This window comes from Pseudomonas quebecensis, from assembly GCF_026410085.1.
Classification (GTDB): Bacteria; Pseudomonadota; Gammaproteobacteria; order Pseudomonadales; family Pseudomonadaceae; genus Aquipseudomonas; species Aquipseudomonas quebecensis.
On the sequence record NZ_CP112866.1, the window covers coordinates 3236695 to 3282500 of the forward strand.

Annotated in this window: 34 protein-coding genes and 2 rRNA genes (2 of these 36 only partly in view); 17 read left to right on the top strand and 19 right to left on the bottom strand. The window is 61.2% G+C overall.

Annotated features, from left to right (window positions below; all coding sequences use genetic code 11):
- From OSC50_RS15000 to OSC50_RS15020, 5 genes are all read right to left on the bottom strand, one after another.
- Window positions 1–2087, bottom strand: the 5' portion of a protein-coding gene (locus tag OSC50_RS15000) for a lipase family protein (protein WP_266248751.1). 73 nt of this gene lie to the left of the window's left edge; only the first 2087 of its 2160 coding nucleotides appear in the window; it begins with the start codon at window positions 2085–2087; its stop codon lies off the left edge, out of view.
- Between the two features lie 14 nt (window positions 2088–2101).
- The gene (locus tag OSC50_RS15005; protein ID WP_253506381.1) at window positions 2102–2881 is read right to left on the bottom strand and encodes a hypothetical protein; all 780 of its coding nucleotides are present in this window, start codon (window positions 2879–2881) and stop codon (window positions 2102–2104) included.
- Entirely contained in the window at window positions 2874–3707 is an 834-nt protein-coding gene (locus OSC50_RS15010) for a DUF4123 domain-containing protein (RefSeq protein WP_253506378.1), read from the bottom strand. The genes OSC50_RS15005 and OSC50_RS15010 overlap by 8 nt, the downstream gene beginning before the upstream one ends.
- Complete coding sequence (gene tssI, locus OSC50_RS15015) at window positions 3707–5755, bottom strand: type VI secretion system tip protein TssI/VgrG (protein ID WP_266248749.1); 2049 nt, start codon at window positions 5753–5755, stop codon at window positions 3707–3709. The genes OSC50_RS15010 and tssI overlap by 1 nt, the downstream gene beginning before the upstream one ends.
- Before the next feature lie 317 nt (window positions 5756–6072).
- Complete coding sequence (locus OSC50_RS15020; RefSeq protein WP_253506370.1) at window positions 6073–7059, bottom strand: diaminopimelate epimerase; 987 nt, start codon at window positions 7057–7059, stop codon at window positions 6073–6075.
- Window positions 7060–7410: 351 nt separating this feature from the next.
- On the opposite strand from OSC50_RS15020, the gene OSC50_RS15025 reads away from it, so the two are divergent.
- Window positions 7411–8562 carry an MFS transporter gene (locus OSC50_RS15025; protein WP_181081369.1) on the top strand — a complete coding sequence of 384 codons (1152 nt, stop codon included), beginning with the start codon at window positions 7411–7413 and terminating at the stop codon, window positions 8560–8562.
- A gap of 58 nt (window positions 8563–8620) precedes the next feature.
- Here OSC50_RS15025 and OSC50_RS15030 read toward each other — a convergent pair whose 3' ends face one another.
- From OSC50_RS15030 to OSC50_RS15055, 6 genes are all read right to left on the bottom strand, one after another.
- Complete coding sequence (locus OSC50_RS15030; RefSeq protein WP_266248746.1) at window positions 8621–9529, bottom strand: hypothetical protein; 909 nt, start codon at window positions 9527–9529, stop codon at window positions 8621–8623.
- Window positions 9530–9719: 190 nt separating this feature from the next.
- Window positions 9720–10034, bottom strand: a complete 315-nt coding sequence (locus tag OSC50_RS15035; protein ID WP_253506358.1) for a type III secretion protein — start codon at window positions 10032–10034, stop codon at window positions 9720–9722.
- 138 nt (window positions 10035–10172) lie between these two features.
- On the bottom strand, window positions 10173–11162 hold the full coding sequence (locus OSC50_RS15040) for a type III secretion effector protein (protein WP_266248745.1): 990 nt from the start codon (window positions 11160–11162) through the stop codon (window positions 10173–10175).
- 201 nt (window positions 11163–11363) lie between these two features.
- Window positions 11364–13760 carry a TonB-dependent siderophore receptor gene (locus OSC50_RS15045; RefSeq protein WP_266248744.1) on the bottom strand — a complete coding sequence of 799 codons (2397 nt, stop codon included), beginning with the start codon at window positions 13758–13760 and terminating at the stop codon, window positions 11364–11366.
- Window positions 13761–13857: 97 nt separating this feature from the next.
- Window positions 13858–14808, bottom strand: a complete 951-nt coding sequence (locus OSC50_RS15050; protein WP_266248743.1) for a FecR family protein — start codon at window positions 14806–14808, stop codon at window positions 13858–13860.
- 26 nt (window positions 14809–14834) lie between these two features.
- The gene (locus tag OSC50_RS15055; RefSeq protein WP_181081365.1) at window positions 14835–15335 is read right to left on the bottom strand and encodes a sigma-70 family RNA polymerase sigma factor; all 501 of its coding nucleotides are present in this window, start codon (window positions 15333–15335) and stop codon (window positions 14835–14837) included.
- Between the two features lie 167 nt (window positions 15336–15502).
- Between OSC50_RS15055 and OSC50_RS15060 the strand changes: the two genes are divergently transcribed.
- From OSC50_RS15060 to OSC50_RS15070, 3 genes are all read left to right on the top strand, one after another.
- A complete protein-coding gene (locus OSC50_RS15060; protein WP_181081364.1) occupies window positions 15503–16303 on the top strand; it encodes a glucose 1-dehydrogenase in 801 nt (266 codons plus the stop codon).
- Window positions 16296–18122 carry a glycoside hydrolase family 15 protein gene (locus tag OSC50_RS15065; protein WP_266248742.1) on the top strand — a complete coding sequence of 609 codons (1827 nt, stop codon included), beginning with the start codon at window positions 16296–16298 and terminating at the stop codon, window positions 18120–18122. Before OSC50_RS15060 ends, OSC50_RS15065 begins: the two co-directional genes overlap by 8 nt.
- 90 nt (window positions 18123–18212) lie before the next feature.
- Window positions 18213–19136, top strand: coding sequence for an alpha/beta fold hydrolase (locus OSC50_RS15070; RefSeq protein ID WP_253506343.1), 924 nt, complete (start codon window positions 18213–18215; stop codon window positions 19134–19136).
- Here the strand turns inward: OSC50_RS15070 and OSC50_RS15075 are convergent.
- Entirely contained in the window at window positions 19106–20074 is a 969-nt protein-coding gene (locus OSC50_RS15075) for a GlxA family transcriptional regulator (RefSeq protein ID WP_266248741.1), read from the bottom strand. The genes OSC50_RS15070 and OSC50_RS15075 overlap by 31 nt on opposite strands.
- A gap of 90 nt (window positions 20075–20164) precedes the next feature.
- Between OSC50_RS15075 and inhA the strand changes: the two genes are divergently transcribed.
- The 13 genes from inhA to OSC50_RS15140 all read left to right on the top strand — a co-directional run bounded on the left by inhA (window position 20165) and on the right by OSC50_RS15140 (window position 36744).
- A complete protein-coding gene (gene inhA / locus OSC50_RS15080) occupies window positions 20165–20845 on the top strand; it encodes an isonitrile hydratase (RefSeq protein WP_181081361.1) in 681 nt (226 codons plus the stop codon).
- 549 nt (window positions 20846–21394) lie between these two features.
- Window positions 21395–22834, top strand: a complete 1440-nt coding sequence (locus OSC50_RS15085; RefSeq protein ID WP_181081360.1) for an undecaprenyl-phosphate glucose phosphotransferase — start codon at window positions 21395–21397, stop codon at window positions 22832–22834.
- On the top strand, window positions 22834–24294 hold the full coding sequence (locus OSC50_RS15090; protein ID WP_266248740.1) for a mannose-1-phosphate guanylyltransferase/mannose-6-phosphate isomerase: 1461 nt from the start codon (window positions 22834–22836) through the stop codon (window positions 24292–24294). The genes OSC50_RS15085 and OSC50_RS15090 overlap by 1 nt, the downstream gene beginning before the upstream one ends.
- A 1-nt stretch (window position 24295) precedes the next feature.
- Complete coding sequence (locus tag OSC50_RS15095; RefSeq protein WP_181081358.1) at window positions 24296–25207, top strand: glycosyltransferase family 2 protein; 912 nt, start codon at window positions 24296–24298, stop codon at window positions 25205–25207.
- Between the two features lie 29 nt (window positions 25208–25236).
- Entirely contained in the window at window positions 25237–26013 is a 777-nt protein-coding gene (locus tag OSC50_RS15100) for a polysaccharide biosynthesis/export family protein (RefSeq protein WP_181081410.1), read from the top strand.
- A gap of 15 nt (window positions 26014–26028) precedes the next feature.
- Window positions 26029–28020: a GumC family protein gene (locus tag OSC50_RS15105; RefSeq protein ID WP_253506331.1), complete on the top strand. Its 1992-nt coding sequence runs from the start codon at window positions 26029–26031 to the stop codon at window positions 28018–28020.
- Window positions 28020–29210, top strand: coding sequence for a glycosyltransferase (locus tag OSC50_RS15110; protein WP_181081356.1), 1191 nt, complete (start codon window positions 28020–28022; stop codon window positions 29208–29210). The genes OSC50_RS15105 and OSC50_RS15110 overlap by 1 nt, the downstream gene beginning before the upstream one ends.
- A complete protein-coding gene (locus OSC50_RS15115) occupies window positions 29200–30528 on the top strand; it encodes a GH39 family glycosyl hydrolase (protein ID WP_181081355.1) in 1329 nt (442 codons plus the stop codon). The genes OSC50_RS15110 and OSC50_RS15115 overlap by 11 nt, the downstream gene beginning before the upstream one ends.
- Before the next feature lie 8 nt (window positions 30529–30536).
- Entirely contained in the window at window positions 30537–31754 is a 1218-nt protein-coding gene (locus tag OSC50_RS15120) for a glycosyltransferase family 4 protein (RefSeq protein ID WP_266248737.1), read from the top strand.
- Entirely contained in the window at window positions 31745–32848 is a 1104-nt protein-coding gene (locus tag OSC50_RS15125; protein WP_266248736.1) for a glycosyltransferase family 4 protein, read from the top strand. Before OSC50_RS15120 ends, OSC50_RS15125 begins: the two co-directional genes overlap by 10 nt.
- A 2-nt stretch (window positions 32849–32850) precedes the next feature.
- Window positions 32851–34278, top strand: coding sequence for an O-antigen ligase family protein (locus OSC50_RS15130; protein WP_266249709.1), 1428 nt, complete (start codon window positions 32851–32853; stop codon window positions 34276–34278).
- On the top strand, window positions 34278–35687 hold the full coding sequence (locus OSC50_RS15135) for a lipid II flippase MurJ (protein WP_253506324.1): 1410 nt from the start codon (window positions 34278–34280) through the stop codon (window positions 35685–35687). The genes OSC50_RS15130 and OSC50_RS15135 overlap by 1 nt, the downstream gene beginning before the upstream one ends.
- Before the next feature lie 28 nt (window positions 35688–35715).
- Window positions 35716–36744, top strand: a complete 1029-nt coding sequence (locus tag OSC50_RS15140) for an acyltransferase family protein (protein WP_266248731.1) — start codon at window positions 35716–35718, stop codon at window positions 36742–36744.
- Window positions 36745–36784: 40 nt separating this feature from the next.
- Here the strand turns inward: OSC50_RS15140 and OSC50_RS15145 are convergent, their stop codons facing one another.
- The 7 genes from OSC50_RS15145 to OSC50_RS15175 all read right to left on the bottom strand — a co-directional run.
- Window positions 36785–37366, bottom strand: coding sequence for a DUF4174 domain-containing protein (locus tag OSC50_RS15145; RefSeq protein ID WP_181081351.1), 582 nt, complete (start codon window positions 37364–37366; stop codon window positions 36785–36787).
- A gap of 164 nt (window positions 37367–37530) precedes the next feature.
- Window positions 37531–38163: a glutathione S-transferase gene (locus OSC50_RS15150; RefSeq protein ID WP_266248728.1), complete on the bottom strand. Its 633-nt coding sequence runs from the start codon at window positions 38161–38163 to the stop codon at window positions 37531–37533.
- A gap of 71 nt (window positions 38164–38234) precedes the next feature.
- On the bottom strand, window positions 38235–40592 hold the full coding sequence (locus OSC50_RS15155) for a DNA polymerase II (RefSeq protein ID WP_266248726.1): 2358 nt from the start codon (window positions 40590–40592) through the stop codon (window positions 38235–38237).
- Window positions 40593–40817: 225 nt separating this feature from the next.
- Window positions 40818–41273 (bottom strand): SRPBCC family protein, encoded by a 456-nt coding sequence (locus OSC50_RS15160; RefSeq protein WP_181081348.1) that lies wholly within the window; start codon window positions 41271–41273, stop codon window positions 40818–40820.
- Window positions 41274–41543: 270 nt separating this feature from the next.
- The gene (mrdA, locus tag OSC50_RS15165) at window positions 41544–43436 is read right to left on the bottom strand and encodes a penicillin-binding protein 2 (RefSeq protein WP_266249707.1); all 1893 of its coding nucleotides are present in this window, start codon (window positions 43434–43436) and stop codon (window positions 41544–41546) included.
- A gap of 332 nt (window positions 43437–43768) precedes the next feature.
- A 5S ribosomal RNA gene (rrf, locus tag OSC50_RS15170) occupies window positions 43769–43884 on the bottom strand.
- 151 nt (window positions 43885–44035) lie between these two features.
- Window positions 44036–45806 (bottom strand): 23S ribosomal RNA (locus OSC50_RS15175); it runs 1121 nt beyond the window's last position.

Here is a 45806-nt window from a genome sequence, read left to right on the forward strand (position 1 = left end):
GCCGGTGGCGTCTCGCGGTTTTCGCGATGACTGAACCAGCGCTTGAGGCTGGGTTGCAGGTGCGCGGCCTGGGCGTGGCTGCCGTACACATCCCGCGCATCCAGGCGGCGCCAGCGCAGACTTTCCAGGCGCCGGCGGCTGGTATGCAAACGATCGATCTCAGCATTCAACGCCTGATGATAGTGCTCAGGTACATGGCTGCGCCCATTCGGCGCGGGACGACGGTCCAGCTCACGTCGCTTGTCGCGCAATTGCTGGCGCATGCTTTCCAACGCGCGATCCAGTTGTTCGTATTCGCTGTGTGTCACCAGCGAGCTCTGGTTCTCCAGGGTCTGCTGCCAGCGCCGTAGCGTGGCCCAGGCGGCCGGGATGTAACTGGCAGTCATAAAGTGCTGGCTTGCCTGGAACAACTGCCTCAGGAAGTTCTCACGCAAGGGCGTATCGCCCTGCAGTTGCAGTGCACGGTTGGCTCCAGCCTCCTGGATGGACTCGCAACCAGGTTTCCATAGCACCGAAGACTGGGTGCCATCGGCCAACGTGATCGGCATGTAGTGTTGCTGCTCGCCGTGGTGCTGGTAAGGATTGCCACCCACGCGCACCAACCCCGTGGCGAACAACAGCCCCCCGGGGATAGGCGCGCTGAACACGGTAACCGCACCGGGAACCCACAGCTTGGCGGTGGTGTTCATCCACGGTGCCGGAACACTGGGGACCGGGTCGTTGTGGTTGACGATACGGTGATGGACCAGGGCGGAAGCACCAGCGACGAATTCGGAATCGGCGGCGCGGGGGGCGCCGTAGGTGTAGAGGAGGATGTTGTAGTTAGACTCCGGGACTCGGCGCAAGCCCTCGGCTAGCAACAACGCGATAGCGCCACCCAGGCTATGACCACAAATGACGATGCGCTGACCGTCGTGAAACTGATCGAGGTAATGCAGCACAAACTCCCGCATCGCCCGGTAAGCCTCGTAAAAACCTTTGTGTACCTTACCAATGCCGTCTACAACCGGCACCTGATGGGCATCTGCATCTCGCAAAACATCAGCTTTACTGAAGGTGCCGCGTACGGAAATAAGGATCACCTCATCGTGATGAACAATGAACGCTTGAGTATCGGTACCTGATTTCTCGTCATCGAAAAAGTGCAAGCTTGCAGGGTGCTCCTGCTCATTTCCACGGTCGGGACGATTTAATGGATATAACTCTGGATCAAAAGGAAGAATCTCAAACCGCCGCGAATAAGACACCTCTTCATAGAGCGGATAAAAACGTTGTACCTGCTCTGGATCGATTTTCCACGCTTCCTCGTAGCTGGATAGCTGTTCAGCAAAAAAATTTCCTACGCTTGGATTCAGAGGAAAATAGACTTCATTAAAAGGCTTCTCCCGCGGGTCCTGGCCAAAATCGCAGTAACTAAAAGCCGCCATCAACGACAGTTGATAAAGGTTCAAGGCACAGAAATTGTCATCGATAGAGATGATGGGGCGTAAGGCACGCAGCGGCCGCACTTCCAGGACTGTGTGGCTGTTGGGAAAAAGCACGATCCCCGCCAACGTTGGCTGGGGTGCACCAAAGCCTAGATCAGCCATCATTTTCAGGGCATGCCGTGGCGGCTGATGAATACGAGGTGCCGGCGGAGGCAGGTGAGCAACGTGGCGGACTAAATCGCGCACTTCAACTTGATAAAACTTGTTGGCCTTCTGCCGAGCAGGATTGCTTTCACTACGACGACCATCAGTTGCAGCGAACCGAGTGTGTTCAGCACGAAACTGGAGCTCGGTAATAGGCAATTGATAAGTAGGACGCGCCATTAACCGCTGGTACAGCTTCTCTACCCCTGTATACAGCGAGTCAAAAATAAGAACCACAGGGCCACAATTGATATCTCGCAGTTTGACGAATCCGTCCGCATCCAGCCTGCCCTCGTACTTGCACCCGACGCTGTCGTGGATTGTGTAGGGCAAGCCACCATAGCTGCTTCCCACTCCGAATTCATCGACCAGGCAAAAGCTGACCCAGTCACCATGTAATGGACAGGCGGGTTTACTGCTACTGAAAAATGGGTGCTTCCGTGCATCCAGATCCATAAGTTGGCTCCTTATTAATTGCAGGATGGATAGACGTCGCAGACACGTCCATCCGGCATTGTTATAGGTTTGAAATGAGTGGTGTCGCCGTTGCAGAAGGCGTAACGATCTTCGAAGCTTGTCCCTCTGCAACGCTTCCAGCCACCAGGGACAGCGACCCAATTGTTGTCAAACGCGGGGGTTTCAACGTCAGATAACGTCAACGACATCCTTAACGTTTTTCCCGCCAAGCGATCTCGTTGCGCCAAGCCTCCGGCTCGGGTTTTCTGCGTTTGCCCGGTTGTATCCAATGAACGGCATTGCAGGATTTTCCTGATTCCGTGAAGAGGGCCGACGGTCCTGAACCTCCATTCGCACTGACCTCTTAACTCCGTCACACCCAACTCAGGCGTCCATTGGCTGTCAGGCGCCAACTGATCAAGGATGGAAATAGCCCCGACATCCCCCCCGACATCCGTACTCCTCACCCCCCATTTCGCAGTAAAACCAAACTCCACACTGCGCAATACCAACGGGCACCCCTCCACCCTTTCACTCAACGGCAACTCATAACTGACCCGGCTGGCCACAGCCTTGTATTCCGTAAAAAATACCTTTCGCTCAGGCCGTTTACCTCGACGCCTGGGCAAGGTGCAGGTTTCGCCCGTCGCGGGTCCGTAGTTGGCCGCGGTTTTGAGTTCGAATTGGGCGGGCAAATCCACTTCCAGCGTAAAGCTGTCCACTGGTTTCAACGTGCACCCCGTCAACCCCGCCATGCCCAGTAAGAACCCTGCGTGCCACCCTCGTTTATTCATCGATCTTCTCCACTGAGCGCCATTGTTCGACCACGCGTTGAAAGTGTTCTTCAGGTGCCTCGCCGATCATGGGCGGCCAGCGAATCACACTGGTGCGAGTGGCTTCTTCCAGCCTGCGGACCACCAGGAATTCAAGCTGTTGCGGCCGGTTCCATTGCCAGGCACGTGCCTGCTCCAGCACATGGGCAAGCCAGGCGCTCGCATCCTGGAATTCGACCAATGCCGCGAGGTCCTCGCTGTGCCTGGCGAGCAGGTAACGCAGGATATTGGCATGCAGGATCGCGTTGGCCTGGGGGTTGGGTGTATTGAGCCAGGGAGCGGGATCTGGGGCCGGGTACTCGCCGGGTGCCGGGTTGTCCACGTTGTGCCAGCGTTGCGCGTGCCAATAACACACGCTGACCAGCGGCCCGAGAAACGACGGCCAATGCTGCGGCGCCAAATGCTCGAGGGCGCGTGCAAAGGTACGGTTGTCGTGAAAGCGATAGAGCGCCTGATCCCCCTGCGGCCCCACAAGCAGCCGATCGCGCCAGTGCTGCGTCACGCCCGTCAGGTCGGGGGTTGCCAGGCTGCCCAGCCACCCCCAGTTCGTCTGCGGATGCTGCAGAAGGCTGAGCAGCGCGGGCTCGCCGGCGTGCTCGAGCAGCAGGATCAAAGGCCCCGCCGCCAATTGCGCCAACGGTGTCTGGGCATAAAGGCTGCGATATTGTGGTACGCCGCGCACCGCCAATAGCCGCTCGCACGCTTGATGGCCGCCGTCGAGTATCAAGCACAACCGCTGACCGGCCTGCTGTTGCCTGGCCATCCAGTGATGAGCAAGGTCGTCCATCACGCCGCCCTCCCATCGATAGCGCACGCGTTGTCTCGACAGCATTCACACAGCGGGCAAAAGTCAGCCCCCCATTGCCTGGCCCAATCCATGATCTGGCTCTGGACGGTCGATAGCTGCACGTTATTCACGCGCTCTGCAACTGCCGCGACGTTATCACCCGGCGCCAGGGGCAAGGCGGGACGAACGGCGGCAGGGCTGCCGCCGACGGTAATGGGGCGACTGCTGAATATGCCGCCCGCCTGGATCAACAGATGTTCCCCCCCGGCCTTGAAACTCAACTGTGCCCCGGCATCGATGACCAGGCTGGCTCCCGCCTTGACGTGCACCTCTTGCCCCGCTTCGATCACCAGGCTCTGGCCGATATGGACCTGGCTGCCGCCGTGCACGCGCAGGTGGTCATCGGCCTCGAGCACCACCTTGCGTTCGCCGGCAATGTGCTGGTGCGCCTGGTCACCCAAGCGGCTTGAACTCAAGCCGCGAATGGTTTCGTGCCGCTCGCCCGCCACCTCCAGGCGGCTGTCATGGCCGACATGCTGCTCGAAGTCGCGTTGAGCGCGCAGGTAAATGAGTTCATCGCCGCGACGATCCTCCACCAGCAGTTCATTGAAGCCCCCGCCGTCCGGGGAACTGCGGCTGCGCAGCACACTGCGCGTCTTGTGCTGCGGCAATGGATAGCTGGGCATGTGCAGCGCGTTGGGCAAGCAGCCGTTGATCAATGGCTGGTCCGGGTCGCCCTCCAGAAAGGTCACCAGCACTTCCATGCCCACCCGAGGAATGAGCGTGGCGCCGAACCCATCCCCCGCCCAACTTGACGCCACTCGCACCCAACCACTGCTTTTGTCGTCGGCTTGATCCCGGCGATCCCAATGGAACCGCACCTTGACGCGGCCGTACGCATCGCAATGCACCTCTTCGCCAGCGGGGCCGGTGACGGTAGCGGTCTGGCTACCGTTGATGGTCGGTTTGGGATGCTTGAGCGGCGGTCGATACGTCGCTCGCCAGGGGGTCGCCGTAAAACGGTTGCGGTAGCCCTGGAATCGATCGGACTCGACCACCGCTTCTTCCAGCACCTGGGGCTGATAGCCCTCGTGACGTACCGAGGTGATCAACCACAGGTCATTGCAGACAGGGTCGGGATGATCGTGCAGTTCAAGAAAATATCCGCTGCGCAGGAGCGGTTGATCGCTCCTGCCCAATGCTCGATGCCGATCCCGTTGATGACGCTCCAGCCCCCGTCGCGCGAGCTGTTGGCCGCGCAGACGAGTGCTGAAACCGGCGGGGTAGCGATAATCCTCAAGCGGTTGGGCGCGGGTTGCGTCTGCGCTGTCCTGCAGCCGCAGGGAGGGATGTTCGAAATCATGGTCACGGCGCACCGTTCGCTGGCTGCGAATGGAAAAACGCACATCGAACCGCTGCACACTGCGCATCGGCGCCTGCGGCCCACCGGCAGCGCAATAAGCTTGCGCCGGCAGACGATTGAACACCGTCTGGTCATCGCCGAACACCAGCACGTGGGCGGTTTCGCTGTGGCGAAAGTGGTAATGAATGCCTTCCTCTTCACACAACCGCTGGATGAAGTCCAGATCGGTTTCCGCGTACTGCACGCAGTACGCTCGCGGCGGGTAGATCACCGGCCCCAGCTCAAAGGCGTAGGCATCGGCGAGGATGCCGTGGTGTTCGAGCACGGCGGCAACAATCTGCGGAACGCTGCGTTGCTGAAAAATCCGCTGGTCGCGGCGATGGGCCAGGCAGGCCAGGCGCGGCGCCAATGTCAGATGGTAGCGGGTATAACGTCGACCGGGGTCATCGCGCCCAATGGCATAGACCTGGCCATGCAGGCCCGCTTCGGCGTCGCCTAGATCCAGATAAGCCGCCTGGTGAAGAAAAGCCTCCAGGTCAAGGTCCGGGTTTTCGCTGATCACTTGTACCTGAATGAAAAACGGTTGATCCAGAGCCTCCTGACCTTTGAATGCCAGCACTTTGAAGTCGTTATGGATGCCTGGAAGTATTAACTTGAAACTTGACGACGCAAACGCGTTAACCATCCGTTGTTACCCGCCCTTTATTACCCAACTGAAATAGTGATCGAACTTTTATCCCGCCGCCGCAACATCGGCAAAATCCAGGCAGGCAAAGTGCAAACTCGCGCCCTGAAGCTTAGCGATTACGGGAGAAAATCGATGTTTGGAAAATAAAAAAGAAGTTTCGTACGAAGATAATGGAAGCGTCTTTTAAAAAATAAAAATCGAGGCACAGCGCTATTTCATAAACATATGAAATGCCCTACGAAAACTTGCGAATACATAGTTACTTGATAAAGAAACAACTGACGCCTATATGGGGACGCCAGCATCCAAGAGACTCAACCCTGACGGTGTGCGGCCCCGAACAGGCTGACGCTCAGCAGCGCATCGTCCTGGGCATGCAGACGCACCGGCGCCGTGCCACCCGGCATCACCACCGCCACCTCGCCACCTTCGACCCAGCCCACACGCCAAGCGGCGCAGGCCACGGCGCTCGCGCTGGTGCCGGAAGACGCAGTGGGCCCCTCTCCGCGCTCGAACACCCGCGCCGCGATGCGGTTGTGGCCGAGCATCGTGGCCCATTGCAAATTGACCCCGGCCGTGCAGGGTTTACCGCCCCCCACCGGCGGCGCAAAGGCGATCGCCCGCAGCGAGTCGAACAGTGCCGAGTGCTGCATGTGCCGGTTATCCGGCAGGGCTGCGACCTGCTCGACCAACGTCACACAATGGGGGTTGCCGACCCGCACGAACTGACTGTGCGCCCAGTGCGGATTGATCGCCGCCAGCTCGCGCACATGGCTCAGTTCGGCGCGGCCCAGCGAGGCGTGTTCCACCCCCTGCGCGCCGACGGCCGACGGCCCGAACTCCGGCAACCCGAGGTCCAGCCAGAACCCTGCGAGGTGCTCGTACACGGCAGGCTCGATCCCTGTCGCCACCGGCGATGGCCCCTGGGGCTGGTCATGGTGCACGCGTAATTCACAAGCCGCGCTCAGCAAGCCCTGATCCGTGAGGGCCTGGGCAAAAATCGTCAAACCATTGCCACTGCGCTCGGCCAATGAGCCGTCGGTGTTGACGATCAGCAGGTCGAACGGTGCCTCGGACTGAAACGGGCCGACCAACAAACCATCGCAGCGATGGGCCTTGGCATTGACCGGGCGTTGCGTCGGCTCCCAGGCGCATTCGGATGCGACAGCGTCGACGGCCCAGGCTTTACGCGTCAGCGCGGCCTGGGCAGCGCTCTCTGGCACGGGGATGCCTTGGTCTCGCAGAAATGCCGGGCTGACCACCCCGTAAATATTGCCCCGCGCGTCATAGAACAGGGTCATTGCGTCGCCTGCCTGTACATTTTCATCGGTTTGCCCGCCCGCGCGCCTACACATTGGGTGAGCAGCGTATTACAGAACGCCCTGTTTGGGGAAAGCGCCCTGGAAGGTGGTAATCCGCCGCAGAAACCCTGGGGTTCAACGCTTGCCACAGGGATTACGCACCTTCCAGACCGCCTCCTACACACAGGCGATTGCACCTCTGTGGTTGCCTGCGGCGAATGGGTTCCGCAATTGTAAAAATAAACTTCACGTCCGATCACACCAAGGGAACCCGGCTCGCTCACCAAGGCCTGATGTGCAAGGATGTCGCGCCGGACATCGTTCGTTGAACGCAAAACCAAGGATTTGTTCATGACTGCCATCCCTACCTCAGCCCCCGTGGTTCCCGGGCGACTGGAGCAAATGTCGACCCGCATCGCTTTTTTCATCGCCGGTTTCGGGATCGCCGCCTGGGCGCCGCTGGTGCCGTATGCCAAGGCTCGCGCAGGGCTGAGTGAAGGGACGCTGGGCCTGCTGCTGTTGTGCCTGGGGGTGGGCTCGATTATCGCGATGCCGGCGGCAGGTGCGCTGGCATCGCGGTTTGGTTGCCGACGCGTGCTCACGGCCGGCACTCTGATGATCTGCCTGGCCTTGCCGCTGCTGGCTACGGTCAGCTCGATCCCGTTGCTGATCGTCGGGCTGTTCCTGTTTGGTGCCGGGCTGGGCACGGTGGACTCCACGGTTAACTTGCAGGCGGTTATCGTCGAACGGGCCAGCGGCAAAACCATGATGTCGGGCTTCCACGGGTTGTTCAGCCTGGGCGGGATCGTCGGCGCGGCAGGCGTTGCCGGTTTGCTGGGGATGGGCCTGTCGCCTCTTCAGGCGACACTGGTGGTGATCGTGATCACACTCGCGGCGCTGCTCAAAGCCGGCCCGCATCTACTGCCTTACGGCAGCGAAAGTTCGGGACCCGCGTTTGCGATACCTCATGGCGTGGTGCTGTTTATCGGCTGCCTGTGCTTCGTGGTGTTTCTGGCCGAGGGCGCGGTGCTGGACTGGAGCGCGGTGTTCCTGAGTGACGAGCGCGGCCTGGACGAAGCATACGCCGGCCTGGGCTACGCCGCCTTCGCCCTGACGATGACGGCCGGACGCCTGACCGGCGATGCCATCGTGCGGCGCCTCGGCGCGACCAAGGTGATCATCGTGGGCGGCGCGCTGGCCGCGAGCGGTATTTTCCTGGCTACGCTGTCGCCGGCCTGGGAGATTGCATTGCTCGGTTACGCGCTGGTAGGAGCGGGATGCTCGAATATCGTACCGGTGCTCTACACCGCCGTCGGCCAGCAGACCGTCATGCCGGAGCACATTGCGGTGCCGGCCATTACCACGCTGGGGTACGCCGGTATCCTGACCGGGCCTGCCGCAATCGGCTTTATTGCCCATGGCAGCAGCCTGGCCACGGCCTTCTTGCTGATTGGCATATTGCTGGTGGCGGTGGCCGCCGGCGGAAAAATATTGCGGGTGTGAATGACTGCATCATGGGCTTCCAGCGTGCATCAAGAAGCCCAATAGAAGGCAGGTAACGTTACCTGCCCTTTTCTTCCTTATCGTTTTTCAACCAGCGGTCGATGCTGTAGTTCTTCAACCAACCGTCATCGTTGTGGCTGCCGAAGATGTTAGTCCCGTTTGCCTTGGTGCTGTCCAGCGACGCCAGCAGGCCTGGCCGCTCGACCAGGTTCTTGGCCATGTAGACCTGCAGCTCGCTGTATTTTTTCTTGGGAAAACCGTTGGATGCGTCGCGTACTACCTGACCGTGTTTATCTGTTTCGTCGGGGTCCTTGCTCATCTCGATAATCGTGTCTTTTTTGACATAGCGGTGCTTTTCAAAAAAGAAAGTGGAGTCTTCCGACTTGTCGCGCAAGTCATCAAACATGCCCTTGAACGCCTGCACCACCTGGGCGTCGGTTTTGGAATGAAAAGGGTCGGCACTCTGCGTGTTGGGGTTGGTATTGCCAATGGTATCACTGGCGACTTTTTCGAGACTGGTCGGTGTTATCTCACCGCCCTTTGCAACAATCGCATCGGCCAGCCGCGGCCGATTGAGTACTTCTCGGGCAAGCATGATTGTGCGCTCAAGTACCTTGCTCTCCTTGGGGTCCTCTTTGGCTATCGTTTCCAAGGAGGCGAGCGTCAGGCGGCCATCCTTCTTGAAATCCCCCAGCATTGAAAAAACGTTGTTCAGTTGGGTCGCCAGCAGGTGGTCATCCGAGCTGATAAACGGGTTGCCTACCTGCGAACCACCTGAATAAAAGCCTTGGGCGTCAAAATGCACCTGCCCATTGTTCGGAAATCGGCTATCGAAAAGCTGACGCCCTTGCGGGGGAAGCGCCTTGCCCACCGCGCGTTCAGCAACGCCGAGACGGGCATGGCCATCGCCTGTGTTCAGGTTCAGTCCAGGCGGCATGTGCCTCAAATTATTCAGCCAGTCAGCCATTGTTTCTCTCCAGCAGCGTTAGATTGCGTGGATCGAGCCTTGCCGGGTCGATCAGTCACGCACCTGAATCAACAGGCGCAGAGTGAGTGGCGCTTGGAAAACCCTGGTTCCAGCAAGGACGCCGCGTCGAGCGCAGTAAAATCTGAGCGTTTGTAACCACTGGAGTTGAGGAACCTACCACCCGACCGGCTCAACCGAGCCTGCGGCGCCACCACGTGGCCAAGCCATCGAACAGCCCCGCAGGTTTGATTAGCTTGGAGGCATCATTGGCAGGCTGCCCGGCTGCGTGCATGCCACGGGAAAAATCATCGGCGACCGGCGCCTGAAACTGCCGCTGACCGGCGAAGGCTTTCATGCGCCGAGCTTCGGCGACATGCAAATCCGGGGGCGGCTGCACATCCTGCGATGCCGAGATGCCCGGTGAGAGCGCCGGATCAGCATCGCGGACGCTGTGAAACGGTTCAGGACAACCGTGACGAGGAGATTGAAACGAGGTCGAAGTCATTGTATTTGCCCTGGCTCGGAGCCCCAAATGCAGCCGGTTCGATCAACATCGGCAGGTATTTCCTATGTGGCAAATCAACGTAATCAGTTCCTTACAAGGTTGTGGAAGGCACCGCAACCGGGTTGCGGTGCCGTTCTGTCAGCGAAGCAATAGTAAAAGCGCGCGCAGGTTGATCCGCCCGTCACCGTTTTGGCTTGCCAGGTTATCCAGCTTCGTGACCAGGTCGCTGCGTTTGAGAAGTTCCTGCGCCAACTGCACCAGGTGGTCTTTGGGCGAATCGCCTGTCAGAGGTTCACGCGCCAGGTTCCTCAAATCGGAAATGCTGATGTCCGCTGATCCTGGTCCGTCTTTCAAGACGTTGAAATGCTCATACAGCTCCCCGACCAGCTCTTTATCGGTGTTGTATTTGAAGTAATTGTCGCCATGGATGACCCGGTTCACATTCTGCCGATCGATCAGGCCATCCAGCGCACCGGTGGAGCTGTGCCGGTCGAGGGCGCCGAGCAGGTCCGGACGGCGCAGCATTTCTTTGGCCAGGCGAATGTTTTCGTTAACGCGCGGATCCGACGACCACCCTTTATTTGCCATTGCATAAATACTGTCGATGCTGACGTAACCGGGTTTTTTGGGGTCCATGAAGGCGTCGAAGTTTTTGCTCAACTGGCTCGCCAATTGTTCATTGTTCTTCAGCGAGTACTGCGGATCGGGCCTGCCTGGCAGCGTGGGATAGGGTTTGCCGATAGTGGGATCGGGACGAGGCGGCGGGTTACCGTACCCAGGCTGCGGCCTTGGCGGAGGGTTGCTGCAGCACGGATGAGGCCGAGGCGGCCGGTGCCAACCGAAGTGCGCGTTCATCCACTGCCTGAACGTGTCCATAAAACCTGGATGCCTGGCAGGCATGCCGGGATAAGCAGGATGATGGCGCTCTGTCGGTGCGTGCAGATCGCCGAACACGGGACCGGCCTTGTTTTCTCGCACAGAGAAACTGACGTTTGCCGTATTAGCGTCGTTGAAAGACAAGGCACCAGGCGCCGGGCGACGAGCCTTGAATTCGGCTTTGGCACTGTCCTGGAAACGGTCAAGCGCAGACGAAGCCGCTGAGGATGTATCGGGTGTCGATAACGACATAGTGTTCTCCAACACAATGGGCGTGATAGTCAGCCTGCCGCTGCGACATCGCGTCGAAGCGCGACAGCTGGCTCATCTGTGGCGGGGATGTCGGAATCGGTTCCTGCTCGGGCAATAAGATGCACGCCGAGCCTGTAGGAAACGGGCAAAAAAAATCGCAGCCCCGGACAGAGCTGCGACATTTTTCCAAGGGATTAAGGATCAGAACCCGACGCTGGCCTGTACGAAGAACGTACGCGGTTCGCCCAGGTACAACCCGGCGTTGTTGTCGCTGGAGCGCGTGTAGTGCTGCTGGTCGAAGACGTTTTTTACCCCCACGCCCAACTTCAGGTTCGACAAGGACGCGCCGAAGTCATAACCGCTGCGTACGTTGACCGACACATAACCGGGAATATCGCCGAACTGGCCATCGGCGGTGCCCTGGGTGACGTAGGTGCTGGTGGTACCGGGGGCACGCTGGCCGGACTGGGCATACACATCCAGGTTGTGGGTCCAGCGGTTGATGTCGTAGCGCAGGCCCAGGGTCGCCACTTCGCGCGAGTACAGCGGCAGGTCGCGCCCCTTGAAGGGCACATCGCCCTCGGAGGTGGCCTTGGTGTAAGTGAACCCGGCATTGGCGGTCAGGCCATCGAGGCGCGGGTCCAGATTGGCCAGGTCGTAATGCGCCGACGCTTCGACACCGGCGTGCTTGGTGGCGCCGAGGTTGGTCCAGCCCACGTCGTTGCTGACGTATTGCAGCTCATCGGCAAAGTCGATGTAGAACAGCGTCACTTCGCCGCCCCAGACGGCGTCGTTGTAACGCGTGCCGATTTCGTAGGTCTTGGCCTTTTCCGGGTTCAGGCCGTTGGCGGTCTGGTTGCCGGTCCCCCCCTGCCCCAGCTGGAAATACTGCAGGCTACCGAATGAGGTCTCGTAGTTGGCGAACACTTTCCAGGCGTCGGAAACGTGGTACATCACGCTCAGGGCCGGCAGCGGCTCGTTGTTGTGCACCTCACGACGCTTTTCCGGAGTGCGCGTGCCATTGAGGGCGATCACCGGGCGGTCGTGCCATTCGGTGCGGATGTTTTCGAAGCGAATACCTGGGGTGATGGTCCATTTGCCGATATCGATTTTGTTATCGATATAGAACGCGTTGGCCTCGGTACCGCCGGTGCGGTCCTGGTACACATGGCCGTCGTTCTGCCCACCGGGCGTGGGCACGTTGTTGACCAGGTTGAGGCTGGTGGCCTGCTCGTGCATGCCTTCTTTGAGGTAGCGATACCCCACGCTGACTTCCTGCGTGCTGGGCCCCAGATCGAAGACGTGGGAAACCCGCGGTTCAATGCCGAAGGTGTAGTAGGTGCGCGGGTAGGAACTGATGGTTTTCAGGTCGCGGTTGGCGATGTTGCTGCCACGGAAACTGTCGGAATAATAGGTCAACACTTCGGCCTGGGTACGGTCATCGATCTGCCGGATGTACTTGAACGACACGTCCTTGCGGCGGCCGCTGAAGTTGTCCCAATCGCGCACCGACTGGTATGGGTTGGCGTCGAACTGTTTCTGGGTCAAGCCGCCCGGCATGTCAGCGCTGGCATCGTAGTAATGAACATTCAGCGAGAAGTCGTCCTGGTCGGTCGGCGCCCAGTGGGTCTTGAAGATCACGTCGTCGATGTCATTGCCGTTGTTGCTGTTGCGGTATCCGTTGCCGTTGACCCCGGAATACAACAAGGCGGCGCCGATGCCGTTGTCGGCGGTACCGCCGATAAAGGCGTTTTCGATATGTTTCCAGCCTCCATGGGCGGACGTCTGCAGGGTAGTGCCGACCTCGCCGGAGAACGTTTCGGGGATTGCGCGGGTCACGAAGTTGATCACGCCACCGACGTTTTGTGGCCCGTAGCGCACCGAACCGGCGCCACGCACCACGTCGATGCTGTCCAGGTTTCCGGCGGAAATCGGCGCCATCGACAGTTGCGGCTGGCCATACGGCGCGAAGGCCGCTGGCACGCCATCGATCAGGACGGTGGAGCGTGGCGACAGGCGTGACGTGAGCCCGCGTACACCCACGTTGAGGGAAATATCGCTGCCGCCGGTGCCGTTGGCTTCCTGCACCTGCACGCCTGGCACGCGGCGCAATACCTCGCCGACGTTCAGCGCACCCTGCTCCACCATGGCTTCGCGACGGATAACCGTGCGTGCGCCGGGATGGTTCTGCACGACTTCGGCGTTGGCATCGCCGAGCCAGTCGCCGACCACCTTGATAGCGGTGGCGCCCAATTCAATCGGCGAGCCGGCTTCACCGCTGCCGCTGTGGTGCGGGCGCAGGGTCACTGACCCCGCCTCGATCTGGTAGTCCAGGCCGCTGCCTTGCAACACTTGGCGCAGGGCCTGCTCGGCGCTGAGGTTGCCGTCCACCGCGGGCGCGTGTTTGCCGGCAACCAGTTCGGGGCTGAAGAACAGTTGCAGGGACGTCTGCTGACCGAGCTGGCTCAACGCAGTGCCGAGGGGCTGGGCCTGGATATGAATCGCGTCGTCGGCATAGGCAGAGGCACTGACAGCGTAGGCCAGGGCCAGCGGTACCCAGCGGCGGTTCTTATTGTTGTGGCGGGAGAAATTGTTCACGTCGAACCTTGTCCTGTGAGCGCAAAAGTACGCGGCCGTTAATGCAAACCAGTTGCAGTTGCAGGAGAAGACGAAGAACTCGAAAAAAACCTGAATTTCAGCGCGAAATAATTTCCTGGCTACCGTCCGGCAAGGTGCGCAGGGCCACCGGCAAAATGCGCGGCAACGCTTTGAGCAAGGCATCGGTGTCGTTGGCCTTGAACACACTGGTCAAGCGCAGGTTTGCCACAGCGGGCAGATTGACCCGCAGCGGCTGCTCGCGGTAGCGCGACACTTCCCGGGCGACCTCGCCGAGCGTGGCATTGTTGAATACCAGTTTGCCGCTGCGCCAGGCCGTCAGTTCCTCGGCATTCACCGCGTAGGCCGCCGCCACCGCGCCCTGGCTGTCGATATGGGTGCCCCGCCCGGCGGTCAGCACGACGTGCTGGCCCGGCCCTCGCCCCTGGACGTTGACCGTGCCTGCCTCGACGGCAACACGGGTCTGATCGATATCGCGGCGCACATCGAAACGTGTGCCGGTGACCGTGACCTGCCCGACGCCGGCATCGACCACGAAAGGACGGCTGCCGTCATGCTCGACGCTGAACATCGCCTCGCCCTGCTGCAGCGCCACGCCGCGCCGACCGCCCTCGTACGTCACCGTGACGACGCTGCGGCTGTTGAGATCCATCAAGGAACCGTCGGGCAGGGTCACCTGACGATGCTCGCCCAGGCGGGTGCTGAATTGGGCATGGAAGGTCTTGGGATGATCGAGCCTGCTGAACAATCCCAACCCCAGCGCGCCTGCCACCACACTCGCCGCCACCGCATAACGCCAGGTGGCAGACCGGCGCGGCCGCTCGGCGGGCGCTTGGCACAACACCTGGCAGCGCGTCCGCGGCAGCAGGTCGGCGGCGCGCCACAGGCCTTGCAGCACATCGAACTCGTATTGATGGGACGGGTGTTCCGCGCGCCAGGCCTCGAAGCGCCGGGTTTGCTCGGGGCTCAGTTCGCCGTCCTGCAGGCGCGCGAACCACTGGGCAGCCTCATCACGGGCACGGTTATCCATCGTGGCAGATCCTGTTTCGATACGAGTCATGGTGCCGGCGCGTCCAGGCGATCACGCAGATGTCGCAGCGTGCGGATCATATACTTTTCCACCATGTTTTTAGACAAACCCAGGCGATCGGCGATCTCCTGCTGGGTGAGCCCTTCGATCTTCTGCCAGATGAAAATCCGCCGGCAGTTGAGCGGCAATTCGGCCAGCGCCCGTTCAATAGCCTCCGCCAACTGTATCGCGTGCATGAGGTGCTCAGGGTCGCCGGTGTGGGAGGCGCGCTGATCGCCGGCGTCCTGGAGCATAGCGTCGCGTCGATCGTCGCGACGGTAGGCGTCCACTGCGATATTGCGCGCGGTTTGATGCAGATATGCACGGGGTTGCTGAACCTGAGCGGGTTCAGATTCGAGCACGCGCACAAATGTGTCATGGGCCAGGTCTTCGGCCTGCTGACGATTTTTCAGACGACGTGTCCACGTCCCGATCAACTCTTCGTAGTGCTCGAAAAAGCCTGTTCTGCGGGGCGGCGGAGGGATCATCGCGGGAGCACTGTTAGGCGGGGCGTGAATAGTAATGTTTCCCATTAAGCGCGGCAATTGCTTCCCGTCGGCCGTCGCGGCCGCGTGCACTCGCCGTCAGGCATCTGAACTTCCCCAATGCGCCGCCAGTCAGCTACTTGAACTCACGAATCAGAGGCTGGCTGTCCATGCATATCTCGTTGGAACAACAAGTGGCGCTGGTGACCGGCGCCAGTTCCGGAATCGGTGCCGGTGCCGCCAAGGCCCTGGCGCAGGCCGGCGCTGCGGTCGTGCTCAACTACAACGCCCAGGCAGCCCCCGCTGAAGCCTTGGCGGCGCAGATCAATGCTGAGGGCGGACGTGCGATTGCCGTTGGCGCAGACGTGTCCAAGGAGGCTGACGTCGAGCGCCTGTTCGCCCAGACCCTCGATGCCTTCGGGCACCTGGACATCCTGGTCGCCAACTCCGGCATGCAAAAGGACGCCGCCGTGGTCGACATGAGCCTTGACGACTGGAACACCGTGATCGGCGTGAACCTCACCGGCCAATTCCTCTGTGCCCGCGCGGCGGTGCGGATTTTCAATCGTCAGGGCGTGCGTGAAGGCGTGTCGCGGGCCGCCGGAAAAATCATCCATATGAGCTCGGTGCACCAACTGATCCCCTGGGCCGGGCATGTGAACTATGCCGCTTCCAAAGGCGGCGTGGAGATGCTGATGCGCACCCTCGCCCAGGAAGTCAGCGAACAGCGCATTCGCATCAACGGCATCGCGCCGGGGGCGATTCGTACGGCGATCAACCGCGCCGCCACCGAAGGCGCGGCCGAAAAAGAGCTGCTCAAACTGATTCCCTACGGTCGCGTAGGTGACGTGGAGGATGTGGCCAATGCCGTGGTGTGGCTGGCCAGCGATGCCTCCGACTACGTGGTCGGCAGCACCCTGTTTATCGATGGCGGCATGAGCCTTTACCCGGAGTTTCGCGGCAATGGTTGATCTTAAGAACGAACCCCAAAGCGCCATCGATGCCCACGGCATCATTGGCGACATGCGCAGCGCAGCCCTGGTGAACGACAAAGGCAACATCGACTTTTTCTGCTGGCCGGAATTCGACAGTCCGTCGATTTTCTGCGCGCTGCTGGACACGCCCGAAGCCGGAACCTTCCAGCTCACTCCGGACCTGCCCGACGCCCGGCGCGAGCAGATCTACCTGCCCGACACCAACGTGCTGCAAACCCGCTGGCTCAGCGACAAAGCCGTGGTGGAGATCACCGATCTGCTGGCGATCAGCGAGGAAGTCGACGAGCTGCCCCTGCTGATACGCCGCGTGCGCGTGGTCAGCGGCACCGCGACCCTGCATCTGCGTTGCGCGGTGCGCCATGACTACGCACGCGCCCCGACCCACGCCTCCTTCGACAACCGCACGGTGTGTTTTACCGCTGACGGCCAACCGGGCCTGCGCTTGGCCGGCAGCCATGCGCTGCAACTGGAGGACAACATCGCCGTGGCCAGCTTTACGCTGAACCAGGAAGAAAGCGCCGAGTTCGTGCTCGGTGGCCGGGACGATCCACGGGTGGACGGCGGTTGCACCGACCTGGCGCTGGCCCACACGCTCAAGTTCTGGCGCGGCTGGATCGCGCAATCGACTTACCGTGGGCGTTGGCGCGAAATGGTCAACCGCTCCGCCCTGGCGCTCAAGCTGCTGACGTCGCGCAAACACGGTGCGATCATCGCCGCCGCGACCTTCGGCCTGCCGGAAACCCCCGGCGGCGAACGCAACTGGGATTACCGCTACACCTGGATCCGCGACGCTTCGTTTACGGTCTATGCGTTCATGCGCCTGGGTTTTGTCGACGAGGCCAATGCCTACATGCGCTGGCTCAAGGGGCGGGTCAGCGATTGCTGCGGGCAGCCGACCAAGATCAATATCCTCTACGGCATCGACGGTCGCCAGCAATTGCCCGAGAGCGAACTGGAGCACTTCAGCGGTCATGGCGGCGCCACCCCGGTGCGTATCGGAAACGAGGCATTCGACCAGATTCAGTTGGACATCTACGGCGAGCTGATGGATGCGGTGTACCTGGTCAACAAGTACGGCGAAGCCATTTCCCATGAGGGCTGGAAACACACGGTGGAGGTCGCCGATCAGGTCTGCGAAATCTGGAATCGCAAAGACGTCGGCATCTGGGAAATGCGTGGTGAACAACATCACTTCCTGCATTCGCGGCTGATGTGCTGGGTGGCGCTGGACCGCGCGATACGCCTGGCCTCCAAACGCTCGCTGCCGGCGCCGTTCGCGCGTTGGGACCAGACCCGCCAGGCGATCTACGCAGATATCTGGAGCAACTTCTGGAACGAAGAGCGCGGGCATTTTGTGCAGTACATCGGCAGCACCGCGCTGGACGGTTCGATGCTGCTGATGCCGCTGGTGCGCTTCGTCGCGGCCACCGATCCGCGCTGGTTGAGTACCCTGGAAGCCATCAAGAAAAGCCTGGTGCGTGACGGAATGGTGTACCGCTACCGCAACGACGACAGCCAGATCGATGGCCTGCAGGGCACCGAAGGCGCCTTTGCCGCCTGTTCGTTCTGGTACGTCGAATGCCTGGCCCGTGCCGGCCAGGTGGAAAAGGCCCATCTGGAGTTCGAGCAACTGCTGCGCTACGCCAATCCCTTGGGTCTGTACGCCGAAGAGTTCGACAGCCAGGCGCGGCATCTGGGCAATACGCCCCAGGCGTTGAGCCACCTGGCCTTGATCAGCGCGGCGACATTCCTGGACCGCAAGTTGAGTGGTGCAAAGACCGTGTGGCAACCCTAAGACCCGGCGAGGGTGGGCAGCAACGCGCCGCCTGCCCCGCCTGCGTTGGGCTACAGTTTGCGCAACTCTGATCGCCCGGCAGGAACTCACATGCCTCTGACTTCGTTGTTATACGTGCGCACCTCGATGCTCGACATCGCCTATGAAACTCATGGCCCGCTGGACGGCGAGCCGGTCATTCTGCTGCATGGATTTCCCTATGATCCACGCGCCTATGACGCTATTGCACCGGTGCTCGCAGAGCGCGGCTATCGTGTGCTGGTGCCGTACCTGCGCGGTTACGGGCCGACGCGTTTTATCCACGATCAGGTGATGCGCTCCGGACAACAAGCGGCGCTGGCCAAAGACCTGCTGGACTTTATGGATGCGTTGGCGTTCCCCCGCGTGACCTTGGCGGGGTACGACTGGGGTGGGCGCGCCGCGTGCATCGTCGCCGCACTATGGCCGCAACGAGTGCGCGCGCTGGTGAGCGGGGATGGCTACAACATCCAGAATATCCCCCAGTCAATTTCGCCACGCCCGCCCGAGACCGAGCATCGCTTGTGGTACCAGTATTATTTTCATACCCAACGCGGTATCGACGGATTGACCGCCAACCGCCGCGAACTATGTGAGTTGTTATGGGCACTGTGGTCGCCGACTTGGGCGGCCGGCACAGGCCTGTATGGGCAGACTGCACCTTCGTTCGATAACCCGGATTTTGTCGAGGTGGTGATTCATTCATATCGCCACCGTTTCATGTATGCGCCCGGTGATCCCGCGCTTGAATGGATTGAGCAGGCACTGGCGCGCCAACCAACGATCTCGGTGCCGAGTATCTCGCTGTGCGGCGCCGACGATGGCGTAGGCCCGCCGCCCGAGGAGGATGAGGACGCGGCGCGCTTCAGCGGCTTTTATCAGCGCCAGGTATTGCCCGGCGTGGGCCACAACATTCCTCAGGAGGCACCGCAGGCAACCCTCGATGCGCTGCAACAATTACTGGATCAGACCGACGCACAAAACCGTTCGCGATAAGCCTGGGGCGTCACGTCGAGGGCACGCAGGAAGCTGCGGCGCAGCGTCTCTTCGCAGCCGAAACCGCACTGCACGGCGATGCGTTTGATCGAGGCGTTGCTGTCGGCCAGCTGTCGGCGCGCGGTTTCGACGCGGATCAGTTCTACGGCGCGTGCGGGAGTCTGGCCGGTTTCGGCGCGGTAGTGACGGACAAAACTGCGCTCGCTCATGCCCGCCTGGCTGGCCAGGGTCGCGATGTTTAAATCGAGGGTGAGGTTTTCCGCGATCCAGGCATGCAGCTCGGCAAAACGGCTGCCGCCCTCTTGCAGGGCCAGGGTCGCGCTGAATTGCGACTGCCCGCCCGGGCGTTTGAGAAACACCACCAGGTGGCGCGCGACTTCCAACGCCACGGCGCGCCCCAGGTCCTCTTCCACCAAGGCCAGGCACAGGTCGATGCCAGCGGTGACGCCGGCGGAGGTCCATACCGAACCTTGCTGGATAAAAATCGGATTGGTCTCCACCGTCAGCGACGGGAAGCGCTTCGCCAACTCCTCGCAACGCGTCCAGTGCGTCGCCACGCGGCAACCGTCGAGCAGTCCACTGGCAGCCAACAGAAACGCGCCGGTGCACACCGAGGTCATGCGCCGGGTATGCCGCGCCTTGTCGCGCACCCACGCCACCAGCGCGGGGTCATCGGCGGCGTTGTATACCCCCCAGCCGCCGGCAATGACCAAGGTGTCGCACGGTGCATCGGCGGCGGGCAACGGCTCGGCCACCAGCGCCAGGCCCGCGGACGTCACCACCGGTTGCGCTTGAGCTGCGACGACCGACACGGCATAAGGCAACGGCAAACCGCGCTGGCGCGCCAGGTCATTGGTGGAGGCGAACACCTGCAACGGCCCGGTGACATCGAGCACTTGGGCATTGGGGAAAGCGAGAACATGAACGGTTCTGGACATGATTGGCGTGATTAGTGGGTTCAATGGCGTATTCGCCAAAGCCTAGGCCTCTACAGTGAAGCCGTCCACCCCTATCTCGGAGCGCTTTTGATGACCCTGCACATCGGTTTTGTTTTGTTCCCCGGCATCCAGCAATTGGACCTCACCGGGCCGTATGACGTACTCGGCTCGCTGCCGGACGTAAAGCTGCACCTGGTGTGGAAAGACCTGGCACCGGTCACCTCCAGCACCGGCCTGGTGTTCACTCCGACCATGACCTATGCCGAGTGCCCCGCCCTGGATGTGATCTGCGTGCCCGGCGGTTCGGGTGTTGGCGCGCTGATGGAAGACCCGGTGACCCTGGACTTCCTCAAGGCCCAGGCCGATACCGCACGTTACGTGACCTCGGTGTGCACCGGCGCGCTCGTGCTCGGCGCGGCTGGGTTGCTGCGCGGTCGCAAGGCCACCACGCACTGGGCCTATCACGACCTGCTCACCCCGCTCGGCGCCATCGCGGTGCAGGGTCGCGTGGTACGCGACGGCAACCTGTTGACCGGTGGCGGCATCACCGCCGGCATCGACTTCGCCCTGACCCTGGCGGCAGAACTGTACAGCCCGGCGGCTGCACAACTGGTGCAGTTGCAGCTTGAATACGCCCCAGCCCCGCCCTTCAACGCCGGCCGCCCGGACACCGCCCCGCAGGCGGTGCTGGACGAAGCCAACAAACGCACCGTCGAATCGCGCAAGACCCGCGCCGAAATCACCGCGCGCGCGGCTGCGCGTCTGGGCTGAGGGTTTTTCAGCGTGTCTCAGGCTCGCTTGTCGCGAAGATGGCGAGCGAGCCTCTTAATGACACCTTCGCTATATACCCACCCGTGAAAACATGACCAGGAAAAATGACGTTTTTGTGGTGAGCGGGCTCACCACAGAGTTATGTCTCAGTGTTTTAGAACGGTGTAGATAACCTTCCTCTGTCCCCCTTCCCCCCCTCCTCTTAAAAAAGCTTTTACCGTTAAGCAGGAAAAATCCCACATTTGTTTCTACACTCAAAAACACACCCAGTAGACGAAGTGTTTCGGACAAGGAAAGTCAATAAAATGTCGAAAATCAGACTGCTTAACACGTCTAGCATGCCGATCCGCACCACCGTCAATTCATTGACCAGCATATTTTGGAATTAATCCTTTAGTCGTTACGCCCGCAAATTCCCTTCAAATGGATAGCCTCGTTTGAATTGATAGTTGCGTATTAACCAGCGTTCAGTTGTTCGGTTTTTGCATTGAAGCAGCTCATTGCTTTAACACCGAATACTTGCGTCTGGTGTGCAATGAGGGATGTTTTATGCGAGAGAAGTCGTCCGTCGACAGCCTGTTTTTAACGCGTGCCGGTTTCGTTGAGTTTTTTGTTGTTTTCGTCAAATTGATCCATGGTCTGTCGGCCATCTTGCCGCCGTTGGTGCTGGTGCTGTTCCTGGAGCCGATGGCGCCTGAACTGCGCACGCACTTTCTGGGCCTGCTGGTGTTCTTCGCGGCATTGACCATCATTTTGTTCCAGGCGCTGGGTATCTACTCCGAAGAATTGTTCAGCAACCGCATGCGCCTGAAAACCAAGATCAAGGCCTGGTCGGCGGCCTTTTGCATCCTGCTGTTCATGTACCAGATCCTGCAGATGTTTCCGCAATTGACGCCGCGCAACCTGGTGACGTGGTACATCGCCAGCCTGGGGCTGTTCTGCCTGGAACGCCTGTTGATGCTGCGCCTGTACCGCAACCTGATGCGCAAGGGCAAATACCTGCAACGCACAGTGATCCTGGGCTTTACCGACACCGCTGTGCATGTGGCCGAGCACCTGCAGCGCAACGGCGATATTCGCTCCGGCCTGGTGGGTTTTATCGATGACCGCACCGAGCGCATCCCCAAGGAACTGAGCAACCTGCCCCTGCTGGGCAATACCCGCGACCTGGAAAAACTGATCCGCGCCGAGCAGGTCAACCAAGTGATGATCTGCCTGCCGTGGGCCGCCGAGCAACGTATCCACGGCCTGGTCAACCGTCTGCGGCAAATGTCGGTGAATGTGATGCTGGTGCCCGACATGGCGGCCTTGCGCTACGGCCACAGCCGCATCACCGACGTGGGCGGTATCCTGATGTTCAACACTTCGCAATTGCCCCTGCGCGGCTGGTCGCCGGTGATCAAGCGCTGCGAGGATGTGCTGTTGGCCAGCCTGGCGCTGGTGGCGCTGTCGCCGGTGATGCTGGTAACCGCGATTGCGATCAAGCTCGACTCCAAGGGCCCGGTGCTGTTCCGCCAGAACCGTTTCGGCTACAACGACAACGAGATTCGGGTATTCAAGTTCCGCTCGATGTATACCGACCAGAGCGACTTCACCGCCGAGCGCCAGACCACCCGCGCCGACCCGCGCATCACCCGCGTGGGGCGCATCATCCGCAAGACCAGCATCGACGAGCTGCCGCAGCTGTTCAATGTGCTGCTGGGCAACATGTCCATGGTCGGCCCGCGCCCGCATGCCACGGCGACCAAGGCGGCGGGCATTCCCTTCGAAGTGGCGGTCAGCGAATACAGTTCGCGTCATCGCGTTAAGCCGGGCATCACTGGCTGGGCACAGATCAATGGGTATCGGGGGGAAACCGACACCCTGTTCAAGATCCAGAAACGTGTCGAGTACGACTTGGAATACATCTCCAAGTGGTCGGTGTGGTTTGACCTGTACATCGTTTTCATGACGGTCCCGGCCGTCCTTTCCACCAAGGAAGTCTATTGATGAATACCCTCAACGGATTAATCCCCTGCATCATTTCCGGTGGTTCGGGCACACGGCTGTGGCCGGTGTCGCGGCAGAACATGCCCAAGCCCTTCATGCGCATGCGTGACGGCCAGAGCCTGCTGCAGAAAACTTTCCAGCGCGCCGCCAGGCTGCCCGACGTGCAAAGCGTGCTCACGGTGACCAACCGCGACCTGCTGTTTCGCACCCTTGATGACTATCGCGGGGTGAACAAAGCCCGCCTGCCCCTGGACCTGCTGCTGGAGCCCTTCGGGCGCAACACGGCGGCGGCCATTGCGGTGGCGGCGTTGCATGTGCAAGAGCATTTCGGCGATGCGGCGCAACTGCTGGTGATGCCGGCGGACCATCTGATTCTCAATGAAGTCGCGTTCGCCGAGGCGGTGGTCCATGCCCGCGAGCTGGCCACCGCCGGTTACCTGGTGACCTTCGGCATCCAGCCCGACCATGCGGAAACCGGCTTTGGCTATATCGAGCAAGGCGAAGCGCTCACCTATGGCAACCGCGTCAAACGCTTCGTCGAAAAACCCGACCAGGCTACCGCCCAGGCCTACCTCGACGGCGGCCAACACCTGTGGAACGCCGGCATGTTCTGCTTCAACGCCAGCACGCTGGTGGAAGAACTGGCCACCCACGCGCCCGATGTGCTGCACGCCGGTCGCGCCGCGCTGGAACACAGCCAGAGCTTGCAGAACACCACCTCGCGCCAGCGTGAGTTGGACGCGGACGCGTTCGGCAATGCACCGGATATTTCCATCGACGTGGCGCTGATGGAAAAGTCCACCAAGGTGGCCGTGATCCCCTGTGATATCGGCTGGAGCGATATCGGTTCCTGGGAGGCGTTGCGTCAGCTCACGCCCAACGATGCCCATGGCAACCAAGTCAATGGCGAAGCGATTTTGCATGACGTACACGACTGTTACATCGACTCGCCCAAGCGTGTGCTCGGGGCAGTCGGCGTGCGCGACCTGATCATTGTCGACACCCCCGACGCGCTGCTGATCGCCGACGCCCACCGCAGCCAGGATGTGCGTTACATCGTCGCCGAACTCAAGCGCCAGAATCATCCGGCGTACAGCCTGCACCGTACCGTCACGCGGCCGTGGGGCACCTACACGGTGCTGGAGGAAAGCAGCCGCTTCAAAATCAAGCGCATCGTGGTCAAGCCCCTGGCCTCGCTGTCGCTGCAAATGCATCACCACCGCAGCGAACACTGGGTGGTGGTCAGCGGCGCGGCGCAGATTACCAATGGCGAACGCGAATTCCTGATCAACGCCAACGAATCCACCTACATCCCCGCCGGGCACAAACATCGGCTGACCAACCCCGGCATCATCGACCTGGTGATGATCGAGGTACAGAGCGGCGAATACCTGGGCGAGGACGACATCGTGCGCTTCGATGATATTTACGGCCGCGCCCCGGCCGACGTGAAAAAATGAAATGCGCACCGCACTGATCATTCCGACCCGTAACGCATCCGGTCACTTGGCGCGGTTGCTGCCGGCGCTCCAGATGCAGACGCTGCAACCGGACGAGATGCTGGTGGTGGACAGCGCCTCCAGCGATGACACCGTGGCGCGCTTTCGCGCATTCGGCGCGCGGGTCGAAGTGATCGATGCGCGCACCTTCAATCACGGCGGCACTCGGCGCTGGGCCAGCGAACAGGTAGGCGGCGATGCATTGATCGTGATGACCCAGGACGCCATCCCCGCGTCTGCCGAGACCTTTGCCAACCTGCTCGATGAGTTGCACCAGGACCCGCTCAACGGTGTTGCCTACGGTCGCCAGTTGCCGCACCCCGACGCCGGTGTGCTGGGGGCGCAGTCGCGGCACTTCAACTATCCGCCCCTGAGTCGCAGCAAGAGCCTGGCCGACGCGCCGGAGCTGGGGATCAAGACCTGCTTCAGCTCCGACTCGTTTTCCGTGTACCGACGCAGTGCGCTGCACGCCGTGGGCGGTTTCCCCGTCGACGTCATCGGCAGTGAAGATGCCTACGTCGCGGCGCGCCTGCTGCTCGACGGCTACAAGGTGCGCTATGCGGCCACGTCGTTGGTATATCACTCCCACGACTACTCGCTCATGGACGAGTTTCACCGCTACTTCGACATCGGCGTGTTCTATGGCCGCGAGCCATGGATCCGGCAAGCTTTTGGCGACGCCGGCGGCGAAGGCAAGCGCTATGTAATGGCGGAACTGACCGCCTTGCGCAAGGCCGGTGCGCTTCACAGAGCGCCCGAGGTATTGGTGCGCAGTGCATTCAAATTGCTGGGTTACCGGCTGGGCCATCTTGAGCGGCACCTGCCTGTGTCCCTCAAGCGACGCATCAGCATGTTTCCCGGGTATTGGAGGTGAGCAGCATGACCCACAGGACGTCCCCCTTGATGAAAAGCACCGTGCTCGCCCTGGCCGTGATGGCCCTGGCCGCCTGCAATACACCGGCACGCATCGAGCCCCCGGATGACAAGACCGTCGAGGACGGCAAGCGCGCCCTCGATCAACTGGCGCAGTTGCCGCCGGCGGTGGAACGCATCCGCATCGGCGACCAGTTGCGCATCGTGCGCGACGCCGGCGAGATGCCCACGCTGTCGGCGTTCAATGTCAGCACTATCTACGAGTTGACGCTGTACACCGTGCAAACCGACGGCAAGATCAACTACCCGTTCCTGGGGCCGATCCAGGTCGCCGGGCGCCAACCGTCGGAGCTGGCCACCGAGCTGACCAACAAGCTCGCGCCGACCTATCGCGAGCCGCGCGTGACGGTGAATATCAACCAGGCGCCGGGCAACTCGGTGATCGTCGGCGGTGCGGTGAACAACCCGACCGCGGTGCAGATCGCCACGGCCAACACCCTGGAGCAGGCCATCGTCGGTGCCGGCGGGATCAACCCGGCGGGCGACGCCAGCATGGTCGCCCTGCTGCGCGAAGACGCCCAGGGCGCCTACCGCGCGTACTTCCTGGACTTCAGCCAGTTGCTCAAGACCGGCCCCAATGGACGCAAACCGGTGCACCTGCAACGCGGCGACGTGGTGTTCGTGCCCAAGTCCAATGTGGGCGAGCGCATCCAGGGCGTGGATACCTACCTGAACCAGTTGATTCCGTTCACCAAGTCCATTGGCGTCGGCTACAACTACACGCGCACCAGCGGCGGCAGCAATTAAAAGGAGCGACATCCCATGATCGAGATCCGTTCTTTTCGCGATCTTCTGCGCCTGTTCTTCATTTTCCGCCACGAGTTCAAGCTGGCGGCCATCGCCGCGCTGGTGATCATTCTGCTGGGGGCGTTCCTGCTGCCGGCCAAGTACGAATCCACCGCGCGCCTGTTGGTCAAGCCCGGGCGTGATTCGACGTTGCCGATCGAGATCAGCAATCGCCAGGCCCTGGTGATGCCCAGCACCCAGCGCGACCCGATCGTCGACGAAGAGCGCTTGCTGACCGGCCGCCCGATCGTGCGCGCCGTGGCCGAGCACTACCTGGAAGTGCTCGACAACGCGCCGCCGCCGGAAGGTGCCTGGAAGCGCATCAAGTACTACGTCAAGAGCGCCATCGGCGCGGTGTTCGACGGTTTGCGCGTGGTGCTGGAAACCGTCGGTGTCGTCGAGAAAACCACGCCGGTCGAGCGCCTCGCCGCCAGCCTGGAGAAAAATTTTGACGTAAGCCACGCCGCCGGCTCCACGGTGATGGACATTACCTTTACCTGGGGCGACCCCCAGGTCGCACAGGAGGTCGTCAAGCACTGGGTCGAAACCTACATCAACGAACGCACCCAGGCCCTGGGACGCAAGAGCCTGTATGCCTTCTACGAGGGGCAGGTGTCCAACAGCGCCACCGAAATCAAGAGCTACAAACAGCAGATTCTCACGCACTTGAATGAGATTGGCGCGGCGAGCATCACCGATCGCCTGGAGGATTTGTCCGAGCGCATCAACGTGCTGCGTGGCGAAGTGTTCAATACCACGCGCCTGATCGCCTCGTCCGACAGCGCCATCGAGAGCACCCGCAACCAGCTCAAGAGCCAGCCCAAGGAAGTCACCACGGTACGCCAGATCGCACTGAACCCGCAGCAGCAGGACCTGCGCCGCCTGCTCAATCAGAAGCTGCTGGAAAAAGCCGACATGATGCGCACCTACACCGACAACGCGCCTCCGGTCAAAGCTCTGGATGCGTCGATCAAGGCGATGCAGGCCCAGGTCGCCAGCGAAAGCAACACGGTGCAAAGCTCCGAGAACCGCGCGCCGAACACGCTGGAAATTCACTTGCAGCGGGTGCTGCTGGATGAGTCGAGCAACAACCGCGCCCTGCGCACTCAGTTGACTCAGCAACAGAAACAACTGGCCAACCTCGAAGGCCAGCGCAAGCAAGCCTTGGAAATCGAACCGGAACTGACCCGTCTGGCCCGCGAACTGAGCGCCACCGAGCGTAACTACGCGCTGTACGTCGACAATCTGGAAAAATCACGTATCGACCGTGAGCTGGACAACAGCCAGATCAGCAATATCGCCGTAATCGAAGAAGCCACCCTCAACCCCGGGCGCATTTTTCCCAAAACCCTGGTAATGCTCATGCTGGCGATTCCATTCGCCATCGTTGTAGGACTGCTGGTGGTCTACCTGTGCTACTTGCTGGACCAGCGCATCCACGACGGCGGATTGGTGGAGCGCAAGTTCGGCCTGCCGCTGTGGACGACCCTGCCGGAGCTGGACACCAGCACCGCGCAAAGCACCAACGCCTTCAATGCGAGCATCTACCGCCTCTACAGCCTGTTGCGCCCGGACCGCATCGCCGAACAGGGCCTGACCCTGGGGCTCACCTCGGCACGGCATGGCGAAGGGGTGACGTTCGTGGTTGAACAACTACGTCAGTTGCTGGACGAGAACGGCATCAACGCGCGGGTCGGCGGTGCTGAACCGGCGGCGCCCGGTGAAGTGGTGCTGCTGGACGCCTCGGCCCTGCTGGACAACCGTGATGCGTTTGTCGCCCTGCGCCGCGCCGACCTGATTGCACTGGTGGTGGAAGCCCAGAAAAGCACGGTGCCGGTGGTCGAGCATGCGCTGTCGATCCTCAACACTGCGTTTGGCAAAGTCGACGGCATCATTATCAACCGGCGCAAGTTCGAGGTGCCGTCCAAGGTGCTCAAGACCATCGCCAAATACCGGGGAGCGTTCTGATGCGTATCGCCCTGCTCGCGCCGTTGCCGCCGGAGAAAAACGGGATCGCCGACTACGCGAACCATTTCCGCACGGCACTCCAAGCGCTCGGCGTGACGGTGCTGACACCGTTGGCGGGCGTGGCGGGCAACAGCGAGGCCATCAGGTCGGCCATCGCCGCCTTTGACTGGCACAGCGTGAACCTGGTCCATGCCGAGCTGGGCGGCGGCCGGCTGGGGGAATTCCTGGCCTTGCGTGAACTGCGCAAGGCCTGCCCGCTATTGCCGCTGACCGCCACCGTGCACGACCCAGAGCGGATGGTGTGGCGACGCGAACAACTGCCGTTTCCGTTGAACCTGCTCGAACGCCTGCCCAGCCCGATGCCCCAGGCAGCGGTGGTGCTGGCCGATCCGTTGACCCTGCGCGAAGAACGCCAGGTCGCCCAGGGCCTGACGCGGCTGATCACCCTTACGCGCCTGGGGGCCGAATGCCTGAGCCAGCGCATGCAACTGCCCGCCGGCAAAGTGGCGGTGATCAACCATGCCAATCTGGCCATCGACCCGGTTGCGCTGCCGCCTCTGGAGCCTCTGCGCCTGCTGTACTTCGGGTTTATCTACCGCGGCAAGGGCATCGAAGACCTGGTTCAGGCGCTGGCGGACGTATTCAATCAAGACCCGCAGCTGCGCAAGCGGGTGCGCCTGACCCTGGCCGGTGGCACGGCGCCGGAAATGGCCTTCGGCGCGGGCGGCAACTACCTGGAACAGCTCAAGGGACAGATCGCCGAACTGGGCCTGGCCGATGCCGTCGACTGGCAACTGAACCTGCCGGCTGACCAGATCGCCCAGACGATCCAGGCTCACCACGTCATGGTGCTGCCTTATCGCGAATCGAAAAAACTCGGCCTGCTGGGGCGCCAGCGCGGCACCAGTGGCGCGCTGTCCTGGGCCACGGCCTGCGGGCGCGGCGCAATCACCTCCGATGCCCGTGCGTTTGCCGAGGAAGTCGCCAGCGGCAACGGCGCCATCTACCCCGAAGGCGATGTAGCCGCGCTGGGCGAGCAGCTCCTGAGACTGGCGCGCCAACCGCTGCTGGCCAGGGACTGGGCCGAGCGCGCCGGCGAAATCGGGCGCGAGCGCCTGTGGCCCAAGACCGCCGGCACATTCATCGAACTGTTTGACCAAGCCATCGCAGGAGCTCGCCATGGCGCGTAAACGCACCTACTTCGCCACGCTGACCGTGATCGTCGCCCTTGGCCTGACGGGGTTTTTCTGGGGCCGCCAGGCGGACGCCGAAAGCCATGTGCTCAAGGCCGGCAAGGTGGTGGTATGGAAGGATTTCCTGGGGGTGAACGCGCAGTTCCTGTGGTTCAGCCCCGAGCGCTATCAGAAGCAGATCGATCGCCTCAAGGCGCTGGGGTTGGAGTGGGTGCGCCTGGATTTGCATTGGGACCAGCTGGAGCCCGTCGAGGGCCAATATCAGGTAGCTACCCTGGATCAGTTGGTGCAGAAGCTGCAGGCCAATCAGCTCAAGTCGGTGTTCTACCTCGTCGGGTCCGCGCCGTTCGCGACCACTGCACCGGCCGGCGCGCCCTACCAGGACCAATACCCGCCCAAAGACCCGAACGTATTCGCCAACCGCATGCTGCTGTTGTCCCAGCGCTACCCCAGCGTGAACGCCTGGCAGGTGTGGAACGAACCGAACCTGTTGGGCTTCTGGCGCCCGGTGGCGGACCCTGCCGGTTATGCCAGGCTGCTGACGGTCACCGCCACGGCGCTGCGCACGGTCAACCCGAGCAAACCGGTGGTGGCCGCCGGCATGGCGTTCTTCAGTGAAATGCCCAACGGCCAGTCCATGCTCGAGGCGCTCGGTGCGCTGGGGGTGGCAAGCCTGAACACGGTGATGTCCTACCACCCCTACACCCAATTGCCCGAAGGCAACGACCCCGCCAACCTCGACTTTATCGCCAAGACTACCCAGCTCAACCAGGCTTTGCGGAGCAGCGGGGTCCAGACTTTATGGAGCACCGAGTGGGGCTGGTCGACCTACAAGGGGCCCAAGGACGCTCAGGACATCATCAGCCCGCAGGCCCAGGCCGACTACGTGGTGCGGCGCCTGGCACTGATGAGCGCGCTGGACTACGACAGAATCTTCCTGTTTACCCTGAGCGACCTCGACCAACGCGCCAGCGTGCGGGACCAGTCCTACGGCTTGCTGGACATCGACGCCAATCCCAAGCCGGTCTACACCGCACTGAAAAATTTCCTCGACGTCAGCGGGCCCAGGCTCACTCCCGCCGACCCGCCCGGCGCCGACCGCTTGCCCGACGGCCTGTTCAGCATCGCCTGGACGCGCGCCGACGGGCGCAGGCTGTGGTTTTTCTGGTCGGCCCAGGGCGGCAACGCGCACTTGCCCGGCTTGGCCCGCGCCACGTTATACGACCCGCTGCGCGGCACCCAAACCCCGGTCACCGGCGCTCAAGGGCTGACCGTACCGGTCAAGCCGAACCTGCAAATTCTGTTATGGGATTAGAAACGGCCATGCGCATTTTATGGATCCTGCCCTACTCGCCCTGGCCCGCCACCAGCGGCGGCAAGACGCGCCAGTTCCACCTGCTGCGCAGCCTGGCCGCGCGCGGACACCGGATCACCCTGCTGCTGCACGACAAACACCCGGTGGCGCCCGCCGACCGCCAGGTGCTGGAGGCGTTTCTTGAACAGGTGATCATCCTGCCCCGCCGCCCGTTGCGCAGCTTCACGACCCTGTTGGCAGGGTTGTTCGCACCCTACCCGCTGCTGGCCAGTGTCAACGGGCTGTCGGCAGCGCTGCAGGCGCGCTTCGAGCAGTTACTGAGCGAGCACTGGGACGTGGTGCAGATCGAACATTCCTACACCTTCCAGCCTTACGAACAGGCGCTGGCGCGTCAGCGCCAACCCTTCGTGCTGACCGAGCACAACGTAGAGTCGGCCCTCGGTGCCGCCACCTATGACCGGCTGCCGCGCTGGTCGCTGCCGTTTATCCGCTATGACCAATGGCGCTACCAGCGTTGGGAACAACGGGTGATGCGCCAGGCCGCCCAGGTGGTGGCCGTTACCACCAGCGACGCCCAAGTGCTGGAAACCATCGCCGGCAAACCGCTGTCGGTGGTGGTCAACGGCGTGGACTGCGCGCACTTCGCCGGCGCGCGCCCGGACCCTGCGACCCAGCGTGTGCTGTTCCTGGGCAACTATGAATATGCACCCAATGTGGATGCTATCGAGTGGGCGCTGGAAGAGATTCTGCCGAAGGTCTGGGAGCACTGCCCCGAGGCGCGCATGAGCGTGTGCGGCTTCGGCATGCCCGGCAGCTGGCGCGAGCGCTGGCCGGACCCGCGTATCGAATGGCAAGGCTTTGTGCCCGACCTGCTGCAATTGCAATCTCGCTGTTCGGTGTTCCTGGCGCCGCTGCGCCACGGTGGCGGCTCCAAGCTCAAGGTGCTGGAAGCTCTGGCCGCCGGCCTGCCGCTGGCGAGCACCGAGCAAGGTGTGTCGGGGCTGGATCTGGTGGAAGGTCTGGACTATCTCGGCGGGCAAAGCGCCAGCGGCCTGGCGAATGCCGTGGTACGTCTGCTGCAGCACCCTGAAGCCGCCGTGCCGATGGGCGAAGCGGGCCGCGCCTATGTGCGCCGCGCCCATGATTGGAACGTTGCGGCCAGCCAGCTGGAGCAGGTGTATGCCGCCCTGGCGCCGCACCCCCACGAGGAGCCCGCATGCGTGTAGGCCTGGATTACCGCACCGTTGGCACCTCGCCGCAATCGGGCATCAGTCGCCAGGTGTATGCGCTGGAAAGCGCCTTGTACACGCTGCCGGAGATCGAACTGGAGCGCTTCACCGTCGCGCCCCTGGGCGATGAAACCCGCTTGCAGGCCCACTGCCCGGTCTGGGGCTGCGCGAAGACCGCGATGCACCAGCCGCACAATCGCCTGCGCTTCGAGGCCGGCTTTCTGCCGCGTGCGCTGCGCGAGCAGCATATCGACCTGTATATCAGCACGTTCAACATGGGCCTGCCGTTGCCGCCCAAGCCACAAGGCCTGCGCACCGTGGTGCTGCTGCATGACCTGTTCCAGATCACCTTGCAGAACTACCACGCCAATCGTCTCAAGGCGCTGATCTACAAGACCAGCGATCGCCTGTCGATTGCCTACGCGGTGCACAGTGCCGACCGCGTGTGGACGCCGTCGCGGTACAGCGCGGACGAGACCGCGCGGCTGTTCCCCAAGGCCACCGGCAAGATTCGCGTGCTGCCCAATCAGGTCGACGGGTTTAGCGCGCTGGCCGCCGACCTCACGGCGCGCCAACTGCCCGCGCGCTACTGGCTGTTGGTAGGCACCCGCGAGTTGCGCAAGAACGTGCCGTTTCTGGTGGAGGCATGGCAGCAGGCGCGACGCCAGTCACCTGCGGTACCGGAACTGGTGCTGGTGGGCAGCCTTGAGCATTTGCCGCCAGCCCAGCGCGCACTGCCGGGGATTCGGGCATTGAGCGGCGTGTCGGATGCCGAGTTGCATGCGCTGTATCGCCACGCCGAACGCCTGTGGCAACCCTCGTACGCAGAGGGCTTCGGCCTGCCGGTGATCGAGGCGCTGAGCGTGGGCACCCCGGTGGCGGTGGCCAGCGGCACCTCGTTGGATGAAATCACGCCACCCACTGCGCCGCGTTTTTCTCCCACCGACGGTCCGGCGCTGATGCAGTTGATGCTCACCCTGAGCGAGCGGCCCGCCGAGGACTCGCCCGAACAACGCCGCCTGTGGGCCGAGCGCTTCAATCACCACGCCTATCGCCAGCGCCTGGGCGAACTGATCGAGGAACTGAAGTGAAAGTGAACCTGGCCAGTCTCGTCGCGATTCTCTTCGGCCTGCTGTTTGGTGCCCTGGCCCTGCTGCTGTCCCCGGCCAAGGCATTCTTGGCGGTGATCGGCCTGGCGGGCGTAGTGACCATCCTGCGGTTCCCGCTGTGGGGCTTGCTGCTGTTTGCGGGGATGGCGACGTTCATGCCGTACTCCACGGTCAATCTCGGCATTCGCAGCACGGTCAGCGAAGCGATCCTGGCCCTGACCTGGGGCGCGATTGTGTGGCACAGCTTTCTGTCACGCCTGCCGGCCACGCCGAGCCTGGCGACGCGGCCCACCGACCAGATGCTGCTGTGGCTGATGCTGTTCAGCGTGTTTCCCTTCATTGTGGGGCAGGTCACCGTCCAGGCCGACACCAGCGGCGTGGCCAACTGGCTGCGCTGGTTGTTGAACCTGTCAGGGGTGTTTCTCGCCGCCAGGCTGCTGGTGGAACGTAAACACCGCGAGGCGCTGGTGATCGCCCTGCTGCTGGGCACCCTGGCGATGCTGCTGCTGTCGATCGCAGTGTTCGTGCGCACCCGCTCCGGCGCCGGCATTGCGTCGATTCTGGCAATGTTCAACTACGCCAACTTCGACATGCTCAAGTTCGGCCTGGAAGCCATGTCCTCGCGCATGGGTTCGCCCTGGACCCACCCGAATGCCATCGGCGGGATCATGGCCTTGCTGCTGCCGCTGGCGTTCTGCTTCGGCATGACCGAGCAAGGTTGGAGACGCGCGCTCGGCCTGGGCGTGGCATGTCTGGGTGCGGCGGCGTTGCTGCTGGCGAGCAGCCGTGGGGCGATGGTGAGCCTGGCATTGGTGTTGATGTGGATGGCCATTCGACGGGTGCCGTACACCGGGCGCCTGCTGATGATCGGCGCGGCGCTGACCGTGGCGTTGGTGCTCGCCTATCCACCGCTGCAGGACCGACTGGCAACCATCTTTTCCTCGAGCAATGCGAGTACCGAGGTGCGCTTCGACGAGTACCGCATGTTCCCACAGGCGGTGGCCTCCTATCCCCTGGGCATCGGGTTCAAGGCCGACCCACCGGTGCCCGGTTCGCACCTGCTGGGGATCTCCAACCTGTGGCTGAACTACATCTACAAGGTCGGCCTGGCCGGCATGCTGTTGTTTGTTGCGGTGACGGTACGCTGGTGGCGCGAGGCACGCCCGGATAAAGGCCCGATCCGCCTGACCAAGGACAATGCGTTGTGGCTCGGCACCACCGCCGGCATCCTGTCGGCGCTGGTCAGCGGCCTGTTCGACCACTACTTCAGTTTCGCGGTGGTGATGGTGGCGCTGTTCTGGCTGATGGTGGGGATCAATGTGCTGGAGGCCCGGCGGCTGTTCCCGGCGCGCGTGCCGCAGGTCAAGCGGGTGGCGCACGGTAAACCGCTGATTGATGGTGCGCCCTTCTGATGCTCGGCTCCGCCGCGTGGCTGACCCTGGCAACCTTGCTGGGCCTGTGCCTGGGATTTGCCCGCGAGTGGCTGCTGGTGGCGGCGTGGGGCGCCGGCGAGCGCAGCGATGCGTTCCTGATCGCGTTGTTCCTGCCCGAAGCGCTGCGCATGTCGTTGGCCGGCGGCGTGCTGAGCGCCGCCGCACTGCCGCTGTACCTGGCGCGCAAGGAGCGCGAGCGACTGGACTGGCTGGCGGTATTGTTTCCGGCTCTGCTGTTGATTGCGCTGCTGACCAGCCTGCTGTTGATGTGGCTGGCACCCTGGCTGGTGCAGGTGCTGGGGCCTGGATTGGCGAACAGCGCCACGGCTCTGGCCGCCAATAACCTGCAGATCGTCGCGTGGTGCGTGCCGGGATTACTGCTGCACGCCCTGTTCAGCATTCCCATGCAGGCCAGCGAACGCTTTGTGCTGGCGGGGCTGGGCTCGTTGTTGTTCAACCTGCCGCCGGTGACTTACCTCGCCGTCGCGGGCAGCGCCACACAGCCGCACTCACTGGCGCTGGCGTGCCTGGCCGGCAGCCTGCTGATGCCGCTGGCACTGCTGCCGTCGATCTGGCGCCAGGGTTGGCGCCCGTGGCGTTGGCAACTGAGCGCTGCGCCGCTGCGGGAACTGGGCCAGCGCATCGGCCCGCTGCTGCTGAGCAACGGCGCCAGCCAGGGCCTGGCCTTGATCGAGCGCCTGGTGGCGTCGCTGCTGGGAGAAGGTGCGGTGACGTGGGTCAACCTGGCGCGCAAGCTGATGAACCTGCCGCTGATTGCGCTGATGAGCCTCAATCAGGTGCTGCTGGGCATGATGAGCCGACGCCAGGGCGATGAGCGCCTGGCCCTGCTCAAGCGCGGCCTGCAGACCGCCAGCGTGCTGACCCTGCCGGCGGGCGTCGGCCTGGTCGCCGCCGCGCCGAGCCTGGTGGCGCTGCTGCTGCCCAGCCAATCGCTGGATTCGCCGCTGCCGCTGCTGCTGGCCTGGTTTGCCGTACCGCTGGTGTTCGGCGCATGGAATGCCCTGCTCGCGCGTTACGCCTACGCCGCCGGCGACACTCGCCAGCCGCTGCGCTGCGAGCTGCTGGGCAGCCTGGTCAATGTACTGCTGCTGGGCGCCCTGCCGTTTATGGTTGGCCTGGCGGGCATCCCATTGGCCGCGCTGGCGGGCGTGATCTGCACGGCGTTGTTGTTGATGCAGCGCCAGGCGTTGCTCGACGCTCTGCCCTGGGCTCGTCACTGGCTGCTCAGTGCGCTGCTGCTGGGCCTGGCGGCGCTGCTGCTGTTCCCGGTGCCTGGGGTATGGCTGCAACTGGGGCTGAGCACGCTGGCCGGCGCGGGAGTGATGCTGGGTATGGGGCTGTGGCTCAAGCCGTGGCGTAAAGCATGAGTTGCTGTCATCGAACGGGAGCACTGAGGTGAAACATCGCTGGATTCAAATGGACATCGCCAAAGGCATCGGCATCCTGGTGATCGTGTATGCCCACAGCTGGTTCGTCGCCACATCGCCGGACGTGTTGTATCCGATCCTGGCATCGTTTGTGCTGCCGTTGTTTTTCTTCCTGTCCGGGGTGTTTTTCAAACCGGAACAGCCGTTTATGGAAATGGCGGTGCGCAAGGCGGACGGCCTGCTCAAACCATTTTTTTTCACCATGCTGGTGTATGTGATCGTGCGCGATGTGCTGCGCGGCCAACCTTTGCTGCCGGACATCGGTGGCGTGTTGTATGCCACGGTGGGCACCATACCGTGGCAGGCGCTATGGTTCCTGCCGCACTTCTGGGTAGCGATTGTGTTCAGCTGGGTGCTGCTGCGGCTGATCCAGCGCCTGTCGCTGGCGCTGAGCTGCACCGTAATGATCGTCCCGCTGCTGCTGGGCATCTGGATGCTGCCCTGGTTCTGGCAACTGCCGGTCACGATCGGCGAGCACACCTGGGTGCTGCCCGGCCTGCCGTTCAGCCTGGACATCACGCCGATCAGCAGTGCGTGTTTTGTTTATGGTTACCTACTTCGCGATTGGCTGCGGACCCACGGCGGTTCCTGGCTGACACTGCTGGTGTCGGTGGTGCTGTTCGCCGCGGTGTTCCTCTACAGCCATGCCACCATGGACCTGGCGCAGCGTCGCTACGATCACTGGCTGTGGACCAGCCTGCTGGCGGTGATCGGCGTGTATCTGTGCTGGGCACTTGCGAAGGTGATCATGGCGTCGCTACTGTTGACGCGGGTGATGACCTACATTGGCCAGTCCACCTTGATCCTGTTGATCTTCCATGGCGAGATCCAGCACAAGACAGTGGACCTGCTGGTGCGCCTCGGGCTGCATGACTTTGCCGCGGCGTGCATCGGATTTGTGGTGGCCGTGGTGGTGCCATTGCTGATCGGGGAAGTGATCAAGCGGGTGGCGGCCCTGCGGTTTTTCTATTTTCCGTTTCCGGTGCGCAGGCGCTAGGAATAGGTGTGGGGAGCGAGCGTGCTCGCTCCTTGCGAGGTTAATCGTCCAATGGCTGCGCAGTTGGCTTGCTACCGTGCTTGGCAGGCTTGGCGCCCTTGGCCGGCGTCGGGGCAGGTGCCGCTGGTTGCGGCTCAGGTGCCGCCGCGGCTTCCTTTTCGGCCATGGGCATCTGGTCGATGGCGCTGAAGAATTCCTTGAGGTCGAGGGTATCCGGTGGGACGGTCTTCTCGAGCTTCTTGTCGCCGTCCTTGCCGACCAGGATCACTTTGGTACCGCTGCCGGCGCCAAGTTTGAGGGCGCGGATCAAGGCGTTGGTTTCCGGCGGGGTGAGTTTTTTGTTGTCTTTAGGGTCTTTGGCGAACTTCTCGCCTTCGGCGCCGATGCTGCCGAACTTGACGGTGTAGAACACCATGCTGCGTTCTTCAAAGGACTGCTTGGTGGCCGGCTCGTCCAGCGCCTTCTTGAGCTTGGCCAACGTATCGTTGCCGGAATCAAGCTCTACCACCACCAGCGGGCGGGCCTTGCCTAGGTCCTGTTTGAGCGGGTTGATATCGTCAGCCGCCAACAGCGGCCCCGTAAACGCCATCAAGGTAGCCAGGGTCAGCGACCGGATGAGCATGCGCACCTCCTTTGAATTCCATGCAGGGTTCTTGAGTTTCATGTCTGCGACCGTCAAATTCAAGGATGATTCCTACAGCACTTTGAGAAAGCGTAGGTCAGGACGTCCGCGATGCAAGGGGTTGAGGAGGGTCACGACGATTGTTTCGCTTGATTACAGAAACATTACGACTCCTTCCACTGCGGCCAATGCCGGGCAAACACGGGGGCCACGACGGGGTCGGCATCCACGCGCGCCAGCGTTTGTGCAAAGCCTGGCGCCAGGGCGCTCAGCGCCTCTCGCGCCGCGTCCCAGCGCGACACCGTCGCCGCCATGAGGCCCAGCGCATTCGGCTCACCGTTGTCGGCAAACAACTGCTCGGCGAACTGCTCGGCAAATATCACCCAGGCCTGATGCAGGTGACGCCGTGTGCCGCTGACCAGTTGCGCCTGCACTGCGTCCGGCGCGTCGCCCAACCAACGGTGCGGGTAGTCGATGATGCCAATCGCCGAGTAGCAATTGGCCGCGATGTACACCAGGCCGCGGATGATCTGCGCGCGGTCGCCACTCAGCAGGTGCGCATCGGGAAATGCCAGGCCCAGGTGGATCAGAATGGCTGCGCTTTCCGTTAACACCTGGCCGTCCGGCGTGACCAGCGTGGGGATCTGCTTGAGGGGGTTGATGCGCGCCAAGGCATCGCTGCCCTCACCTTCGTGCCAGGAGCTGGCGTCCACCCGATGCCACGGCACTGCGCAACGCTGCAGGGCAATTTCGATCATGCATGAGCCGGACTCGTCGGTGCCGTAGAGCGTGTACATCGGGAATTCTCCTTGATTGCGCGTCGAAGAAGGCCAAGCGTGCAGACATGCGACCGCTCAGTGCAAGCGCTTTAGAACAGTCCCATCTGCCCGCCGACCAACGTGCTGAAGTCGTCATTCACAAAGGGCAGAATCGCATCGGCCACCGGCTGTAATTGGCGGGTGACGTAGTGATCGTAGTCGATGGGCGCCCGACGCACCTCCAGCGGTTCAGGCCCGTTGACGCTGATCACGTAACTGATCCAGCCACCGCGCTGGTACTGGCGCGGGCGGCCCAGGCGGTCGTTGTACTCGTCCGCCAGGCGCGCGGCACGCACGTGGGGCGGCACATTGCGCTCGTAATCGTCCAGCCGGCGTCGCAGGCGCTTGCGATAGATCAGCAGCTCATCGAATTCGCCGCTCAAGGTTCGTTGCACGTAATCGCGGATATACGCCTGGTGCGGCTGACGATGAAATATGCGCCGGTAAAGCTCCTGCTGGAACTTTCGGGCCAGCGGCGACCAGTCGCTGCGCACGGTTTCGAGCCCCTTGTAAACCATGTCTTCGCGGCCGTCGCCGTGCACGACCAGGCCGGCGTAACGCTTCTTGCTGCCCTCCTCGGCGCCGCGAATGGTCGGCATGAGGAAACGCGTGAAGTGGGTTTCATATTGCAGCTCCAGGGCGCTCTGCAGGCCGAACTCGGCGCTCAAGTGCGCGCGCCACCAATCGTTGACGTGCCTGACCAGCGCCTGGCCGATGCGACTGGCGTCCTCCTGTGAGTGCGCGCGGCCGAGCCAGACAAAGGTGGAGTCGGTGTCGCCGTAGATCACCTCATAACCCTGGGCCTCAACCAACTGGCGGGTCTGGCGCATGATTTGGTGACCACGCAGGGTGATCGATGAGGCCAGGCGGGTGTCGAAGAACCGGCAGCCACTGGAGCCGAGCACCCCGTAGAAGGCGTTCATGATGATTTTGAGCGCCTGGGACAGCGGTGCATTGTGTTCGCGCTTGGCCACTTCACGCCCCTCGGACACGCGCGCGACGATCGACGGCAGGCAATGACGTGTGCGGGAAAACCGTGCACCGCGAAAGCCTTCGACCGAATCACTGTCGTCGGGGTGTTTGAGGCCTTCGATCAGGCCCACGGGGTCGATCAGGAAACTGCGGATGATCGATGGGTAGAGACTTTTGTAATCCAGGACCAGCACCGACTCGTAAAGACCGGGGCGAGAGTCCATGACGAATCCGCCGGGGCTGGCCTGGGGCGGTTTGTCGCCCAGATTCGGCGCAACGAAGCCCTGGCGGTGCATCAGCGGCATGTAGAGGTGAGTGAACGCGGCGACGGAACCGCCGTTACGGTCAGCCGGCAAGCCGGTGACACTGGCGCGCTCCAGCAGGAACTTGAGCAGCTCGGTCTTCTCGAAAATCCGTGTGACCAGTTCGCAGTCCTTGAGGTTGTAGCGTGCCAGGGCAGGCTTGTCCTCGGCGAACATGCGGTTGATTTCGTCCATGCGTTGGTACGGGGTGGAGATGTCCTTGCCTTCGCCGAGCAGGGTTTGCGCAACGTTTTCCAGGCTGAAGGACTCGAAACTCCAGGTCGCCGACCGCAACGCCTCGATCCCGTCGATGATCAAGCGTCCCGCCGCCGCCGCGAAGTAATGGTTGCGGCTGCCGTGCTCGCGCCAACTCATGGCCTCGTCACCGCGCCCGAGCAGCAATGGCACATTGAGGCGCTGGGCGTGCTCATGGAGCACCCGCAAATCGAACTGCACCACGTTCCAACCGATGATGGCGTCGGGGTCGAAGGTTGCCAGCCATTCATTAAGACGCTCGAGCAATTGGGCGCGGCTGTCGCAATAGTCGAGTTTGAAGTCCACCGCATCGTTTTTGTTGGGCGGCCCGAGCATGTATACCTGGCGCTCTCCACACCCCTGGAGTGCGATGGAATACAGGTCGCCCTGGGCGGTGGTCTCGATGTCCAGGGACACCAGCTTGAGTGGCGGACGATAGTCCGGCGCGGGTTTCATCTGCGCGTCCGACAGAGCGCCTGTGCCGTCCGGCGTACCGCCGAACCAGACGGGCGCGGTAATGAAACGTTCCATCATGTAGCGTTCCGGCGGGCGTACATCGCCTTCGTACACATCGACACCTGCGGCCCGCAGGCGTTTTTCCAGGTCCATCAATTGGCGATGCTGGCGGGTATACAGTCCGAGGACGGGGCGATGATGGAAATCACACAGTTGCAGTGGTCGCAATTCGATATCGCGCTCGCCCTTGAGCAGCCAATCCAGCGGTTTGCGATGCGCCTCGGGGATAAACATCACCGAGGTTTGCACGGGTAGGCGAATAAACCGTGGCCCCTGATCAGTGGCCAGCCAGAAGCTGACCTCCGTGCCCGCCGGGGTATCACGCCAATGCCGGGTCAGGACAAAACCCTGCTGTAACTCCACCGTGCCGCACCTCAGGAATCGCTTTTAGCTGGTGATTCTACGCGGCACAGGGCTCAGGGCGTGAAGTAATGCTCATGACGAGCAGGTTTTATACCTGACCTCGTCTTAAAGCCGCATCCACTCGGTGTTCCCGCATTGTTAAACGCAGTTGACCGTCGTGATCATTCCGGCAATAGCTCACGGTTGCCTAGTCAGACGCTTGAGTAGTTGGCTCGATGGCCGGCGTCATTTTTTGAGGTAGTTTTCGATATTGCCCATTTGCTCGTCCCAGCCACGGGAGTTCATTTTGAACGCCTTCTGCCGGCGCGCCTCAGGTACGGCATTGAAGCCGGACTCGACTACACGCAGCAGAATCCCCGGCGCATGGTCCTCGATGGTGAATTCCACCAGGGTCGGAGTTTCCTTGTCGTAGTCGACATTTTTATCCACGGCGAAGGGATGCCACCTGAACGCGAACAACGTTTGTGGCAGGATTTTCTCGATGCTGGCCTTCCAGACCACGTGTTCATAACCGGGATAGGTGATAGGTGCTTCGATGATCTGACCTTCGACGAAGGTTTTGCCTTCGAGGGCGACACCGAACCATTTGCCGAATTGCTCGGCGTTCGTCAGCGCGTCCCATACTTTTTTACGTGAAGCATTGAGCAGGATTTTTCGCTCTATGCGATCTAATACGTGCATAAGTCACCTCCTCCATTGACCCTAGGCGACATCAAACAATGCGCAACCTCAAGTTGTAAGCAATGATGATGACCCGTCCATTACCTGACTCTACGATATGACTGACGCACCGAATGGAAGTTGCTTTTGTAAGGGGATTCGTTATCGAGTGCGGAGCCTGAAAAGTCACATCTGAAGGTGGAGCGACGATCCAGGCGTAAGGCCCACTTCGCACATCTGGCCATGGCTCGCCTATGAGGACGTAGAGATTGGAAACATGGCAAGCATGAGTCAGACGCGTGGATCTCCAGGGGCCTTTGTCGGTGTCGCATATTGCGGCTTGAGGTGCCCTTCCTGATCGAGCAACCAAGCGTCCATGATCTGCCGCACCACAGGGCCTGCAACGCGACCACCGGCCTCACCGTTTTCGATCATGACCGAAATGACGATTTTCGGATGTTCGGCCGGGGCAAAACCTACAAACAAGGCGTTATCACGGTGGCGTTCAAGCGTCTTCTCGCGGTTGTAGCGCTCGCCCTGCTTGATCGCCACCACTTGCGCAGTACCACTCTTGCCAGCAATACGATACTGCGCGCCTTGCGCAGCCGCGCGCGCAATGCCGCGTGGGTCGTGCATGACCAGTTGCATCCCATGGTTGACCTGTTCCCAGTCGCGCGGATTCTTGAGAACGATGTTGGGCATGGGGTTTTCGTCTACCGGCGGTACACCGTTGATGGTTTTGGCCAGGTGCGGGCGATTCCACACACCTTTGTTGGCGATCAAGGCAGTTGCCTGGGCGAGTTGCAGCGGAGTGACTTGCATATAGCCCTGGCCGATGCCGAGGATCACGGTTTCACCCGGGAACCATGGTTGGCGTCGAGTGGCGCGTTTCCAGGCCTGGGACGGCATCAGACCGGCTGACTCTTCGAACATATCCAGAGATACTTTCTGCCCCAGGCCGAATTCGGCCAAATAGTCATGCAAGCGGTCGATGCCCAGCTTATGGGCCAGATCGTAAAAGTAGGTGTCGTTGGAGCGCATGATGGCGGCATCCATATCAACCCAGCCATCACCACTATGGTTCCAGTTGCGGTACTTATGGTCAAAATCGGGCAGTTGGTAGTACCCAGGGTCAAACACGCGCGTTTGAGCGGTGACGACCCCGCTGTCCAGACCGGCGATGGCCACCTCGGGTTTGATGGTCGAGCCGGGCGCATACAGGCCTCTCAGGACACGATTGAACAGCGGTCGGTCAATGGAGTCGTGCAGTGCAGCGTATTCCTTGAAACTGATGCCGGTGACGAAGAGGTTCGGGTCGAAACTGGGCTTGCTGACCATGGCCAGCACTTCGCCCGTTTGCGGGTCCAGCGCAACCACCGAACCTCGGCGATCACCCAAGGCTTGCTCTGCTGCTTCCTGAAGTTTGACGTCGAGGCTCAGGACGATATTTTTTCCAGGGATCGGGTCGGTGTGTTTGAGTACGCGAAGCACCCGGCCCTGAGCGTTGGTCTCGACTTCTTCATAGCCTACATGGCCATGGAGTTCGGACTCGTAGAAGCGCTCGATCCCGGTTTTGCCGATCGACTGCGTGCCGCGGTATTCCACCGAGTCGAGTGCTTTGGACTCCTTCTCATTGATCCGTCCTACATAACCAATGGAATGAGCAAAGTGCGGCCCCAGGGGGTAATGCCGGACGAACTGTGGCTCGACGTCGACCCCAGGCAAGCGGAACTCATTCACTGCCAGAACGGCAATCTGTTCTTCTGTGAGCTCGTAAAACAGTGTCACCGGGACAAAAGGATGGCGCGCCTGTTTGAGCGCCTTATCGAACAACGCACGGTCTTCAGTGGGTAGATGCAACAAATTGACGATGGCATCGAGTTCACTCTTGAGGTCAGTGGTGCGCTCGCGAGTAATGGTCAGGTTGTAACTGGGCCGGTTATCGGCAAGCACTACGCCGTTTCGGTCGTAAATCAACCCACGCGTCGGAGTGATGGGCAGCACATGGACACGGTTATTTTCAGAGATCGTGGAGTGGTAGTCGAACTGCACCACTTGCAGGAAGTACATGCGCCCTACCAGAGCGCAGGTGATACCCATGACCAACACTGCGCAGGCGAGCAGGCGCTTGTTGACCAGTCGATTCTCTTTTTCATGGTCTTTGATAGGTATGGGTTCAGGCATTTCTACAGCATCTCGTTTGAAGAAGGTCGACGCCGCGTCCTGCGGATAAAGATCAATCCCTGTGAAAATGTGCTGCACCATACCAAAAATGCAGAAACACTTTGCATCGATTTCTTCAACGGTACTCGGCGGTGCCTATTCATCAGACGAGAAAACCAGTGTATCGCCGTGACCGAGAACCGTACGTCGACCACAGCGGTAAAGCCGCAGCAATGACGAGGCGTGTGCAGGCGCAATGGCTGATAACAGTACTCGCGCTGACGCCCGTGGCGCTTTTCGAGCGCCCAAAACAAAACCCCAACTGCTCTCGCAATTGGGGTTTCGGAATTTAATCTTGACGATGACCTACTCTCACATGGGGAAACCCCACACTACCATCGGCGATGCATCGTTTCACTGCTGAGTTCGGGATGGGATCAGGTGGTTCCAATGCTCTATGGTCGTCAAGAAATTCGGGTACTGAGTCGCGGCCAGATGGCCTCGCTTCAGCAAATTGGGTATGTGACAGCTGTCGGTGTTTTGTGAGCGTCGAACTTTCGGTTCATTGCGTCTTCACACACCGCAATCTGGCCTTTCGACTCAAATTGCTTGGGTGTTATATGGTCAAGCCTCACGGGCAATTAGTATTGGTTAGCTCAACGCCTCACAGCGCTTACACACCCAACCTATCAACGTCGTAGTCTTCGACGGCCCTTCAGGGAACTCAAGGTTCCAGTGAGATCTCATCTTGAGGCTAGTTTCCCGCTTAGATGCTTTCAGCGGTTATCTATTCCGAACATAGCTACCCGGCAATGCCACTGGCGTGACAACCGGAACACCAGAGGTTCGTCCACTCCGGTCCTCTCGTCGTAGGAGCAGCCCCTCTCAAATCTCAAACGTCCACGGCAGATAGGGACCGAACTGTCTCACGACGTTCTAAACCCAGCTCGCGTACCACTTTAAATGGCGAACAGCCATACCCTTGGGACCGGCTTCAGCCCCAGGATGTGATGAGCCGACATCGAGGTGCCAAACACCGCCGTCGATATGAACTCTTGGGCGGTATCAGCCTGTTATCCCCGGAGTACCTTTTATCCGTTGAGCGATGGCCCTTCCATACAGAACCACCGGATCACTAAGACCTACTTTCGTACCTGCTCGACGTGTCTGTCTCGCAGTCAAGCGCGCTTTTGCCTTTATACTCTACGACCGATTTCCGACCGGTCTGAGCGCACCTTCGTACTCCTCCGTTACTCTTTAGGAGGAGACCGCCCCAGTCAAACTACCCACCATACACTGTCCTCGATCCGGATAACGGACCTGAGTTAGAACCTCAAAGTTGCCAGGGTGGTATTTCAAGGATGGCTCCACGCAGACTGGCGTCCACGCTTCAAAGCCTCCCACCTATCCTACACAAGCAAATTCAAAGTCCAGTGCAAAGCTATAGTAAAGGTTCACGGGGTCTTTCCGTCTAGCCGCGGATACACTGCATCTTCACAGCGATTTCAATTTCACTGAGTCTCGGGTGGAGACAGCGCCGCCATCGTTACGCCATTCGTGCAGGTCGGAACTTACCCGACAAGGAATTTCGCTACCTTAGGACCGTTATAGTTACGGCCGCCGTTTACCGGGGCTTCGATCAAGAGCTTCGCGTTAGCTAACCCCATCAATTAACCTTCCGGCACCGGGCAGGCGTCACACCCTATACGTCCACTTTCGTGTTTGCAGAGTGCTGTGTTTTTAATAAACAGTCGCAGCGGCCTGGTATCTTCGACCGGCATGAGCTTACGGAGCAAGTCCTTCACCCTCACCGGCGCACCTTCTCCCGAAGTTACGGTGCCATTTTGCCTAGTTCCTTCACCCGAGTTCTCTCAAGCGCCTTGGTATTCTCTACCCAACCACCTGTGTCGGTTTGGGGTACGGTTCCTGGTTACCTGAAGCTTAGAAGCTTTTCTTGGAAGCATGGCATCAACCACTTCGTCATCTAAAAGATGACTCGTCATCAGCTCTCGGCCTTAAGATCCCGGATTTACCTAAGATCTCAGCCTACCACCTTAAACTTGGACAACCAACGCCAAGCTGGCCTAGCCTTCTCCGTCCCTCCATCGCAATAACCAGAAGTACAGGAATATTAACCTGTTTTCCATCGACTACGCTTTTCAGCCTCGCCTTAGGGACCGACTAACCCTGCGTCGATTAACGTTGCGCAGGAAACCTTGGTCTTTCGGCGTGGGTGTTTTTCACACCCATTGTCGTTACTCATGTCAGCATTCGCACTTCTGATACCTCCAGCAAGCTTCTCAACTCACCTTCACAGGCTTACAGAACGCTCCTCTACCGCATCACTTACGTGATACCCGTAGCTTCGGTGTATGGTTTGAGCCCCGTTAC

Coding starts and splice junctions, on each gene's coding strand:
- OSC50_RS15030 (WP_266248746.1), bottom strand. CDS start 9,529: ATGGCTGACTGGCTGAATAATTTGAGGCACATGCCGCCTGGACTGAAC.
- OSC50_RS15100 (WP_181081410.1), top strand. CDS start 25,237: ATGAAAAGCACCGTGCTCGCCCTGGCCGTGATGGCCCTGGCCGCCTGC.
- OSC50_RS15040 (WP_266248745.1), bottom strand. CDS start 11,162: ATGTCGTTATCGACACCCGATACATCCTCAGCGGCTTCGTCTGCGCTT.
- OSC50_RS15025 (WP_181081369.1), top strand. CDS start 7,411: ATGACTGCCATCCCTACCTCAGCCCCCGTGGTTCCCGGGCGACTGGAG.
- OSC50_RS15150 (WP_266248728.1), bottom strand. CDS start 38,163: ATGTACACGCTCTACGGCACCGACGAGTCCGGCTCATGCATGATCGAA.
- mrdA (WP_266249707.1), bottom strand. CDS start 43,436: ATGCCTGAACCCATACCTATCAAAGACCATGAAAAAGAGAATCGACTG.
- OSC50_RS15010 (WP_253506378.1), bottom strand. CDS start 3,707: ATGGACGACCTTGCTCATCACTGGATGGCCAGGCAACAGCAGGCCGGT.
- OSC50_RS15105 (WP_253506331.1), top strand. CDS start 26,029: ATGATCGAGATCCGTTCTTTTCGCGATCTTCTGCGCCTGTTCTTCATT.
- OSC50_RS15060 (WP_181081364.1), top strand. CDS start 15,503: ATGCATATCTCGTTGGAACAACAAGTGGCGCTGGTGACCGGCGCCAGT.
- OSC50_RS15125 (WP_266248736.1), top strand. CDS start 31,745: ATGCGTGTAGGCCTGGATTACCGCACCGTTGGCACCTCGCCGCAATCG.
- OSC50_RS15070 (WP_253506343.1), top strand. CDS start 18,213: ATGCCTCTGACTTCGTTGTTATACGTGCGCACCTCGATGCTCGACATC.
- OSC50_RS15035 (WP_253506358.1), bottom strand. CDS start 10,034: ATGACTTCGACCTCGTTTCAATCTCCTCGTCACGGTTGTCCTGAACCG.
- OSC50_RS15110 (WP_181081356.1), top strand. CDS start 28,020: ATGCGTATCGCCCTGCTCGCGCCGTTGCCGCCGGAGAAAAACGGGATC.
- OSC50_RS15095 (WP_181081358.1), top strand. CDS start 24,296: ATGCGCACCGCACTGATCATTCCGACCCGTAACGCATCCGGTCACTTG.
- OSC50_RS15020 (WP_253506370.1), bottom strand. CDS start 7,059: ATGACCCTGTTCTATGACGCGCGGGGCAATATTTACGGGGTGGTCAGC.
- OSC50_RS15085 (WP_181081360.1), top strand. CDS start 21,395: ATGCGAGAGAAGTCGTCCGTCGACAGCCTGTTTTTAACGCGTGCCGGT.
- OSC50_RS15120 (WP_266248737.1), top strand. CDS start 30,537: ATGCGCATTTTATGGATCCTGCCCTACTCGCCCTGGCCCGCCACCAGC.
- inhA (WP_181081361.1), top strand. CDS start 20,165: ATGACCCTGCACATCGGTTTTGTTTTGTTCCCCGGCATCCAGCAATTG.
- OSC50_RS15135 (WP_253506324.1), top strand. CDS start 34,278: ATGCTCGGCTCCGCCGCGTGGCTGACCCTGGCAACCTTGCTGGGCCTG.
- OSC50_RS15050 (WP_266248743.1), bottom strand. CDS start 14,808: ATGGATAACCGTGCCCGTGATGAGGCTGCCCAGTGGTTCGCGCGCCTG.
- OSC50_RS15075 (WP_266248741.1), bottom strand. CDS start 20,074: ATGTCCAGAACCGTTCATGTTCTCGCTTTCCCCAATGCCCAAGTGCTC.
- OSC50_RS15115 (WP_181081355.1), top strand. CDS start 29,200: ATGGCGCGTAAACGCACCTACTTCGCCACGCTGACCGTGATCGTCGCC.
- OSC50_RS15145 (WP_181081351.1), bottom strand. CDS start 37,366: ATGCTCATCCGGTCGCTGACCCTGGCTACCTTGATGGCGTTTACGGGG.
- OSC50_RS15005 (WP_253506381.1), bottom strand. CDS start 2,881: ATGAATAAACGAGGGTGGCACGCAGGGTTCTTACTGGGCATGGCGGGG.
- OSC50_RS15160 (WP_181081348.1), bottom strand. CDS start 41,273: ATGCACGTATTAGATCGCATAGAGCGAAAAATCCTGCTCAATGCTTCA.
- OSC50_RS15065 (WP_266248742.1), top strand. CDS start 16,296: ATGGTTGATCTTAAGAACGAACCCCAAAGCGCCATCGATGCCCACGGC.
- OSC50_RS15090 (WP_266248740.1), top strand. CDS start 22,834: ATGAATACCCTCAACGGATTAATCCCCTGCATCATTTCCGGTGGTTCG.
- OSC50_RS15055 (WP_181081365.1), bottom strand. CDS start 15,335: ATGATCCCTCCGCCGCCCCGCAGAACAGGCTTTTTCGAGCACTACGAA.
- tssI (WP_266248749.1), bottom strand. CDS start 5,755: ATGGTTAACGCGTTTGCGTCGTCAAGTTTCAAGTTAATACTTCCAGGC.